Raw genomic sequence first — 57,671 nt, 5'->3', positions numbered from 1 at the left:
ATGGATCGACCAGCATGCTTGACCCTGGTGATGCGTTGATGAATCGCCCGGTTCCGGCGTTTGATCCATCGGACCTGAAGACCTACAGCGATATGTTTGCCAATGCGATTTTCGACAGTCAGGGCAATCAGCACGAGCTGAAGCAGTATTTCGTGAAGGACGGCACCAACAGCTGGCGCATTCATGCGCTGATTGATGGTCGCAACCCGCAGATGCCTGACTCCACCGACCCGCTGACGGCGAACATCGTGTTTGATTCTGGCGGCTGGGTACAGTCGTTGACCGGCGGCCCCGGTTTTGCGAGTACCCATAACAATGGTCTGCAATTGACCGGCTGGACACCGGCCATGCCTGCCGAGCGGGTCACAGGGCCAGAAAAATGGGTACCCAACGGTGCGGCTGGCAGTGCGAAGGGCATTACGATCGACTTCACCAACCTGCTGCAGCACAACGCCGCCAGTTCGCGTTCTTCCACGCATGTTGATGGCCATGCGGCGGGGCAGTTGAGCAGCCTGAGCGTGGGGCGCGATGGCATCCTGCGTGCCGGGTTTACCAATGGCATGAACAAGAATATCGGTCAGGTGATACTCGCCAGCTTCGCCAATCCGCAGGGGTTGCAGGCGCGCAGTGATACGCGCTGGACCGAATCCGCCGACTCTGGCGTTGCCGATTACGATGTGCCGGGCGTCGGCACGCTGGGCAGCCTCATTGGCGACGGGCTGGAGGGGTCCAATGTCGTCCTGGCTGATGAGCTGATTGCTCTCATCCAGGCGCAGACGGCTTATCAGGCCAACTCCAAAGCCATATCGACAGAGGCGACCGTGATGCAGACGCTGATTCAGTCGACCTGATCAGATTGAGCAGTCGGATTTGATGAAGTGACCTTTCAGCCGTGTCCAGCCAGGCCCGGGGCTGGTCTGGGCGCAGACAATCCGGCTGTCGCCCTGCCATTTGTAATAGTGAGCGGGGGCGGCCTGGGCGAGGAGGGCGAGGGTCATCAGGCTCGCGCTGGCGATGCCGGCAATGCATGCACGAAAAAGCATGAGGGTTCCCGTTCAGGGCTGCGGTGTCGGCAAGATTATCACTGTCGATCCGCTTGTCAGCCCATACCAATGAAGTTTTTTTGGCGGTGCTCGCTGCTTGATGATCGGCAGGCGGCAGTCCTCCGCCGCTATTGGGTGGCGCTTTGCCCGAAGGGCATCATCGAATGCCGGTTTTTGCTGGTTAATCAGGCATTTGTATCGAGCCTGACAAGTTGGTTCAAAAATTGCTTTAACCCTTTCAGAACAGCTACAGGCGGCAAGCGTCTGTCGGAGGAGGAAGACTGTGGACAAGTTGCTTTACGTCGCAATGAGCGGTGCATCCGAAAACGCGATCGCGCAGAAGGCTCACGCCAACAACCTGGCAAACGTATCAACCAACGGTTTCATGCGTGACCTTGAACAGGCCCGCTCGATGCCGGTGTTTGGCGAGGTCATGCCGTCGCGTGCCTATGCGATGAGCGAACGTCCGGGGACCGACTTTTCCTCCGGCGCCATGGTTGAGACCGGCCGTGAACTGGACATCGCCGTCAAGGGTGATGGCTGGATTGCAGTGCAGACTCCCGACGGTGGCGAAGCCTATACCCGCAGTTCCGGCATGAACATCGATGCCCTCGGTGTGTTGCGCGACGGCAGCGGTTTGCCGGTAATGGGCAATGGCGGTCCGATTGCCGTGCCGCCTCAGCAGCAGATCGAGATCGGTGCCGACGGCACGATCAGCATTCGCTCACTGGGCGAAAGCCCGCAGGTGATGGCGCAGGTCGACCGGATCAAGCTGGTCAAGCCTGACCTCAAGACCATGGAAAAAGGCCCCGATGGCCTGATCCACACCAAGAGCGGCCAGCCTGCTGCTGCCGATGCCACCGTTCAGGTCGAGTCCGGCTTTCTGCAGGCGAGCAACGTCAATGCGGTCGAGGAAATGACCTCGGTACTGGCCTTGTCCCGTCAATTCGAATTGCACGTCAAGATGATGAAGACCGCCGAAGAAGACGATCAGTCTATGGCTCGCGTCTTGCAACTTGGCTAATCAATGACAGCTTGCGCCGACAAACCGGCGCTTGAGGAGAACACACATGCTTCCTGCACTATACGTCGCTAAAACCGGCCTTGCCGCTCAGGACACCAACCTGACCACCATCTCCAACAACCTGGCGAACGTTTCGACCACAGGTTTCAAGAGTGATCGTGCCGAGTTCCAGGACCTGCTCTACCAGATCAAACGCCAGCCGGGTGCCCAGTCCACTCAGGACAGCGAGCTGCCATCCGGTCTGCAACTGGGTACCGGTGTGCGCATCGTCGGCACGCAGAAGAACTTCACGGCCGGTAGCCTGCAGACCACCAACAACCCGCTGGACCTGGCGGTAAACGGTCGTGGTTTCTTCCAGGTGACCCAGCCGGACGGCACTGTTGCCTACAGCCGCGACGGTACTTTTCACCTGAACGCCAACGGCCAGATCGTGACTGCCAACGGCTACGCCCTTGAGCCTGCGATTGTCGTTCCACAGAACGCCCAGACCTTCACTGTCGGACAGGACGGTACTGTTTCCGTCACGCTGGCCGGTGCAACCGCCACACCGCAGATCATCGGCAACATCCAGACCGCTGACTTCATCAACCCGGCCGGCCTGCAGGCCATCGGCGGCAACCTTTATCTGGAAACCGGTTCAAGCGGCGCGCCGCAGATCGGCACGCCTGGCCTCAACGGTCTGGGTCCGACCCTGCAGAACACTCTGGAAAACTCCAACGTCAGCACCGTTGAGGAACTGGTCAACATGATCACCACCCAGCGTGCTTACGAGATGAACTCCAAAGTGATCTCGACCGCCGACCAGATGCTGCAGAACCTGACTCAGAACCTGTAAGTGTTTGATGTTGCCGCTCGTAAAACTGCTCAATCCGATGGGGCGCCTGATAAGCGCCTGTTACACCGCGAGGTTTCAAGTGTCATGAACCGCCTTAGTGTTCCGCGTTTTTCAGTGTTGATCGCTTCATTGTGCGGGATCACCCTGCTGTCTGGCTGCGTTGCGCCGACGGCCAAGCCCAATGACCCTTATTACGCTCCGGTGTTGCCGCGTACACCCATGTCGGCCGCTGCCAACAATGGTGCCATCTATCAAGCCGGTTTCGAGCAGAACCTGTACGGCGACCGCAAGGCTTTCCGTATCGGCGACATCATCACCATCACGCTTTCCGAGCGTATGGCAGCCAGCAAGGCGGCCACTTCGGCGATGACCAAGGACAGTACCAACAGTATTGGTCTGACCTCGCTGTTCGGTTCGGGCCTGACTACCAACAACCCGATTGGTGGCAATGACCTGAGCCTTAACGCGGGCTACAACGGCGCCCGTACTACCAAGGGCGATGGCAAGGCCGCACAGAGCAACAGCCTGACCGGTTCGGTCACTGTGACCGTGGCGGATGTGTTGCCCAACGGCATTCTTGCGGTGCGTGGCGAGAAGTGGATGACCCTCAATACCGGTGATGAGCTGGTGCGTATTGCCGGTCTGGTTCGGGCTGATGACATCGCCACCGACAACACTGTGTCGTCGACCCGTATTGCCGATGCACGTATTACCTATTCGGGGACTGGAGCCTTTGCCGATACCAGCCAGCCAGGCTGGTTCGACCGGTTCTTCCTCAGCCCGTTGTTCCCTTTCTGATAGCGGGATAGACATGATCAAGCTCAAGCAACTGATAGCGGCGACCTTGTTGTTGTCCACAGCGTTCGGCGTTCACGCCGAGCGTTTGAAGGACATCGCAAGCATCTCCGGCGTGCGGGCCAACCAGTTGATCGGTTACGGTCTGGTCGTGGGTCTCAACGGTACGGGCGACCAGACCACCCAGACCCCGTTCACCCTGCAGACGTTCAACAACATGCTGTCGCAGTTCGGCATCAAGGTGCCGTCCGGTTCCGGCACTGTGCAGTTGAAAAACGTTGCAGCAGTTGCTGTGTACGCGGATCTGCCAGCGTTTGCCAAACCGGGTCAGACGGTCGATATCACCGTTTCCTCGATCGGTAACTCGAAGAGCCTGCGCGGCGGTGCGCTGTTGATGACGCCAATGAAGGGTGCCGACGGTAATGTCTACGCCATTGCACAGGGCAACCTGGTGGTCGGCGGTTTTGATGCGGAAGGCCGTGACGGCTCGAAAATCACTGTCAACGTTCCGTCGTCGGGCCGTATTCCCGGTGGTGCTTCGGTCGAGCGCTCGGTGCCGAGCGGCTTCAATCAGGGTAATACCCTGACCCTCAACCTGAACCGGTCCGACTTCACCACTGCCAAGCGGATTGTGGACAAGATCAATGAGCTGCTCGGCCCTGGTGTTGCTCAGGCGCTGGACGGCGGCTCGGTACGTGTGACCGCGCCGCTTGATCCGGGCCAGCGTGTCGACTATCTGTCGATTCTGGAGAACCTGGAAGTTGATCCAGGCCAGACCGCTGCCAAGGTCATCATCAATTCGCGGACCGGCACTATCGTGATCGGTCAGAACGTCAGGGTTTCGCCTGCTGCGGTAACGCACGGCAGCCTGACCGTGACCATCACCGAAGACCCGATTGTAAGCCAGCCGGGCGCATTGTCCGGTGGCCAGACAGCGGTCGTGCCGCGTTCGCGGGTCAATGCCCAGCAGGAGCTGCACCCGATGTTCAAATTCGGCCCAGGCACCACGCTGGACGAGATTGTTCGTGCGGTCAATCAGGTGGGCGCTGCGCCCGGTGACCTGATGGCCATCCTCGAAGCCCTTAAGCAGGCCGGTGCGTTGCAAGCCGACCTGATCGTTATCTGAGGACTCGATAATGGACATGCCCAAGAGCGGAATTTCGTCAGCGGTCGACTCCGGTGCCTACACCGACGTCAACCGTCTGGCAGCGTTGAAGCATGGCGACAAGGACAGCGTGGCCAACCAGAAGAAGGTTGCTCAGGAGTTCGAGTCGCTGTTCGTCAGTCAGATGCTCAAGGCCATGCGTTCGGCCAACGAAGTGCTGGCCAAGGACAACCCGATGAACACCCCGGCGACGCGGCAGTATCAGGACATGTATGACCAGCAATTGGCGGTCACCCTGTCCACCCGTGGCAACGGCATCGGTTTGCAGGACGTGCTGATGCGTCAGCTGTCCAAGGACAAGGGTATTCAGCACGCAGCGCCGACCGATACGACAGCCACGCCTGCAACGACTGGCGATACGACCCCGGCCAAAACCGGGCTGGCGACCAGTGTCTATCAGCGTCCGCTGTGGGCCACGCGCTCGGCGGCGGCAGATCAGACGGCTGCCGCAGTTTCTGCATCCGGTGATGGACGCAATGACATGGCGGCGCTCAACTCGCGTCGTCTGTCGTTGCCAACCAAACTCACCGACCGATTGCTGGCCGGCATCGTGCCTTCCGCCACCGCAGCCGTGAGCAACAGCCCTGTACCTGCTCGCGCAACCGCCAGCAGCGACGGCTCCAATGGTGACTGGACACTCGACCCCAACCTGGCACCCGCGCCTGAGTACGTGCGTTCCATGGCCCAGCCACCGCTGGCACCGGCCAAGCGCGCATTCAGCAGTGCTGACCAGTTTGTCGAAACGATGTTGCCGCTCGCCAAGGAAGCGGCCGCACGCATCGGCGTCGATCCGGTGATGCTGGTGGCGCAGGCTGCGCTGGAAACCGGCTGGGGCAAGTCGATCATGCGTCAGCAGGATGGCAGCAGCAGTCACAACCTGTTCGGCATCAAGGCGGCGGGTAGCTGGAAAGGCGCTGAAGCGCGCGCTATTACCAGTGAGTTCCGTGACGGCAAGATGGTCAAGGAAACCGCAGACTTCCGTTCCTACGATTCCTACGCCGACAGCTTCCACGATCTGGTCAGCCTGTTGCAGAACAACAATCGGTATAAAGAAGTGGTCAATTCGGCCGATAAACCGGAACAGTTTGTAAAAGAATTGCAGAAGGCCGGGTATGCAACTGACCCAGCCTACGCCAGCAAGATTTCGCAGATCGCGAAGCAGATGAAGAGTTACCAGACTTACGCTGCTGCATCGGGCTCTTCCACGACTTTATAAGGTTTTGAATCATGTCGCTGATTTCAATTGGGCTCTCAGGTATCAATGCCAGCAGTGCCGCGATCAACACCATCGGTAACAACACGGCCAACGTGGATACCGCCGGTTACTCGCGTCAGCAGGTAATGACCACGGCTTCGGCACAGATCAATATCGGCCTGGGTGTCGGCTACATCGGCACCGGTACGACGCTGTCCGACGTGCGTCGTATCTACAACAGCTACCTTGATGCCCAATTGCAAACCAGTACTGCCCTGAGCGCCGACGCGGTTGCGTACTCCGGCCAGGCCAGCAAGACCGATACGCTGCTGTCCGACAGCGCGACTGGCGTGTCCACGCAGCTGGCTGACTTTTTCACCAAGATGCAGGGCATTGCCACCAACGCTACGCAGTCCTCGGACCGTTCGGCATTCCTGACTCAGGCTTCTGCGTTGAGCTCGCGCTTCAATTCGGTCGCTTCGCAGTTGTCATCGCAGAATGACAACGTCAATGCCCAGCTCACCACCTTCACCAAACAGGTCAACGAGCTGACCACGACCCTGGCAAGCCTGAACAAACAGATCACTCAGGCAGGGGCTGGCAACACCACGCCCAACTCGCTGCTCGACTCGCGCAATGAGACTGTGCGCCAGCTCAACGGGCTGGTGGGTGTCAAGGTAATCGAGAACAACGGCAACTACGATATCTACACCGGTACGGGCCAATCGCTGGTCAGCGGTGGCACGTCGTACACTATGTCGGCGACCCCGAGCCCTGCCGATCCTCTGCAGTACAACGTACAAATCGCTTACGGCCAGACCAAGACTGACGTCACCTCGGTGATCAGCGGTGGCTCGATTGGCGGTCTGCTGCGCTATCGCTCCGATGTGCTGGTGCCTGCGACCAATGAGCTGGGCCGTGCCGCGATGGTGCTGGCCGATCAGGTCAACAGCCAGATGAGTCAGGGCATCGACAGCAAAGGCAACTTCGGTTCCAGCCTGTATTCCAACATCAACAGTGCCGACGCCATTTCGCAGCGCAGTACCGGCAAGACCACCAACAGCGCCGGTTCCGGCAACCTGGACGTGAGCATTGGCGATACCAGCAAACTGACCGCCGACGATTACGAAGTCACCTTCAGCGACGCCTCCAACTTCACGGTTCGTCGCCTGCCCAACGGCGAAAGCGTCGGCACCGGTGCGCTGACTGACAACCCGCCCAAACAGTTCGACGGCTTCAGTGTCAGCCTCAATGGCAATGCGCTGGCTGCTGGCGACGTTTTCAAGGTTACTCCGACACGCAACGGTGCCTCGGGCATCTCGGTGGTGTTGACCGATCCCAAGGACATTGCAGCCGCCGCACCATTGACCGCGACTGCCGGGTCCAGCAACTCGGGTACAGGCGGCTTCACGCAGCCAGTGCTCAATACCAAATCTGACATCTACGACAGCGTTCAGACCTCCGACCTGCGTAACGCGATCAAAGACTCCGCGCCGATGAAGCTGGTGATGGGTGCGGTCAGCAGTACCGGTGTGCAAAGCTACACGCTGATCAATGCCAGCGGTGCGCCCGTGCTTGACCAGAATGGCAGCGCGGTGAGTGGCACGATCATTCAGGGTCAGAGCAACGCTGTAAAGCTGAGCATCGGTTACACCGATAACACCACTACCCCGGCAGGCAAGACCGCGTTCGAAGTGCAGATGACCCTGTCCGGTTCGCCATTGGTCAATGACACGTTCAGCATCGGCCTGACCGGTGCCGGCTCTTCGGATAACCGCAATGCGCTGGCTGTGGTGGGGTTGCAGACGGCCAAGACCGTCGGCGTCACCAACGGCGGCGTGGGCACCAGCCTGTCCGGCGCTTACTCCGATCTGGTCTCGGTCGTCGGTACATTGGCAGGGCAGGGCAAGAGCGATGTCACCGCCAGCGCTGCCGTCGTTGCACAGGCCAAGTCCGCGCGTGATTCGGTCTCGGGCGTGTCGCTCGATGAAGAAGCGGCCAACCTGATCAAGTATCAGCAGTACTACACGGCCTCTTCGCAGATCATCAAGGCGGCCCAAACCATTTTCAGCACGCTGATCAACAGCCTTTAAGGAGTCGTGAACCATGCGGATCTCAACTACCCAGTTCTACGAATCCACCAACACCAATTATCAGCGTACGTATTCGAATGTGCTCAAGACCAGTGAAGAGGTCTCCAGCGGCATCAAACTCAATACCGCCAGCGATGATCCGGTAGGCGCTGCACGTGTCCTGCAACTGGCTCAGCAGAACTCAATGCTGACCCAGTACGCGTCGAACATCGGCACGATCAATACCAACATCGTCAATTCCGAGACCGCGCTGACCAGCATCGTCGATACGATGCAGACAGCCCGTGAAGTGATCGTGTCGGCAGGCAACGGTGCCTACACCGATTCCGACCGCCTGGCCAAGGCTGCTGAACTCAAGCAGTATCAGAGCCAGCTTCTCGGCTTGATGAACAGCCAGGACTCCAACGGCCAGTATATTTTTGCCGGGTCCAAGTCTTCGGCGCCGCCGTACGCGCAGAATGCCGATGGCACTTACAGCTACAGCGGGGACCAGACCAGCGTCAATCTGGCGATTGGTGATGGCCTGGTTTTGCCGAGCAACACCACAGGCTATGAAGCGTTCGAGCAAGCCGTCAACACTACCCGTACGTCGTCGACGCTGCTTTCGCCTGCGACCGACGACGGCAAGGTCGGCCTGACTGGCGGTCAGGTGACGTCCACCAGCGCCTACAACTCGGGCTATCAGGCTGGCGAACCGTACACCATGACGTTCCTCAGTGGCACGCAGTTCAAGATTACCGATGCCAGCGGCACCGATGTCACGACCGATGCGTCAACTGCCGGTAAATTCAGCTATGGCTCGTTCGCTGATCAGACCTTCACCTTCCGCGGTGTAGAGCTGACCATGAACATCAACCTGTCAGCCGCCGAATCTGCCACGCCTGCAACGGCCGCTACTGCACTGACCAATCGCAGCTATGAACTGGCCTCGACGCCAGACACGGTCTCGACCTCGCGCAGCCCGGGTAACACATCGGCCGCCACTATCAGCAGTTCGGCAGTGGGCAACACCACGGCTGACCGCACGGCGTTCAACAACACTTTTCCGCCCAATGGTGCGATTCTCAAGTTCACCAGCGCCACTGCCTACGACCTGTATGCGTCGCCTGTCACCAGCAGCAGCAAGCCGGTGTCGAGTGGCACGTTGACCGGTTCGACGGCCAATGCGTCGGGCGTCAATTTTACGGTCAGCGGCACGCCAGCAGCCGGTGATCAGTTTGTCGTGGAGTCCGGCACGCACCAGACCGAGAACATCCTCAATACGCTGACAGCGGCGATCAAGGCGTTGTCGACACCCACTGACGGCAATCTGGTTGCCTCGCAAAAGCTTGATGCCGCATTGGGCTCGGCGCTTGGCAACATTGCCAGCAGCATCGACCAGGCGTCCACGGCGCGCTCCGCCGGCGGCGCACGCCAATTGGCGGCGACGGCGCAAGGCACGACCAACGAGTTGCTGAAGGGTAACAACACGGTTGAGCAAGGCACCTACGTCAACGCCGATATCGTTGAGGCCACCACCCGGTTGACGCTGCAGAAGACCATGCTGGATGCCTCTCAGCAGGTATTTGTCCAGTTGTCCAAGCTGAACCTGTTCAGCCAGCTGTAACCCTGGCATTGAGCATCCGCCGTCTTTATTTCAGCGGTGAGGGAGGTTACTTGACCGGTAGCTTCCCGCCGCTCGCGAGTCTGCAATAGTGAATTCAGTCCCCCTCGTCAGTATCGTCATTCCCGCCCTCAATCCCCGGTTCTTCCGCGCCGCGCTACAAAGTGCCTTGAATCAGGTTTACGACAACCTGGAAATCATTGTCTGCGACGATTGCCGCACCGATGAAATCAAGGCCGTTTTCGACGAACTGGTGCCCGCATCCGGCAACCTCGCGCGTTACGTGCGCAACCCGCAGCGGCTGGGGTTTCAGGGCAACCTGCTGAAGTGCCTTGAAGAATCACGCGGCGAATACATCAAGTTTCTGTGTGACGACGACCGCCTCTTTCCGTACTTCATCGCTAACCAGGCAGGCGTTCTGGATGCCTATGAAGACGTGAGTCTGGTCGTTGGCCGACGACATCTGGTCGACATCGATGACTACGTATTGCCACCCCGTCTGGAAAACGTCGGGCTCGTGCCCTACGACGCCGTGTTCAAAGGCGAGGACATGCTGGCGATTTTCGAGCGTACGCCACGCAATTATCTGGGCGGGTTCAGTGCTGCTCTGATGCGCCGTGCCGATGTTATGGAGTACCTGCCTTCGATTGCCCAGTCGGGACAGGGGTTTATCGCACTGCTGGATTTTGCGCTGTTCATATGCCTGTTGCGCCGTGGCAACCTGGTGGCGCTGCACACTATTCAAAACGTCGAGCGCCGACACCCGGATCGTTTCAGCGGCCAGCCCGACGTGATTCAAAAGGCCGCCACTGAATGGGGCTGGCTGAACGAAATGCTCAAGGCACGTAGCGGTGAGCAGGCCCCGGCCCAGGGCTGGGTGCGCTTTTTGCCCTTGCGCAAGGCGCTGGAACAGCCCCGTGAGTGGGACGAGGTCGGCCTTTACGGGATAATGGCCAGCCGTCAGGGTGTCATGCACAGCCGGGTGGGCAGCAAGAGCGAAACCTACGCCGAGCTTTACACCGAGTGGCTGTCGTGTCGGCAATTTACCGCCCCGCAGAGAAAACTGATCGAGAAACGCATCGGACACTGGACGTGGCAGCCGCGCATCGTTCCGGTGGTCGTTGACCCGTTTGGCGATGCCGAAGGGCTGGACATCACCCTGCGCAGCATTGCCGAGCAGGATTACGCCGCTGATTCAGTGGTTGTGTTGACCAATGCCGATGTTGACGATCCGCAGGTGCTGCGCTTCTCGTTGCAGCCGGATTGGGCGCGCCAACTGAACGAAGTGCTGCCGCTGCTGGAGAACGCCGACTGGGTTTATCTGCTGCGTGCCGGGGACCGGCTGACTCAGCCGTCACTGCTGGTGCTGGCAGAACGAGTCGCGCAAAGCGAGGGCCTGTTGTGCGTTTACAGCGATGAAGGCGCTCTGGTCGATGGGAAATCCAGCGAGCCGATCTTCAAGCCTGATTTCAACCTGGACCTGATGCGGGCCTATCCTTATGTTGGCCGCACGCTGGCGTTCCAGCGCCGCAATCTGCTGGACACAGGCGGCTTCGACCCTGTGCACGGCGAACTGGCACCGCACGATTTCATCTGGCGTCTGGTGGAAGGCGTCGGGCCTCAGTCTGTCGAACACATCGCCGAGGTTCAGGTTGAATCGACCCTGACCTACGCTGAATGGCTTTCGCTGCCTCAGGTGATCGAGCATAACGAGTCGGTCGTATCGGCCCATCTTTCGCGCATTGGCCGAGAGCACGTCATCCACCATGATCAGCTGCCACTGCTGAACCGGATCGAATACCGGCATGCTACAACCCCGCTGGTATCGGTGATCATTACCACCCGGGATCAACTGGCAGCCTTGGAGCGGTGTGTAGAAAGCCTGCTCAGCAACACGACTTACCCTTATTTTGAAGTGCTGATCGTCGACAACGCCAGCGAGAGCGCCGATACCCGCGCCTGGTTTGCCGCGATGAGTGAGCTGGGCAGCGACAAGCTGCGCATTTATGCGCTGACCGAGCCCGGCAGCGAAGCCAGTGCTCAGAACCTCGCCGCGCGGCACGCCAACGGCGATTATCTGCTCATGCTCAGCCCGCATGCTGTGCTGCATCAGGCTGACTGGCTGCAAAGTCTGCTCAACCATGCCCAGCGTCCCGAGGTGGGCATCGTCGGGCCACGAATCCTCACCCCGCAGGGCAATATTCTGTACGCAGGGATGGTGATGGGCATGGACGGGCTGGCGGGGCGGCCCTTCATCAATTATCCGGCAGGCTCAAGCAGCTACATGCAGCGTCTGCAGTTGACGCAGAACTGGAGCGCGGTCAGTGGCAATTGCCTGATGGTCCGCAAGGAAGTTTTCGACCAGGCAGGCGGCATGGAGGCTGCAACCTTCACCCAAGGGCTGCAGGATCTGGACCTGTGCATGCGGGTCGGGCGTGACGGCTACCTGATTGTCGGCACACCCGATTCGTCACTGGTATTGGCCGAGCCTGCCGCCGCCGAGCGCTCTGAAACGTCTCGTCAGGCGCTGGATAACGAGCAGCAATCGTTCTTTGAAAAATGGCTGCCAAAAATGGCTCGCGACCCGGCCTATAACCCCAATCTTCACCTCAGTGAAGTGCAGGCTTTCGATCTTGACCCAGGTCTGCAAGTGGGCTGGGAGCCGTTCTGCACCCGCCATCTGCCGTCGATTCTGGGCATGCTGGTCAACTCGTCGGCAGTGGGTCATTACCGTGTCAGCCAACCGTTGCTTGAGCTGATAGCGGCCGGGCGAGTGGTTGGCCGAATGTCCTATGAGTCGACTACGCCTGTCGAGATCGAGCGCCAGCGTCCGGACGTCATCGTTTTTCAAGGGCGTTATTCCGAACCCAAGATCAAAGATATCGTTCTGGCCAAAAACTACTCCAGTGCCATGCGCATTTTTGAACTGGATGACTACATCATTGATGTGCCCGAGCGGAACGAGCACCGGCGCAGCATGCCCGACAACATTGCCGAGATGCTGCGCAAGGGCATAGGCCTGTGCGACCGCGTGGTGGTGTCTACCCAGCCGCTGGCTCAGGTGCTGTCGAGCATGCACAGCGACATTCGTGTCGTGCCGAACATGTTGGCGACGCACTTGTGGAGCAGCCTCAAAAGCCAGCGCCGCACCTCCGGCAAGCCGCGGATCGGCTGGGGCGGCGGGACCAGTCATCGCGGCGACCTGGAATTGATTGTCGATGTCGTGCGTGAACTGGCCGATGAAGTCGAATGGGTGTTCTTCGGCATGTGCCCGGACTTGCTCAAGCCTTACATTCATGAGTATCACACAGCTGTAAGCCTGCAAACCTACCCGGCCAAACTGGCCAGCCTGAACCTTGATCTGGCCCTGGCACCGCTGGAATTCCATATCTTCAATGACTGCAAGAGCAATCTGCGTCTGCTGGAGTACGGTGCGTGCGGCTACCCGGTCATCTGTTCGGACACCGAGGCGTACCGCGGCCATTTGCCGGCTACGCGGGTCTACACCAACAGCTCCGAAGAATGGTTGCAGGCGATTCGCATGCACCTGTCAGACCCCAATGCGAGCTATCGTATGGGCGACGAATTGCGCGAAACCGTCTTGCGCGATTTCATGTTGCGTGGAGAAAACCTGCAATATTGGGCTAACGGCTGGTTGCCCGACTGACCCGACCTGTTTGATGCGCTCCAGCCACTGATGGCTGGAGCTGTGTTGTTTGCTCTTGCGTTGACCGGGTCTTTTGGTTATCAGGGTTGCTTCTGGTCACCAGGATTAGAGACGCCATCGGCACGCTATCAAGGAAAGCTCATGCAAAGCCATTCTGGAAATGAAACCACACCGTTGAGCCAGCGTTTGACCCTGCTGTTGCTCGCCGAGAATCAGCCGGATTTCCTGCGTCGTGCGCTGAAGTACTACAGCAGTTATCCGTGCAATGTGATTGTGGTCGATGCCTCGCCTGCGCCCGACGCGCAGGTTGCGGAGCGTGCCGGGCTGCAGTACATCCACAACGCCGCCCTCAGTGAAACCGGGCTCAGCGCCAGAATTGCAGAAGGCCTCAAGCAGGTGTCCACGCCCTTTGTGGTGTACGCGCAGGTCGACAGTTTCCTGCTGCCTGACGCACTGACCGAGGCCGTGAGTTTCCTTGAAAGCAACGAGCGTTACGGCGCTTGCCAGGGCTACAGCCTGGGTTACCAGGCCTACGTCGATCATGTGGATTATTTCCGCCGCGACCGTAAGGTTCATGAGGACTACGCGTCTGATCAGGCCGGTGAGCGGCTTCTGGGCTTCATGGGGCAAAGCCTGTCGCTGCTCAATGCCGTGACCCGGACCGGGCTGGCGCGTCAGTGGTTCACTTCAGTGCCTGAGGGCACCGAGCTGCACTGGCAGGAAATCGGCCATATGACCTTTCTGGTTGCGGCCGCCGCATTGCGCATCCTGCCCATCCCCTACGCGTTGCACGTCAATGCCGGCAAGGAGGCAGAGCATCGCTACGGTGCCGCCATCGCAGGCGCAGTCAAGCACATCGATCCCAAGGCCAAAGCCGAGCGCGAAACGCTTGCGCGTCTGCTGGTCTCGTCTCTGGGCGCCGCCAGTGGCTTGGCAGGTGAGCAGGGCGAGCAGCACATACTGGCCGGCCTCGCAGCAATGGCTGAATGCCTGGAAACCCAGCCGTATCAGGGCGGCGAAAAAATCATCAGCTCTGTGTGGAACGTTGCTCTGGCAGAGGTGGACGCGCAGTTCGAGCCTCGCCAGTTCGTTGAACTGCCGTTCTATAACCAGCCGTTGTTCGACGAACTGGCGCGAATCGAGTTTCTGATCCATCTATTGCCGGCAGGGCATGTGCAGATGGAAGGGCTGGAAGCCGTGCTGGTCAAGCAGGCCGAGCTGTTGCGTGTACAGAGCAACCCGGACGCCGAGTCGCTTTTGAGCCGTCTGTGGCAAGCCTATGCACACTACGCCTTCAGTCACAGCGTCGTGCAACGACTGGCCGAAGAATTGGGCAAGTCCGAGGACGAGGAAGACATCGAATGCGCTGAGCGTATTGTTGCCTGGGGCCAGCGTCTGCAGGCTGATTCCGCTTTCGATAACAGCCAGCTGTTGCGTGGCATGCCTTCCGGCAAGTTGCTCGACTGGCTCGATTCGCGTGATCCGGCACCGGCACAACTGAAAAAGCTCACCACGCAGCTGGCGCGTCGGCCAGCCGGTTCGCAAATCGGTATTTTGCTGCTTGATCTGGAAGCCGACGTGTTCAAGCTGCAGGCAACCTTCGACAGCCTGATCAACAGCCATTATCGAGCGTTCAAGGTCGTGGTATTCACCACCGGTGATCTGCCGGCAACCACCAGCCTGAACGACACCCTGCACTTCGTCAAAGTCGCCGAAAACAATTATGTCGACAAGATCAATCAGGTCGTCAAACAGGCCTCCAGCGACTGGTTGATGCTGGTACAGGCGGGTGAAGAGTTCACCCGCAGCGGTCTGCTGCTGGCCAGTGCCGAGTTGATTGACGCCGGGCAATGCCGGGCCGTAGCTGTGGATGAGATTCACCGTCAAGCCAACGGCACCCTGGCGCCGTTGTTCCGTCCGGGCTTCAACCTTGATCTGCTGCAAAGTGTGCCGACACTGGCCGCTCGGCACTGGCTGATTCGCCGCCAATTGCTGGTCGAGGCGGGCGGCTATTCGCGAGAGTTTCCCAAGGCGCTGGAATTCGACCTGCTGCTGCGTCTGATCGAGCAAGGCGGCATGAGCGGTCTGGCTCATTTGAGCGAGCCGGTGCTGATCTGCGATGCCCCCGAACCCGAAGATAATCAGGACGAGCAAAAGGCGCTGACACGTCATCTGGGCCAGCGTGGTTATCAGGCTGAGGTCAGTTCGGCGTTGCCCGGCACCTACAAGATCGATTATCGCCATGCCCATCGGCCGGTGGTCTCGATTCTGCTCCACAGCCAGGACAATCTGCCGGAACTGCAACGTTGCCTGCACAGTATCCTGCAACGCACCCGCTATCAGCGCTATGAAGTGCTGATCGGTGATAACGCCAGCACCTCTGCCGAATTGTCGACCTGGCTCGACCAGCAGCAACAGCTGTCCAGCCGGGTACGCGTATTTCGCGCCGAGCAGCGTGTCAGCACGGCGGCCTTGCGCAATCTGGTCAGCCAGGAAGCCAAGGGCGAGTACCTGATTCTGCTGGATGCCGAAAGCCAGATCGTCAATGTCGGGTGGATCGAGTCGTTGCTCAACCAGGCGCAGCGTCCGGAAGTGGGCGTGGTCGGCGTGCGTCTGGTGGACCGTGAAGGAACCATTACCCAGGCAGGTCTTGTTCTTGGACTCAATGGCGGTGTCGGTTCCGGCTTCGTTGGCGAGCCGAAGACGTCACGTGGCTATATGCAGCGACTGGTGGTCGAGCAGAACTACTCCGCCGTGTCATCAGCCTGCCTGATGATTGCCAAGGCGTTGTACGACTCACTGGACGGGCTGGACGAAGAGGCTTTTGCCGAGTCGCTGGGCGATGTCGACCTGTGCCTGAAGGCTGCACAGGCGGGCTATCTGACCGTCTGGACCCCGCATGTTCAGGTGGTTCATTCAGGCGTGGTAAATGCTCCCGAACCAGCGCTTGGCGCGCTGAGCGGAAAGTGGGCGGCGCAGTTTGCCCAGGACGAAGCTTATAACGCCAATCTCGATCTCAACGGCAAGGGGTTCACGCTGGCGGTTTAAGCTGCATGCATCATGCGATCCGGCTGTTTTACGGCCGGATCGTCTCCCTTCTGCTGTGGCGTCATTTTGTTTTTTCCCTCCGCCAATAATCGCAAAGCGTACAAACCGGCGTGACCTGCGGGTCATAACGTGCATCTTCACTGTATTGTGTTACAGGGAGCGACACGCGCCTGGCTTGCTTTCACATGCCTTGCGCCCTGAAAATGTCTGCAATCACCCTTATTCGGTAGCGCCCTGATCTTATCGGGACGAAAAATGACCTGTTTACTCATCGGGAAGCCATGATGATTGGCATTAAAAGCATAGCGAGTTACGTGCCCACTGCTGGCGTGGATAACTACGCTCAAGGTGCCAGTTTCGGCAAGGATGAAGATTTCATCCTCGGGAAAATCGGTTCCACGTTTCTGCCGCGTAAAGACGCTGGCCAGGAAACCTCGGACCTGTGCGTTGAAGCGGCCAATACCCTGTTTGCCAACAACCCGCAGCTCAAGCGCGAAAGTATTGACGTTTTGATCGTCGTCACCCAGAACGGCGACGAAGAGGGGCTGCCGCATACCGCAGCCATCGTTCAGGACAAGCTGGGTCTGTCGACCAATGTCGCTGCGTTCGACATTTCGCTGGGCTGTTCCGGCTATGTCTATGGCATCTACGCGATCAAGGGGTTCATGGAAGCGGCAGGGCTGAAAAACGGTCTGCTGATAACCGCTGACCCGTATTCGAAAATCGTCGACCCGCAGGACCGCAACACCACCATGTTGTTTGGCGATGCAGCCACAGCGACCTGGATGGGCGAGGACGCTGCCTGGCAACTGGGCAAGGCTAAATTCGGCACCGACGGTTCGGGTGCGCCGCACTTGAAGGTCAGCAACGGCGTGTTTTTCATGAACGGTCGCCAGGTGTTCAATTTTGCGCTGCTGAAAGTACCGGCGCACCTGCATGAACTGTTGGGAGAGTCAGACCTGACGCCTGACGATATCGATGCTTTCTGCATTCACCAGGGCAGCGCTGCCATTGTCGATGCCGTGGCGCGCCGCTTTGAAGACAAGCCCGAGAAGTTTCTCAAGGACATGGTTGAGACGGGTAACACCGTGTCGTCGAGTATTCCATTGCTGATTGAAAAGCACGTACTCAACTCTTCGTGGCATCGAGTAGCGCTGAGCGGTTTTGGCGTGGGGCTTTCCTGGGGTTCTGCGATTATCTATAAAGCCTGAATCGCCGCAGGCTAAAACAGCGCCCGTGACTAGTTCACCGGGCGCTTTTTTTTGAATAATCGATTCTGGTCACATTTTTGAACTTCTACAGTGGCCTGCTCTTTCTGGAACGTGAAGTTCAGACAACGGGTTTCCTCGCGTCATGTTGGTTTGGTTTCGCCTCAAACCCTTGTTTTATAAGGGTTGCAGGCATGATGGCAAAATATTCAAAAAAAACACTCAAGCAACCTGCCATCGCGACGATAACTATTACGAAGGTTCTCTAGGCACACCCGGCGCTTGCAGGGGCCGGAAGCCACGTAGTACCAAACCAACGAGGAATTCATCATGGCTTTAACAGTAAACACCAACGTAGCATCGTTGAACGTCCAGAAGAACCTGGGTCGCGCTTCCGACGCACTTTCGACCTCGATGACTCGTCTGTCTTCCGGTCTGAAAATCAACAGCGCCAAAGATGACGCTGCCGGCCTGCAAATCGCTACCAAGATCACTTCGCAGATCCGCGGCCAGACTATGGCGATCAAAAACGCCAACGACGGTATGTCCCTGGCGCAGACCGCTGAAGGCGCTCTGCAAGAGTCGACCAACATTCTGCAGCGTATGCGTGAACTGGCTGTTCAGTCCCGTAACGACAGCAACAGCTCCACTGACCGTGACGCGCTGAACAAAGAATTCACCGCGATGAGTTCCGAGCTGACCCGTATCGCTCAAAGTACCAACCTGAACGGCAAGAACCTGCTTGACGGTTCCGCCAGCACCATGACTTTCCAGGTTGGTTCCAACTCGGGCGCTTCGAACCAGATCACTCTGACTCTGAGCGCAAGCTTCGACGCCAACACCCTGGGTGTCGGTTCGGCTGTCACCATCGCCGGCTCCGATAGCGCCGCTTCGGAATCAGCTTTCTCTGCAGCCATCGCCGCCATCGACTCGGCTCTGCAGACCATCAACTCCACCCGTGCTGACCTGGGTGCTGCACAAAACCGTATGACCAGCACCATCTCCAACTTGCAGAACATCAACGAAAACGCCAGTGCTGCACTGGGTCGCGTACAAGATACCGACTTCGCTGCTGAAACTGCACAGCTGACCAAGCAACAGACCCTGCAACAGGCTTCCACCTCTGTTCTGGCTCAGGCTAACCAGCTGCCATCCGCTGTACTGAAACTGCTTCAGTAATAGCGACATGAGTTTTAGCGGGGGAGTGCGTAATAGCGCTCTCTCGCTTTTTTACTTTCGGAGGTGATGGTTATGGATATGAGTGTAAAGCTGAACGTTTCTTATCCGGCCGCCCAACCGGCGAGTCAGGCTCCAGTGCCAGACAAGTCTGTTGACAAGCCTGCCGATACGCCGTCAGTCGAGCGTGTTGCCGCTACAGCGGAAAGTAAAGGCTCGGATCTGCACAAGGATGACTCCCACGACGAGGCGAAAGTCAAAGCCGCGGCAGAAGACATCCAGAAATTTTTTCATTCGGTGAAGCGCAATCTCGAGTTTTCGATCGATGAAGCTTCTGGCAAAGTGATCGTCAAGGTCATTGCCAGTGACTCGGGTGAAGTGGTAAGACAAATTCCCAATGCAGAAATCCTGAAGCTGGCCGATAGTCTGAGTGATGCGAACAGTTTGTTGTTCCGCGCCAAGGCCTGATTGTCAGTACGGTATTTGTTGCCGTTTTGCGTGACCTGTGAAAAGGCAGTAAAACCGGCGACATTCTTGAAGGGAGAAGCAAAATGGCAAGTCCAATTACATCTTCAACAGGCCTGGGTTCGGGTCTGGCAATCACGGCCATCGTTGAAGGTCTGGTGGGTGCGGAGAAAGCGCCCAAGCAAAATCAGATCGACAAGCAGACCGCCGCTACAACCGCATCGCTGTCGGGTGTGAGTCAGCTGACGTCGGCATTGGCTGCGTTCCAGAAAACCCTGGATACCCTGGGCAGCTCCACGACGCCTGCGTTTCAGGGCTTTGCTGCGACATCTGCCAACGAAGCGGTGGTCAAGGCAACCGCCGGTAACACGGCCGTCAACGGTACTTACGCGATCGGTATCACCCAGCTGGCAACGCCTTCCAAGGTGGCCACAGCCGCACTGAATTCCACGCAGGCAAGTGCTATTCCGAGTGGTACCCTGAAAATCACTCAGAATGGCACTGATTACAGTGTCGCGATCGACAAGACCTCGACGCTGCAGGAAGTGCGCGACAAGATCAACTCGTCGCTGCAGGGTAAAGGCATTACTGCCAACATCATCAACGACGACAATGGTGCTCGTCTGGTTTTCAGTTCTACCACCACCGGCAAGGGTAGTGATATTTCGGTCGTGGGGGCTTCCGGTCAGGAAGCGCTGAATATCGATGGCACCAAGCTGATGAGCGACACCAGCACGGGCACCGATGCCAACGGCAAGGCGATTCCCGGCGCTGGCGCGATTACCGCGACCGCCAAGGACGCTGCTTTCACTGTTGACGGTCTGAGCCTGACCAGCAAGACAAATACAGTCAGTACCGCGATTTCCGGGTTGACCTTCGATCTGGTCGCGCCAAGCGCGGCTGGAGCAACCACTACCGTTACGGTGGCGACCAATACCGATGGGTTGAAGGCGTCGCTGCAGTCCTTTGTGGACTCCTACAACACGCTGGCCACCCTGGTGACTTCCCTGACCAAGGGCTCGATCAGCGACAAGGGTGTTTTCACGGCGGCCGCGCTTACCGGCGATGCCACGCCGCGCGCACTGTTGGCGACTATCCGTGATCAGTTGGCGAATGCCTCTTCAAGTGCTGGTCTCAGTGCTCTTTCGCAGTTGGGCATCAAGACCCAGCAGTCCAATGGTACGTTGTCACTGGACACCGTTACATTCACTGCAGCACTGAACGACAAAAAACTGGGCAGTCAGATCCAGACGATGTTCACCGGTACGGGCGCAACAAATGCCGACGGTACGGTTGATGGCGGTCTGGTTTCGCGTATGACCAAAGCGCTTCTGCCGTATACAAAGTCTGACGGTGTTCTGGCCAGTAAAACCAGCAGTCTGACTAAAATCCAGACCCGAATTGCCAGTGATCAGGACGCACTTGATCGTCGTATTGCCAGCTTGACGACCAGTCTGACCAAGAAATACAACGCCATGGACCTGGTGGTCGGGCAGCTCAAGGCGACCGCTACCAGTATCACTTCGATCTTCGAAGCGATGAACGCGCAGAAAAACGCTTCTTAAATTCTTTTTACAGAAGTATCCAGAACCCGACTCCGTGTCGGGTTTCTGCTTTTAGGCTAAAGTTTCTGCGCCATGCGTCGATAGCTTGAGTATCAGTATTATGGATTTGCGACGAGGTCCCCTTTATGAATCCGATGTTAGCGTTGCGGCAGTATCAGAAGATCGGCTCCCAGGCTCAGACCTCGGAAGCCAGTCCTCACCGTCTGGTTCAAATGTTGATGGAGGGTGGCCTTGACCGTATCGCTCAAGCCAAGGGTGCCATGGCACGCAAGGACATCGCCAACAAAGGCGTGTTCATCAGCAAGGCGATCGGCATCGTAGGCGGTTTGCGTGAAGGGTTGGACCTGGAGAACGCGCCCAGCGAAGCGCTGGTCAGGCAGGACAGCCTCTATCACTACATGATGACGCGCCTGGCCGAAGCCAACGCGCGCAACGATCAGAAGATGCTCGACGAGGTTGCCGGGCTGCTGATTACCGTCAAGGAAGGCTGGGACGCTATCGGTACCGCACAAGCACAACAATAAGTTGCTGCCCTGAGGAGAACAACAAGATGAGTGCTGCGCTCAAGCGTATCGAAGAAACCCGGGAAGCCCTGGTGGGGGCGCTTGCCGAACGCGACTGGGAGGCTATCGTCAAACTTGACCTGGCGTGTCGCGAATGTGTCGATGCGGTGGTCAGCGAAGCACCTGCTGACGAACCGGCTCTGCGCAGCAATCTCGAGGAGTTGTTGGGGGTCTACAGGCAACTGATTGATGTTGCAACCGGGGAGCGTCAAGCAGTCGTCGATGAAATGACTCAAATCCAGAATGCGAAGAACGCGACGAAGGTATACCATCTGTTCGGTTAATGTTTAATTGTCATTTTTATTGTTCGACAAGAATTTCGCCATAAATTTGACTGTGTTCGTTTTTTTGACTTAACTAGTGATGTTTACTATTTTCTGGCGTCTCAAGGTTTATACGGCTGAGATGCCAAGCTGCCCCCCAATCATGGGCATTGAGTTGACTAGGGAAGTTGCTATTGCATGTGGCGTGAAATCAAGATTCTGCTAATCGATGACGATAGCCAGCGCCGCCGGGATCTGGCGGTTATCCTGAATTTTCTTGGCGAAGAAAACCTCTCCTGTTCAAGCCAGGACTGGCAGCAGGTGGTCGGCTCTCTGGCATCTCCGCGAGAAGTCCTTTGTGTGCTGGTCGGTAGCGTAAGCGCTCCGGGCAGCCTTCAAGGGCTTCTTAAGACCATCGCAGCATGGGATGAGTTCCTTCCTGTGCTGCTTATGAGCGAAAATTCTTCTGTCGAGCTGCCGGAGGACCTGCGCAGGCGGGTTCTTTCCGCGCTCGAAATGCCGCCCAGCTACAGCAAGCTGCTCGATTCCCTGCACCGTGCCCAGGTCTATCGCGAGATGTACGACCAGGCCCGCGAGCGTGGGCGTCATCGTGAGCCGAACCTGTTCCGCAGTCTGGTGGGGACCAGTCGCGCGATTCAGCATGTGCGGCAGATGATGCAGCAGGTCGCTGACACTGACGCCAGCGTTTTGATTCTCGGTGAGTCGGGGACTGGCAAGGAAGTGGTAGCGCGCAACCTGCACTATCACTCCAAGCGCCGCGATGCACCGTTTGTGCCGGTCAACTGCGGTGCCATTCCGGCCGAGCTGCTCGAAAGCGAGTTGTTCGGGCATGAGAAGGGCGCGTTTACCGGGGCAATCACCAGTCGTGCCGGCCGTTTCGAGCTTGCCAACGGCGGTACGCTGTTCCTTGATGAAATCGGTGACATGCCGCTGCCTATGCAGGTCAAGTTGCTGCGCGTGTTGCAGGAACGCACTTTCGAGCGCGTGGGCAGCAACAAGACGCAGAGCATCGACGTGCGCATCATTGCCGCGACGCACAAGAATCTCGAAAACATGATCGAGCTTGGCAGCTTCCGCGAAGACCTTTATTACCGTCTCAATGTGTTCCCTATCGAGATGGCACCGTTGCGCGAGCGTGTCGAAGACATTCCGCTGTTGATGAACGAACTGATTTCGCGCATGGAGCACGAAAAGCGTGGCTCGATTCGTTTCAACTCCGCCGCCATCATGTCGCTGTGTCGTCATGCCTGGCCGGGCAACGTTCGCGAGCTGGCCAACCTGGTCGAGCGCATGGCGATCATGCACCCGTACGGCGTGATCGGCGTGGCCGAGCTGCCGAAGAAATTCCGCTATGTCGATGACGAAGACGAGCAGATGGTCGACAGCATGCGCAGCGATATCGAAGAGCGCGTTGCCATCAACAGCAACACGCCGAACTTCGCGTCGGGCGCAATGCTGCCGCCTGAAGGTCTGGATCTGAAGGACTATCTGGGCGGCCTGGAGCAGGGCCTGATTCAGCAGGCGCTCGACGATGCCAACGGCATTGTTGCCCGCGCTGCAGAGCGTTTGCGGATTCGTCGCACCACGCTGGTCGAGAAGATGCGCAAGTACGGTATGAGTCGCCGTGAAGGTGATGAACAGGCAGATGATTGACGCCTGTCTGTAGCGCCAAAAATCAAACCCCTGAATTTTCAGGGGTTTTTTTTCGGCACGAGGATTGCAAAGTCCCTCTCAACACACCGTTTACTGACGGTTCGCCACGAGAGAGATGAACTATGTCCCAGGCCGCCCAACTGACTTCTGCCCTATCTGCTCAGGCTCAATACTCCCCGGAGCTGGAAAGTCGTCAGGGGCTTGAGCAGGCGTTCTCGCTGTTCAATCAAATGTCGGCGCAATTGACTGACTCCTATGGTCTGCTCGAAGCGCGTGTCACTGAACTCAAGGGCGAACTGGCCCATGCCGGTGCCCAGCGCCTGCAAGAGCTGGCGGAAAAGGAGCGGCTGGCCAACCGCCTGCAAAACCTGCTTGATCTGCTCCCCGGTGGCGTAATCGTGATTGATGGCATGGGCGTAGTGCGTGAAGCCAATCCTGCGGCAATCGATCTGCTGGGCCAGCCCTTGCTGGGCATGCTCTGGCGTCACGTCATCAGTCGGTGTTTTGCCCCGCGTGAAGACGATGGCCACGAAGTCTCGCTCAAGGACGGCCGCAGACTTTCCATTGCAACCCGCTCGCTGGACGCTGAACCCGGGCAGTTGGTGCTGCTTAATGACTTGACCGAAACCCGCCGTCTCCAGGAACAATTGGCGCGTCACGAGCGGCTGTCATCGCTGGGTCGGATGGTTGCTTCTCTGGCGCATCAGATTCGTACGCCGTTGTCGGCCGCCATGATCTACGCCAGTCATCTGACCGAGCAGGAATTGCCGGTGGAAACCCAGCAGCGCTTTGCCGCACGGCTCAAGGATCGTTTGCATGAACTCGAGCATCAGGTTCGCGACATGCTGGTGTTTGCTCGTGGCGAGTTGCCACTGACGGATCGCCTGACGCCCGTTGCCCTGTTTCAGGCGTTGCAAAACGCTGCGGCCACCCATGTGCAAGGCGTGCCGGTGCGTTGGCAGTGCGACAGTATTGAAGGCGAGTTGCTGTGCAATCGCGACACCTTGGTCGGTTCGTTGCTCAACCTGATTGAAAACGCCGTCCAGGCCAGTGCTGGCCGGACACTGCTGAAAGTTCATGTGTACAGCCGCGGCAATGTGTTGCGCATATGCTTCAGCGATAATGGCAGTGGCATGGACAAGGCTGCGCTGGCGCGTATCGGCGAGCCGTTTTTCACCACCAAGACCACCGGCACCGGGCTCGGTCTGGCGGTGGTAACCGCCGTTTCGCGTGCACATCAGGGCGGCGTGCATTATCTGTCGCGGGTCGGTCGTGGCACCTGTGCAATCGTCAGCCTGCCATTGATTCCGTCTTCCGGCTCGTTGGGTAGCAACTGATGTCGATCAACGTGCTGTTGGTCGAGGACGACCGTTCACTGCGCGAGGCGCTTGGCGAAACCCTGGAATTGGCCGGCTATGGATACCAGGCGGTCGGCTCTGCCGAAGAAGCGCTGGTCGCTGCCGAGGCGCAACCATTCAGCCTGGTGGTCAGCGACGTCAACATGCCGGGTATGGACGGTCATCAGTTGCTGAGCCTGTTGCGCAGTCGGCATCCGCAACTGCCGGTATTGCTGATGACCGCTCACGGTGCCGTTGATCGCGCGGTCGATGCCATGCGTCAGGGCGCGGCCGATTATCTGGTCAAGCCTTTCGAGCCCAAGGCCCTGATTGCATTGGTTGCACGACATGCACTGGGTCGTCTGGAGCCTGCCGAGCGCGACGGGCCGATTGCTGTTGAACCCGCCAGTATCCAGTTATTGAACCTGGCCAGCCGTGTGGCGAAGAGCGACTCCACTGTGCTCATCTCCGGTGAGTCCGGCACAGGCAAGGAAGTGCTGGCGCGTTTCATTCATCAAAATTCTCCGCGTGCCGATAAGCCTTTTATTGCGATCAACTGCGCTGCGATTCCGGACAATATGCTGGAAGCGACGCTGTTCGGTCATGAAAAGGGCTCGTTTACCGGCGCCATTGCCGCGCAGGCCGGCAAGTTCGAACAGGCTGACGGCGGGACAATCCTGCTTGACGAGATTTCCGAAATGCCACTGGGACTGCAGGCCAAACTGTTGCGTGTGTTGCAGGAGCGGGAAGTCGAGCGCGTGGGTGCGCGCAAGCCGATCATTCTGGATATTCGTGTCGTGGCCACCACCAACCGCGATCTTGCGGGTGAAGTGGCGGCGGGGCGCTTTCGTGAAGATCTGTTTTATCGCCTGTCGGTGTTTCCACTAGCCTGGCAGGCGCTGCGTCAAAGGACTGCCGATATTCTGCCATTGGCCGAGCGGCTTCTGGCCAAGCACGTCAATAAAATGAAGCACGCGCCGGTTCGTCTTTCTGCCGAGGCGCAGCAGTGTCTGGTCAGCTACCCCTGGCCTGGCAATGTGCGTGAGCTGGATAACGCCGTGCAGCGAGCCTTGATTCTGCAGCAGGGCGGGGTGATACAGGCGCAGGATTTCTGTCTGTCCGGGCCGGTGACAAGTCTTCCATCCGCTGCGGTGGTGGAGGCGTTGCCGTCTTTGCCTGTCACATCCTCGCCTGATAATGCAGGTGCAGGTGGCAATGCGGAATCTGTCGGTGCACTGGGTGATGACCTCAGGCGTCGCGAGTTTCAGATGATTATTGACACGCTGCGTGCGGAGCGCGGTCGTCGTAAAGAGGCTGCCGAGCGCCTGGGCATCAGCCCGCGTACCTTGCGTTACAAGCTGGCGCAGATGCGCGATGCCGGGATGGATGTGGAAGCCTATCTGTTCGCTACCTGAGCCGGTGCCGCTGATCGGTGGTTGTGATCGCCGGTCACTGAATATTCGTATAAACGGCGCAAGCCGGAAATATCCGGATACCCCCATGAATACGGGAGGTCTGGAGTGATTTGATGTCGGGCAACATGGCATTCCCATTTGGTGTGGCAAATAGCCGCCATCTAGCTGGCACCGTTGTTGCTATGTCTTCTGTACCCGCTGAATCAGTGTCAAAAATTTGCGGGCCTTACGAGAGAAACGTCCATGAGCCAAGGTGTTGAATTTAATCGCTTGATGTTGGATATGCGGGCCATGCAGATGGATGCGATGTCTGCACCCAAGCCCGTGTCCGGCGCGCAGGAAGCCGGCGCCAGCAGCTTTGCCGACATGCTTGGCCAGGCCGTCAACAAGGTCGCGCAGACCCAGCAGGCCTCCAGTCAGCTGGCCAATGCATTTGAAATCGGCAAGAGCGGCGTGGATCTGACCGACGTCATGATTTCGTCGCAGAAAGCCAGCGTGTCTTTTCAGGCGTTGACCCAGGTGCGTAACAAGCTGGTTCAAGCTTATCAAGACATCATGCAGATGCCGGTTTAAGGGACGTACTGAGTCATGGCCGAAGCAACTGCCGATCCCGTTCCAGCAAGAGCGGGCGCTTCCGATAAGAAACCGTTGTTCGGTTTGTCTTTTCTGGAAAACCTTTCTGAAATGACCATGCTGCGTCAGATCGGCCTCATGGTCGGTCTTGCCGCGAGCGTGGCCATCGGCTTTGCCGTGGTGCTCTGGTCCCAGCAGCCTGACTATCGTCCGCTTTATGGCAGCCTGGCGGGCATGGACAGCAAGCAGATCATGGACACCCTGACTGCGGCGAATATCAACTACACCGTCGAACCCAATTCCGGCGCGCTGCTGGTCAAGTCCGATGATGTGCAGCGTGCGCGTATCCAGCTGGCGCAGGCAGGCGTGGTGCAGAACGACGCCAACATCGGTTTCGAAATCCTCGACAAGGATCAGGGTCTGGGGACCAGTCAGTTCATGGAAGCCACGCGTTATCGTCGTGGTCTGGAAGGCGAACTGGCACGTACCATCTCCGCCCTGAACAACGTCAAGGGTGCCCGTGTGCACCTGGCGATTCCGAAGAGTTCGGTGTTTGTCCGTGACGACCGCAAGCCAAGCGCTTCGGTACTGGTCGAGCTGTATGCTGGCCGCTCGCTGGAGCCCAGCCAGGTTATGGCCATTATCAACCTGGTGGCCACCAGTGTTCCCGAGCTGAGCAAGTCGCAGATCACCGTTGTCGACCAGAAGGGCGCTTTGCTGTCAGATCAGGCGGAAAATTCCGAACTGACCATGGCCGGCAAGCAGTTCGACTACAGCCGTCGCATGGAAGGCATGCTGACCCAGCGCGTGCAGAACATTCTGCAGCCGATTCTGGGCAATGATCGCTACAAGGCTGAGGTCTCGGCAGTGGTCGATTTCAGCGCCGTCGAATCGACCGCCGAAAGCTTCAACCCTGACCAGCCTGCCTTGCGCAGCGAGCAGTCGGTCAACGAACAGCGCTCCAGCAGTTCAAGCACGGGCGGCGTTCCGGGGGCGTTGAGCAACCAGCCGCCAGGTCCTGCAACTGCTCCACAGAATGCAACTGCCGGTGCGGCCGGTGCTGCCGGCCCTATCGCGCCAGGCCAGCCGCTGCTGGATGCCAATGGTCAACAGATCATGGACCCGGCGACCGGTCAGCCAGCGTTGGCTCCGTACCCGGCCGACAAGCGCGTGCAGTCGACCAAGAATTTCGAGCTGGACCGTTCGATCAGCCATACCAAGCAACAGCAGGGCCGTCTGACTCGTCTGTCGGTTGCGGTGGTAGTCGATGACATGGTCAAGACCAACGCCGCCAACGGCGAAGTCACTCGTGCTCCGTGGAGCGCTGCTGACCTGGCTCGCTTTACCCGTCTGGTGCAGGATGCCGTCGGTTTCGACGCCAGCCGAGGTGACAGCGTCAGCGTGATCAACGTGCCATTCTCCAGCGAGCGCGCTGAAGTGTTGCCAGAGGCGTCGTTCTACTCGCAACCGTGGTTCTGGGACATCGTCAAACAGGCGGTGGGTGTGATCTTCATCCTCATCCTGGTGTTTGGCGTGTTGCGTCCGGTGTTGACCAACATTACCACCGGCAAGAGCAAGGAACTGGCCGGTTTCGGTGGCGACGCCGAGCTGGGTGGCATGGGCGGCCTGGATGGCGAGTTGTCCAACGACCGCGTCAGCCTGGGTGGCCCGCAAAGTATTCTGCTGCCTAGCCCGACCGAGGGTTATGACGCACAGCTGAACGCAATCAAGAGCTTGGTGGCCGAAGACCCGGGTCGTGTGGCCCAGGTCGTGAAAGAGTGGATTAACACTGATGAATGATCGAGCCATGGTAGCCAAACTCTCCAAAGTCGAGAAAGCCGCAGTGCTGTTGCTTTCCCTTGGCGAAACCGACGCAGCTCAGGTGCTCCGGCACATGGGGCCCAAGGAAGTCCAGAAAGTGGGCGTAGCGATGGCTCAGATGCGCAACGTGCATCGCGAGCAGGTCGAAGAGGTCATGAGCGAGTTCGTCGATATCGTCGGCGATCAGACCAGCCTTGGTGTCGGTTCCGATGGCTATATCCGCAAGATGCTGACCCAGGCACTCGGCGAAGACAAGGCCAACGGCCTTATCGACCGGATCCTGCTGGGTGGCAACACCAGCGGTCTGGACAGCCTCAAGTGGATGGAGCCGCGTGCCGTCGCCGACGTGATCCGTTTCGAGCACCCGCAGATTCAGGCCATCGTGGTGGCTTATCTTGACGCCGACCAGGCGGGCGAGGTGCTTGGGCATTTCGATCACAAGGTCCGTCTGGATATCATTCTGCGCGTTTCTTCGCTCAATACGGTGCAGCCAGCAGCGCTCAAAGAGCTTAACCAGATTCTCGAGAAGCAGTTCTCCGGTAACGCCAACACGTCGCGTACTACCCTGGGTGGTATCAAGCGTGCAGCCGACATCATGAACTTCCTCGACAGCTCCATCGAAGGCGCGCTCATGGATTCGATCCGCGAGGTCGACGAAGACCTTTCGGTACAGATCGAAGACCTCATGTTTGTCTTCAACAACCTCTCCGACGTGGACGACCGCGGTATTCAGGCGCTGTTGCGCGAAGTATCCTCGGACGTGCTGGTACTGGCGCTCAAGGGCTCGGACGAGGCGATCAAGGAAAAAATCTTCAAGAACATGTCCAAGCGTGCCGCCGAACTGTTGCGCGACGACCTGGAAGCAAAAGGTCCGGTGCGTGTCAGCGACGTGGAAACCGCCCAGAAAGAAATCCTCACCATTGCGCGTCGTATGGCCGAGGCCGGCGAGATCGTACTCGGTGGCAAGGGTGGCGAGGAAATGATCTAAGGATTCAGCCGACTCATGTCCAGTTCCAATAAAGAATCGGCCAGCGACCTCATTCGCGCCAAGGACGCCGGGTTACTCGATATCTGGTCGTTGCCCAGCTTCGATCCACATGTGGAACCCGAGCCTGAGCCCGAACCGGAACCGGTCGATGAACCGGCCGAGATGGAAGAAGTACCGCTGGATGAAGTTCAGCCGTTGACCCTGGAGGAGCTGGAAAGCATCCGCCAGGAGGCGTGGAACGAAGGCTTCGCCACCGGTGAAAAGGAAGGCTTTCACAGCACCCAGCTAAAAGTGCGCCAGGAGGCGGAAGTCGTTCTTGCGGCCAAGGTCGCCAGCCTGGAACAACTGATGGGCCACCTGTTGGCACCTATCGCCGAGCAGGACACACAGATCGAAAAGGCTGTCATTCATCTGGTCGAGCACATCGCGCGGCAGGTCATTCAGCGCGAACTGGTCACTGATTCCGGGCAGATCGCCAGCGTGTTGCGCGATGCCCTCAAGCTATTGCCGATGGGTGCGCAGAACCTGCGAATTTTCATCAATCCTCAGGACTTCCTGCTGGTCAAGGCCATGCGCGAGCGTCATGAAGAGTCGTGGAAAATAGTCGAAGACGAAGACTTGCTGCCGGGTGGTTGCCGTATCGAAACCGAGCATAGCCGTATTGATGCCAGTGTCGAAACGCGAATCGCGCTGGCTATTTCCAAAATGCATGATCAGTTGCATGAGCAAGTGACGCATCCGGCTGCGGCGGACCTCAGCGTCGACCTGCAAGCCTCGCCCGGCAAGGCTTCCAATGCAGCCGAAGCTGACGCGGACACCCTCGATGCGCCTTGATCGCACCAGTTTCGGCAAACGCCTCGGTTCCTATGCCGAGTCGATCAGTCTGCCTGCCCAGCCGGTAGTAGAGGGTCGCCTGCTGCGTATGGTTGGCCTGACGCTTGAGGCCGAGGGCCTGCGTGCGGCGATGGGTAGCCGTTGCGTGGTCATCAACGATGACAGTCATCACCCGGTCGAAGTCGAGGCCGAAGTGATGGGGTTTTCTGGCGGCAAGGTGTTTCTGATGCCGGTCGGCAGCGTGGCGGGCATTGCGCCCGGCGCGCGCGTGGTGCCGCTGGCCGATACCGGTCGCCTGCCGATGGGCATGAGCATGCTGGGCCGTGTGCTTGACGGCGCGGGCCGGCCGCTGGACGGCCGCTCGCCGATCAAGGCTGAAGACTGGGTGCCAATGGATGGCCCGACCATTAACCCGCTCAAGCGTGACCCCATCAGCCAGCCGCTGGATGTCGGCATTCGCTGCATCAACGGTTTATTGACGGTTGGCCGCGGCCAGCGTCTCGGGTTGTTTGCCGGTACTGGTGTGGGCAAGAGTGTGCTGCTGGGCATGATGACGCGCTTCACAGAGGCGGACATCATTGTCGTCGGCCTGATCGGTGAGCGGGGTCGTGAGGTCAAGGAGTTCATCGAGCACATTCTTGGCGAAGAGGGCCTGAAGCGCTCGGTGGTGGTTGCATCGCCAGCCGATGATGCGCCGCTGATGCGGCTGCGCGCTGCCATGTATTGCACGCGGATCGCCGAATACTTTCGTGACAAGGGCAAGAATGTCCTGCTGCTGATGGACTCGCTGACCCGTTTTGCTCAGGCTCAGCGGGAAATCGCCCTGGCTATTGGCGAGCCGCCAGCCACCAAAGGCTACCCGCCCTCTGTGTTCGCCCGGTTGCCCAAGCTGGTGGAGCGCGCAGGCAATGCCGAGGCGGGTGGTGGTTCCATCACGGCCTTCTACACGGTGCTGTCGGAAGGCGATGACCAGCAGGACCCGATTGCCGACTCCGCGCGCGGTGTGCTCGACGGTCACATCGTGCTGTCCCGGCGTCTGGCTGAAGAAGGTCATTACCCGGCCATCGATATCGAAGCTTCCATCAGTCGGGTCATGCCTGCGGTGGTCAGCCCCGAGCACATGGCGCGTGCGCAGCATTTCAAACAGTTGTGGTCGCGTTACCAGCAGACCCGCGACCTTATCAGCGTGGGCGCCTATGTCGCGGGTGGCGATCGCGAGACCGACATGGCGATTGCGTTGCACCCGGTGTTGGTGCGCTATCAGCGCCAGGGCCTGCGAGACAACGAAAGCATGCAAGGCAGTGGCGAGGCGCTGGCGTCGATATTCGCACCGGCCCCCGGCGGCTGATAGCCTATGGCTCAGAGTCGAGCGGCGCGTCTGGCGCCAGTGGTCGAGATGGCGGAAGCCGCCGAGCGAACGGCGGCTCAGCGGCTTGGGCATTTTCAGGGGCAGGTCAATCTGGCCAACAACAAGCTGCAGGAACTTGACCAGTTTCGTCAGGATTATCAGCAGCAATGGTTGCAACGCGGCAGTGCCGGGGTTTCCGGGCAGTGGTTGCTGGGTTATCAGCGCTTTCTCAGTCAGCTCGATGTCGCCGTTGCCCAGCAATACAAAAGTCTTGAGTGGCACAAGGCCAATCTCGATAGGGCGCGTAGCGCCTGGCAGGATTGTTATGCGCGGGTTGAAGGCTTGCGCAAGCTGGTGCAGCGTTATATGGATGAAGCACGCAGACTGGAGGACAAGCGGGAGCAGAAATTGCTCGACGAGTTGTCGCAGCGTCTGCCTCGTCACGAACAATTCTGACGTTTGACTCAATCAGACCCGCGGTGATTTCTCTGGCTGGTCTACGCTATCAATGTCTCGGTGATGAAACACCTCGAGGTTCCTCATGACAGTCACTTCCGAACGCTCTGCCGATGGCCAGACGCTGACCCTTTACATCGAGGGGCGCTTTGATTTTCAATCCCATCAGGCGTTTCGCGCAGCCTACGAGGATTACCCGCAGACGCTGAATTATGTGGTCGACCTGCGGGGCACGCACTACCTGGACAGTTCTGCGCTGGGGATGCTGTTGCTGTTACGCGACCATGCCGGTGGCGATAAAGCGGTGGTGCACCTTGTCAATTGCACGCCTGATGTACTGAAGATTCTGGCTATTTCCAATTTCTCGAAGTTGTTCGAACTGAGCATACCCAGTGCAGTCATCCCCGAAAAAACTGTGCATTCTGATCGCCGATGACAGTGCCAGTGACCGGTTGCTGCTTTCAACCATCGTTGCGCGGCAGGGGCACAGGGTTCTCAGTGCTGGCAATGGTGTCGAGGCTGTGGCCATCTTCAAGGCCGAAAGCCCGCATTTGATCCTGATGGACGCCATGATGCCGGTCATGGATGGCTTCGAAGCGGCGCGACGGATCAAGGCGATGAGTGGTGAGTCGCTGGTGCCGATCATCTTCCTCACCTCGCTGACTGAAGGCGAAGCGCTTGCACGCTGTCTGGACGCCGGTGGCGACGACTTCATGTCCAAGCCTTACAACCCGCTGGTGCTGGCCGCCAAACTCAACGCCATGAACCGCTTGCGGGTGTTGCACGAAACTGTCCGTCAACAACGTGACCAGATCAGCAAGCACCACGAGTACCTGCTCAACGAGCAGCGTGTCGCCAAGGCGGTGTTCGATCAGATTGCCCACGCCGGTTGCCTTGGGGCCGGCAATATTCGCTACTTGCAGTCTCCTTATGCCTTGTTCAACGGCGACCTGATGCTGGCTGCCTACACGCCGGCCGGGCACATGCAGGTCTTGCTTGGGGATTTCACCGGGCACGGCTTGCCGGCTGCCGTCGGGGCGATGCCGCTTGCCGAGGTGTTCTACGGCATGACCGCCAAGGGCTACGGCCTGGTTGAAATCCTTCGTGAAATGAACGCCAAGCTCAAGCGCATCCTCCCCGTCGACATGTTCTGTTGTGCAACGCTGCTTTGTATCAACCTGGCACAACGGCAGGTCGAGGTCTGGAGCGGGGGCTTGCCGGACGGCTACTTGTTGCGCGGCGCGCAGGGTGAGCATGTGCCGCTGGCTTCCAGTCACCTGCCATTGGGCGTGCTGAGTGTCGATGCTTTCGATGCACGCACCGAGGTCTATCCGTTGGCGCCGGGCGATCGCATATTCCTGCTGTCCGACGGGGTGCTCGACACCAGTAACAACAATGACGAACTGTTCGGTGCGCAGCGTTTGCGCCAGGTGCTTTCTGCCAACCGCGAGCCGCACTTGCTGATTGAGGAAATTCTCGTAGCGCTCAACGATTTTGGTGGCAAGGCACGTGACGATGTCAGTCTGCTGGAAATCAGCGCCGTCGATGAGCCATTGCAGAGTCTGCCTGCCCTGACCTATTCGGACAGCGGCGCCTCCAGCCCGCTGGACTGGTCGGCCAGCTTCGAGTTTCGCGCTTCGACCCTGAGGCGCTTCAACCCGCTGCCGTACGTCTTGCAGTTGCTGCTTGAAGTTCATGGCCTGCGCGATCAGGGCGCTGCACTGCATATGGTGCTCGGCGAGCTTTATAGCAATGCGCTGGAACATGGTGTGCTAGGGCTGGATTCGTCGCTCAAGCATGATGCGGCAGGTTTCGCCCTGTATTATCAGCAGCGCGCCGAGCGTCTTGGCATGCTTCAGACCGGGTTCGTCCGCGTGACTGTGCGGGTCGAGCCAGTTGCAGAGGGTGGTCGGCTGACCCTCAGCGTGGAGGACAGTGGTCAGGGATTTGATGTTGAAAAAGTCCGGATGCAGATACCTGCGAGCAATGAACTGTATGGTCGCGGGCTACGCCTGGTGTGTGAATTGAGTCGTGAGGCTCGGTGGTCTGCGGATGGCAGGACGGCGTGCGTGGAATTTTCCTGGGAGGGAGTGGCATAATCCCCCCTGGAGTCTTGATCAAGGAGTGAACAAGTGTCGATTCATCTGGATTACAGCGTGCTGAATGCCTTGCAGGAAGTCATGGAGGACGAATATCCGACCTTGCTGGATGTGTTCCTCAAGGATTCCGAGCAGCGTATCGCGCAACTGCGTCTTGCTGTTCAAACAGGCCATCCTGACTTTCAGGAATTGAGCCTCACCGCGCACAGTTTCAAGGGCAGCAGCGGCAATATGGGTGCCTTGCAACTTTCCGAGCTGTGTCGTCAGTTGGAAGAGCAATCCCGTCAGCAGTTGTTCACCGGTCTGCCAGAGCTGATCGGCAAAATCGACAGCGAATACATGACTATTCGCGGCTTGTTTAACGCAGAGCGGCAGTTGTTTGTCAGCTGATCGCTGATTTCCAGATCCCCGATCTTCCTTTATCCGGCAACCTTTCAAGCGGTCGTGAAAGGTTGGCCCGCATATTGCTAAATATTCTGGTAAGGCGATAACCAGCAGCTTATGCGGAGACCGAAATGCCCCTCGCTACCAATGCGCTTCTTCAGGCCACAAGCACTGCGACCTCAAGGTCCGGTACGGCCAATAATGCGGTCAAGTCTGCTGACAGCAGCAAGGACGGGGCCTCCAGCTTTTCCAATGTGTATGCCAAACAGGCCAAGGATGCTGTTCCTTCGCGTGATGATGCGCCAGTCAAATCGGCTCGCGACAAGGCAGCGCCTGACAAGGACAAGGTTGCCGCCGGCAAGGACAAGTCTTCCGGTGATCAGACCAATGCCGCTGACACGTCGAGTGTTGCCGATAGCGGCAATGATTTGCCAACCCGTTCGACTGCCGCTGAGGATGATGCTGCCAGTGCCGGTTCAAAGCAGGATGATGCACAGGCATCTGCAGACCCTGCATTGACTGAAGGGCTGGCGATTGTCGACCCGGTGCTTGACCCGGCGTTGCAGGCGATGGCTGCGCAAGCGCCTGCCTTGCCGGTCGCCAGGCCACAAAGCCCTGACGTCACGGCTGCGCCCGCAGCGACCGCGCTCACGGTCACTCAGGCTGCTCCGCCCGCAGCGACTGAAGAAGCATTCAATCCGGACGCCGATCCGCTTGATGGTCTGGATGCGGTGCAATTGGCGCTGGAGAATGCCAACGCCAAAACGCAGCTGGCTGCGCAGAATACCCATGCTGCCAACAAAGCGACGCCGACCAACGCAGAAGCTGATCCAAACCAGAATCTTGTCAATAACCTGTCGGCCCTGAGCGAGCAGCTTCCCTCGGAAGAGAGCAGCACGGAAAGCAGTGACAAGTCGTTCAGCGGCTTGATCGGCGAAGGACTGAAGGATGTCAAAAGCGCCGCGGGCGATACGCGCGTCGACAACTTTGCCGATCGCCTCGCTGCGCTGAGTCAGGCCGCGCAACCAGCCCGTGTTGCGGCAACACCTGCCGCCGCGCCGTTGATGAGTCAGCCGTTGGCCATGCATCAAAGCGGCTGGACCGAAGGCATTGTCGACCGCGTCATGTACCTGTCGAGCCAGAACCTCAAAACCGCCGACATCAAGCTGGAGCCCGCCGAACTCGGACGTCTGGACATCCGCATCAACATGGCACCGGAGCAGCAGACCCAGGTAACGTTCATGAGCGCCCACATGGGTGTGCGTGACGCACTGGAAAGTCAGATGTCGAGGTTGCGTGAGTCGTTCGTTCAGCAGGGGCTTGGCAACGTCGACGTCAACGTTTCCGACCAGTCGCAACAGCAGGCTCAGCAACAGGCTCAAGAGCAGGCCAGCCGCGCCCAGCGCAACGGTCGTGGCAATGGCGTGAGCTCAGGCGACACTTCGGATGAGATTGCAGGCGTCGATGCTGCTGTTCCGGTCAGCCAGCCGGCTGCACGCGTGATCGGCAGCAGCGAGATCGATTATTACGCATGATGCTCCTGCGTCACATGGCAGCCGCGACGCGAAGTCATGCCTTGCCTGCTAGTTGTTAACGCAGAAATGTTTTTCGAGCTCGATGGTACAGACGACACAAATTGCGACCTTAGTGACGGCTGAGTCCTGGCGCTGATCCGGGGGTAGCCTGGCAGGACGCCAGGCTAGCCGCACCGGACCATGGATGGTCCGTTGCGGCGCCCCCCGGATCAGTGCCAGGGCGAAGGAACCCGACGAAGTCGGGCCGGAAACAGGAGCGAGGGGCTTTGCTTACTTTGGCCCCATCAAAGTAAGTCGCCGAGGGGCGAAAAGGTAACCTGAGCCGGACACAAACATAACTGACATAGCAGAACCGCTGTGTGACGCAGAGCGTCACGAAAGGCATTACCACGCGGAGCGTGGGAACGAGAATCTGGGCCGAACGCCAATCCACCTGATCTCGCAGGACCGCTGTGTGACGCAGAGCGTCACGAAAGGCATTACCACGCGGAGCGTGGGAACGAGGATCTGGGCCGAACGCCAATCTACCTGACACCACAGAACCGCTGTGTGACGCAGAGCGTCACGAACGGCATTACCACGCGGAGCGTGGGAACGATAGTCAAAAGGGGGATTTGAGTCGTGCGCTCATATCACTGACGCAGCAGAACCGCTCCATGACCTAAACTCTCATAAGCCGCACGCCCAGCCACGTAACCGGTTGTGTCCAATACATCGTCATCTCGTACAACTCTGGCATAACACTTGCTCTGCCTCTGTCACGTATTGAAGAACCTCTTGAATAGTGACGGATTATTGGCATGGCGAAGAGCGAAGAAGTTAAAGACCCGGCAACCAAAGGCAAACTCAAGCTCATCATCCTCGCCGTTGTGGCGTTGCTGCTGGCGGTAGGTTTGTCGGTGGGCGCGACCTGGTTCCTCATGCACAAGAGCGAAAGCACACCAGACCCGGCTGCTGCCGCTGCCGCAGCCAACGTCAAGCCAGTGGCGGTGTTCGAACCCATGACCCCGGCCTTCGTGGTCAACTTCAACTCCAATGGTCGCCAGCGCTACATGCAGGTCAGTATCACCATGCTGTCGCGCAATGCCGCCGACATGGAAGCGCTGAAGGCGCACATGCCGCTGATCCGCAACAATCTGGTCATGCTGTTTGCAGCTATACCCTTTGAGTCACTGGCCTCGCCGATCGGCCAGGAAATGCTGCGTCAGAAAGCGACCGCGAGCATTCAGGAAGTGGCACAGAAAGAACTCGGCAAGACTGTGATCGAACAGCTGCTCTTCACTAACTTCGTATTGCAGTAGGACTCTCACATGGCCGTGCAAGACCTGCTCTCCCAGGATGAGATCGACGCGCTGCTGCATGGCGTCGACGACGGGATGGTCCAGACCGACACCGTCAGCGAGCCTGGCAGTGTCAAAAGCTACGACCTGACCAGTCAGGACCGGATTGTCCGCGGGCGCATGCCGACGCTGGAAATGATCAACGAGCGATTCGCCCGCTACACGCGTATCAGCATGTTCAACCTGCTGCGCCGCTCGGCGGACGTGGCGGTGGGTGGTGTTCAGGTCATGAAGTTCGGCGAGTACGTGCATTCGCTGTACGTGCCGACCAGCCTCAACCTGGCCAAGATCAAGCCGCTGCGGGGCACTGCGCTGTTCATCCTCGACGCCAAGCTGGTGTTCAAGCTGGTGGACAACTTTTTCGGTGGCGATGGCCGCCACGCCAAGATCGAAGGCCGTGAGTTCACGCCGACCGAACTTCGCGTCGTGCGCATGGTGCTGGATCAGGCTTTTATCGACCTCAAGGAAGCCTGGCAGGCGATCATGGAAGTGAACTTCGAGTACATCAACTCGGAAGTGAACCCGGCCATGGCCAACATCGTCGGGCCGAGCGAGGCCGTGGTCATTTCCACTTTCCATATCGAACTGGATGGCGGTGGCGGCGATCTGCACGTGACCATGCCGTACTCGATGATCGAACCGATCCGCGAAATGCTCGATGCCGGTTTTCAGTCGGATCTGGACGATCAGGACGAGCGCTGGGTCAACGCGCTCAAGGAAGACGTTCTGGACGTCAACGTGCCGCTCACCACGACCATCGCTCAGCGCCAGTTGCCATTGCGGGACATCCTGCACATGCGCCCTGGTGACGTTATTCCGGTGGAGCTGAGCGACTCGTTGGTCCTGCGTGCCAATGGCGTACCGTCATTCAAGGTCAAGCTTGGCTCGCATAAGGGCAAGATGGCCCTGCAAGTAATCGAACCCATAGCGCGACGCTGACCTGTCTGGTCAACGTCGGAAATTGTTGCGTAACTGAAATACTGCGTGCAGAGGACAACTGATGGCTGATGAAAACGATATGACGTCTGCTGAAGATCAGGCGTTGGCCGATGAGTGGGCTGCTGCATTGGGCGAAGCTGGCGACAGTCAGGCTGATATTGATGCGTTGCTGGCGGCGGATGCGGGGAATTCGGGTAGCCGGATGACCATGGAAGAGTTCGGCAGCGTGCCGAAAAGCACGGGTCCGGTTTCTCTGGACGGTCCTAACCTGGATGTGATTCTCGACATCCCGGTGTCGATCTCCATGGAAGTGGGCAGCACCGATATCAACATTCGTAACTTGTTGCAGCTTAACCAGGGCTCGGTGATCGAGCTGGATCGCCTGGCTGGCGAACCGCTGGATGTGCTGGTCAACGGCACGCTCATCGCGCATGGCGAGGTGGTGGTGGTCAACGAGAAGTTCGGCATCCGTCTGACCGACGTGATCAGCCCGAGCGAACGCATCAAGAAGCTGCGCTAAGTGAGGCGCTGGCTGAGTGTTCTGCTGACCCTGCCGTCGCTGGCCTGGGCTGCCGAGCCCGCTGCTCAGGCCGCACCTGCGCAAGTGGCCAACACGGTATCCGGCGGTATGGGCGGGCAGTTAGTACAACTGCTTTTCGGTCTGATACTGGTGGTCGGTCTGATTTTCGTGCTCGCATGGCTGATGCGCCGCGTGCAGCGCGTGGGGCCAAACAATGGTCAGGTCATCGAATTGGTGAGTTCGCGCGCGCTCGGTCCGCGTGATCGGCTGGTGCTGGTGCAGATCGGCGGCGAACAGGTGTTGCTGGGTATCACGCCAGGGCGGATCACGCCCCTGCATGTGCTCAAGGAACCGGTACAGGTGCCTGTGCGTGAGCAGGCGACCCCTGAATTCGCTCAGCGCCTTATGGAGCTGATGGGCAAGGATAAGGACAAGAAGTAATGGGCGCGTTGCGTTTCCTGATACTGCTGTTGCTGGTCATGGTGACGCCTGCTGTGCTGGCGGCCGATCCGCTGTCGATACCGGCGATCACGCTGTCCAATGGTGCCGACGGTCAGCAGGAGTATTCGGTCAGTCTGCAGATCCTGCTGATCATGACCGCGCTGAGCTTCATTCCGGCGTTTGTCATGCTGATGACCAGTTTCACCCGGATCATCATCGTCTTCTCGATTCTGCGTCAGGCCCTTGGTTTGCAGCAGACACCTTCGAACCAGATCCTGACGGGCATGGCTTTGTTTCTGACCATGTTCATTATGGCGCCGGTTTTCGACCGTGTGAATCAGGATGCGCTGCAGCCTTATTTGGCTGAAAAACTCACGGCGCAGGATGCGGTCGCCAAGGCGCAAGTGCCAATCAAGGATTTCATGCTGGCACAGACCCGTACCAGTGACCTTGAGTTGTTCATGCGCCTGTCCAAGCGTACCGATATCCCGACACCTGATGCCGCGCCGCTGACCATTCTGGTTCCGGCGTTCGTGATTTCGGAGCTCAAGACAGCGTTTCAGATCGGCTTCATGATCTTCATTCCGTTTCTGATCATCGATCTGGTAGTGGCCAGTGTGCTGATGGCGATGGGTATGATGATGCTGTCGCCGCTGATCATTTCGCTGCCGTTCAAGATCATGCTGTTCGTGCTGGTAGATGGCTGGGCGCTGATCGTCGGCACCCTGGCTGGCAGTTTTGGTGGCGTATGAGCCGTTTCGCTGAGGAGTCTGCCCGATGACGCCGGAAGTAGCTGTCGATCTGTTTCGTGAGGCGCTGTGGCTGACCACCGTGCTGGTCGCGATTCTTGTGGTGCCGAGCCTGTTGTGCGGTCTGCTGGTGGCGATGTTTCAGGCGGCCACGCAGATCAACGAACAGACCCTGAGCTTCCTGCCGCGCCTGTTGGTCATGCTCGTGACCCTGATTGTCATCGGCCCCTGGCTGCTGAAAATATTCATGGAATACATGCTGTCGTTGTACACCAGTATTCCGACGCTGATCGGCTAGCGCCGCATGCAGCCGATGCTTGCGCTGACCGATATCCAGATCAGTACCTGGGTAGCGAGCTTCATGTTGCCGATGTTTCGTATCGTCGCGCTGCTGATGACCATGCCGGTGATCGGTACCACACTGGTACCCCGGCGCGTGCGCCTTTACCTCGCATTTGCCATCACTGTGGTGGTCGCGCCAGCGCTGCCAGCCATGCCGCCGGTTCAGGCGCTTGACCTCAGTGGGCTGTTGCTGATCGGCGAGCAGATCATCATCGGTGCCGGCATGGGGCTGTCCCTGCAGATGTTTTTCCATATCTTCGTGATCGCCGGGCAGATCATCTCGACGCAGATGGGGATGGGCTTTGCCTCGATGGTCGACCCTACCAACGGCGTATCTTCGGCTGTTATCGGCCAGTTTTTTACCATGCTGGTCACGCTGCTGTTCCTGTCCATGAACGGCCATCTTGTGGTGTTGGAGGTGCTTGTCGAAAGCTTCACCACGATGCCGGTGGGTGGTGGTCTGCTGGTCAATAATTTCTGGGAGCTGGCGAACGGGCTAGGCTGGGCGTTGAGTTCAGGGCTCAGGCTGGTGTTACCTGCTATCACTGCATTGCTGATCATCAACATTGCTTTTGGCGTCATGACCCGTGCAGCGCCGCAACTCAACATCTTCTCTATCGGTTTCCCGCTGACCCTTGTGCTGGGCATGGTCATTCTGTGGATGAGCATGGGCGATATTCTCAATCAGTATCAGCCGATTGCCAGTCAGGCACTGCAATCGTTGCGCGACATGGTGAGGGCTCGTTGAGATGGCAGAAAACGAGAATGGCCAGGACAAGACAGAAGACCCCACGGAAAAAAAGGTCAAGGACTCCAGAGCGGATGGGCAGATTGCGCGCTCCAAGGAGCTGACCACGCTGGTGGTCATGCTGATGGGGGCGGGCGGGTTGCTGATGTTCGGCTCAGGCATCGCGCAGATGATGTCCGAACTGATGCGTGACAATTTTACGATCAGCCGCGAAACCCTCATGGATCAGTCATACATGGGCAAGGCGTTGCTCAGCTCCGGCCTGCACGCACTGGTCGTGATGCTGCCGTTTCTGATCGCCATGCTGGTGGCGGCGCTTGTGGGGCCGATCATGCTTGGCGGCTGGTTGTTCGCAACCAAATCGCTGATGCCCAAATTCAGCCGGATGAACCCGGCGGCGGGGCTCAAACGCATGTTTTCACCACACGCGCTGGTCGAGCTGCTCAAATCCTTCGGCAAGTTTCTGATCATTCTGGCGGTTGCGCTGGTGGTCTTGAGCAAGGAGCGCAATGATCTGGTGGCTATCGCTCATGAGCCATTGGAGCAGGCGATGATCCACAGCCTGCTGGTGGTCGGCTGGAGCAGCTTCTGGATGGCTTGCGGCCTGATATTCATTGCTGCTGCCGACGTGCCCTTTGTGCTGTATGAAGCGCACAAGAAGCTGTTGATGACCAAGCAGGAAGTGCGCGACGAGCACAAGAACAGCGAGGGCAGCCCCGAGGTTAAACAGCGTATTCGCCAGTTGCAGCGCGAAATGTCCCAGCGGCGGATGATGGCGTCGATTCCGGAAGCGGATGTCATCATTACCAACCCGACGCACTTTGCCGTAGCCTTGAAATACGATCCCGAGCAGGGCGGGGCGCCGATGTTGCTGGCCAAGGGCACTGATCTGGTAGCGCTGAAGATTCGCGAAATCGGCGCGCATAACCAGATACTGATTCTGGAATCTGCGGCGTTGGCCCGTTCCATCTACTACAGCACCGAGCTGGACCAGGAAATTCCTGCCGGGCTCTACCTGGCTGTGGCCCAGGTGCTGGCCTACGTCTACCAGATCCGCCAGTTCCGTGCCGGTCAAGGCAAGCGCCCGGATCCACTGGGCGACATCAAGATCCCGCCCGACCTGCAGCGCGATGCGTAGCCCTTTGCTTCGTCGCCAGCAGACCACCCTCGCGCCCGCGCTCCGCATGGGTATGCGGTTCCTGAAGCTCTGCGTCCGCTCTTGGGCGTCTGGTGTGGCGCAGATTTGTGACGCAGAGCGTCACCCACGGCATTCCCACGCTGGAGCGTGAGGAACGATCATCTCAACTATCGTGCGACGCTCCGCATTGCATGCCGTTCCGGGCGCTCTGAGCGTGAGGAACGACCATCTCACTATCGTGCGACGCTCCGCGTCGCATGCCGTTCTGGACGCTCTGCGTCCACTCTTGAAGATTTTCTGACTGCGCAAGGTATGCCGGTTTCACGTTAATTCTGCCTCTAAAGCCTTACCAGCACTGGCTTTGTAAAAGTTGGACAGCTTTTTGCAACAGGGTCGATACAGGTCGCCATCGGCGTCAATGTTTTGATCTAGTGCGCAGGTAAACAATCAGTGGATCGTTCTCAGATATTCAGTAGCGCACGCAGCAATATCACGGGCCTGGGCCTGGGCCGTGGTCAGCTGGGCGTTCCGCTGTTGTTGCTGGTCATGATGGCAATGATGATGTTGCCTATGCCGCCGTTCCTGCTGGACGTGTTCTTCACGTTCAACATTGCACTGTCCATCGTCGTGTTGCTGGTGTGTGTTTATGCTCTGCGGCCGCTGGACTTCTCAGTGTTTCCAACCATTCTGCTGGTCGCCACGCTGTTGCGCCTAGCACTGAACGTCGCCTCCACGCGAGTGGTCATGCTTCACGGTCAGGACGGTCACGCCGCTGCGGGCAAGGTGATTCAGGCCTTCGGTGAGGTGGTGATCGGTGGTAACTATGTCGTCGGTATCGTGGTGTTCGCGATTCTGATGATCATCAACTTCGTGGTAATCACCAAAGGTGCCGGCCGTATTTCCGAGGTCAGCGCGCGTTTCACCCTCGACGCGATGCCAGGCAAACAGATGGCAATCGACGCCGACCTCAACGCCGGTCTCATCGATCAGCCGGAAGCCAAGCGCCGCCGTGCCGAAGTCGCTCAGGAAGCCGAGTTCTACGGTTCCATGGACGGTGCCAGCAAATTCGTGCGCGGCGATGCGATTGCCGGTTTGCTGATTCTGTTCATCAACCTGATCGGCGGCATGCTGGTCGGTATTCTGCAACACAATATGACGTTCGCCGATGCAGGCCGCGTTTACACCCTGTTGACCATCGGTGACGGTTTGGTGGCGCAATTGCCATCACTGCTGCTGTCCACTGCCGCAGCGATCATGGTGACCCGCGCTTCCGGTTCGGAAGAGATGGGCAAGCTGATCAATCGCCAGATGTTCGCCTCGCCCAAGGCACTGGCAGTGTCCGCTGCGATCATGATCGTGATGGGGCTGGTGCCGGGCATGCCGCACTTCTCCTTCATCAGCCTTGGCCTGGTGGCTGCGGGTGGCGCGTATCTGCTCTGGAAGAAAGAGAACCAGGTGAAAGTCGAGGCGCTGGCCGAAGTGCAGCGCCAACAGGACCTGCTGCCTTCGCCGACCCGTGTTCAGGACGCCAAGGAGCTGGGTTGGGATGACGTTACCCCTATCGACATCATTGGCCTGGAAGTGGGTTATCGCCTGATTCCGCTGGTGGACCGCAATCAGGGTGGTCAACTGCTGGCGCGTATCAAGGGCGTGCGCAAGAAGCTTTCGCAGGAGCTGGGCTTCCTGATGCCGACCGTGCACATCCGTGACAACCTTGATCTGGCACCCAGCGCCTACCGTCTGACGCTGATGGGCGTGATCCTGGCCGAGGCCGAGATTTATCCGGATCGCGAGCTGGCGATCAACCCCGGTCAAGTGTTCGGCACCCTGAACGGCATCACCGCCAGAGACCCGGCGTTTGGTCTGGAGGCCGTGTGGATCGAAATCAGCCAGCGCAGCCAGGCGCAGTCGCTGGGTTATACCGTGGTGGACGCCAGTACTGTGGTGGCAACCCACTTGAACCAGATTCTCTACAAGCACTCTCATGAGCTGATTGGTCACGAAGAAGTCCAGCAGTTGATGCAATTGCTGGCCAAAAGCTCGCCCAAACTGGCTGAAGAGCTGGTCCCTGGTGTGCTGTCCCTGTCCTCGCTGCTCAACGTGCTGCAAGCGCTTCTGGCTGAGCATGTACCTGTGCGTGATATTCGTAGCATTGCAGAAGCTATCGCCAACAACGCCGGCAAGAGTCAAGATACCGCCGCTTTGGTGGCTGCGGTGCGAGTGGGTCTGAGCCGCGCAATCGTCCAAAGCATTGTAGGTGTTGAGCCGGAGCTGCCTGTTATCACTCTGGAACCAAGGTTGGAACAGATATTGCTCAATAGTTTGCAGAAGGCTGGTCAGGGTCAGGAAGAAGGCGTTCTTCTTGAGCCAAGCATGGCTGAGAAGCTCCAGCGTTCGTTGATTGAGGCCGCCCAGCGTCAGGAGATGCAAGGGTTGCCGGTAATTCTTCTGGTAGCAGGGCCTGTCCGGGCGATGCTGTCACGATTTGGACGATTGGCTGTACCGAACATGCATGTTCTGGCGTATCAGGAAATTCCGGACAACAAGCAAGTAACCATCGTAGCGACTGTCGGGCCGAACGGCTGAGGTAGTGAGTCATGCAAGTTAAGCGATTTTTCGCCGCCGATATGCGTCAAGCCATGAAACTGGTTCGCGATGAGCTGGGCGCCGAGGCGGCCATCATCGGTAACCGGCGCATTGCCGGTGGCGTAGAGCTGACTGCCGCTCTGGATTACAAGCTGTCCGCCCTGGCACCGCGTGTGCCGAACATGGAGCTCGAAGACGAGCTGCGCAAGACCCAATCGCGCATCGTCTCCGCTCAGGCCGAATTGAACAACCGCAGCGACAGCGACGCGTCGATCAATCTTCAGCTGTTTTCCGGCAAACCGGTCAGCGCTGCCGATACGCACATCGAGCCGACGCTCGAAGAGCCGCCACGCCCATTCGCTTATACGCCGCCTGCGCCCGCAGAGCCTGCTGTTGGTCAGCGCGCCTATGATTCGATGCGCTCCGAATTGAACGGCCTGCGCGAGCTGCTGGAAGTCCAGCTTGGCTCCCTGGCCTGGAACCAGCTGCAGGGCAGTCGTCCGCAGCAGGCCAATCTGTGGCGCCGTCTGCAACGTGTCGGTTTGTCCGGCCCGCTGTCGCGCGATCTGCTGTCGATGATCCCGGAGATTGACGAGCCTCGTCAGGCCTGGCGCATGCTGCTGGCCCATTTGGCGCGCATGATTGCCGTGCCGGACATCGAGCCGCTCGAAGAGGGTGGTGTCATCGCCATGGTCGGGCCTGCCGGTATGGGCAAGACCACCACGCTGGCCAAACTGGCGGCACGTTACGTGTTGAAGTACGGTCCGCAGAATATCGCACTGGTGAGCATGGACAGTTTCCGCATCGGCGCACAGGAGCAGCTCAAGACCCTTGGGCGCATCCTCAACGTGCCGGTCACCCATGTCGATCCTGGCCAGTCGCTGGTTCAGGCGCTGGAGCCGCTGCTGCGCAAGCGCGTGGTGCTGATCGACACCGCCGGGCTGCAAGCCAGCGATCCTGCGCTGCGCATGCAGCTGGAAAGCCTGGCAGGGCGTGGCATCAAGTCGCGTAACTATCTGGTACTGGCGACCACCAGCCAGAAGCAGGTGCTGACCGCTGCCTATCACAGTTACAAACGTTGTGGCCTGGCCGGATGCATTCTGACCAAGCTTGATGAAACAGCCAGCCTCGGCGAAGTCCTGAGCCTGGCGATCAGTCATGAATTACCTGTGGCCTACCTCACGGACGGACCCCGTATTCCTGACGACCTGCACACCCCGCGTCGTCATCAACTGGTGAGCCGTGCGGTGAGTGTGCAGATGCAGGATGAGCCGAGCGAGGAAGCAATGGCTGATATGTTTGCTGACCTCTATCACACCCCTGGCAAGAGAGTGGGTTAAGTGATGGATATTATTGGAATGTCCCTGCGTCAACGGTCTGCCATGCGGTGTTCATTTGCGAACGTGCAGCCCTCGATGTGGTTTCGGTCTACGCAAGACAAGGTAAAGAAATAACATGGGCAGCATGCATCCCGTACAGGTTATCGCGGTGACCGGTGGCAAAGGTGGCGTCGGTAAGACTAACGTGTCAGTGAATCTTTCACTGGCCCTTGCCGAGCTTGGCCGTCGCGTCATGCTGCTGGACGCCGATCTGGGTCTGGCCAATGTCGACGTTCTGCTTGGGCTGACGCCTAAACGTACGCTTGCCGATGTGATAGAGGGCCGTTGCGAGTTGCGCGACGTTCTGTTGCAGGGGCCGGGCGGGGTGCGTATCGTGCCTGCCGCCTCTGGCACCCAGAGCATGGTGCATCTGTCCCCGGCCCAGCATGCGGGTCTGATCCAGGCGTTCAGCGAGATTGGCGACAACCTTGATGTGCTGGTGATCGACACGGCTGCCGGTATCGGCGAATCGGTGGTCAGCTTCGTGCGCGCCGCTCAGGAAGTGTTGCTGGTGGTGTGCGACGAGCCCACGTCGATTACCGATGCTTACGCCCTGATCAAACTGCTCAACCGCGACTACGGCATGAACCGCTTCCGGGTGCTGGCCAACATGGCGCAGAGCCCGCAGGAAGGGCGCAATCTGTTCGCCAAACTCACCAAAGTGACTGACCGTTTTCTTGATGTTGCGCTGCAGTATGTAGGTGCCGTGCCGTACGACGAGTGCGTGCGCAAGGCCGTACAGAAACAGCGCGCCGTTTACGAAGCATTCCCGCGATCCAAATGTGCGCTGGCGTTCAAGGCCATTGCCCAGAAGGTTGATACCTGGCCGTTGCCAGCCAATCCGCGGGGTCATCTCGAGTTCTTCGTTGAGCGACTCGTTCACCAGACCAGTGCAGGGCCTGTGCAATGACTGCGAGCGGCTACCAGATGTACAGCAAGGCTTCCCGTAATTCGCAATACGAGTTGATCGAGCGTTATGCGCCATTGGTCAAGCGTATCGCTTATCATCTGTTGGCGCGCTTGCCGGCCAGCGTGCAGGTCGAGGATCTGATCCAGGCCGGCATGATCGGTCTGCTTGAAGTCTCCACCAAATATGATTCAACCAAAGGTGCGAGTTTCGAGACCTACGCCGGCATTCGCATTCGTGGTGCGATGCTGGATGAAGTGCGCAAGGGCGACTGGGCACCACGCTCGGTGCACCGCAATACCCGCATGGTCAGTGACGCAATTCGTGCAATTGAAGCTAAAACCGGCCGTGACGCTAAAGATCACGAGGTTGCGGCCGAACTCCAGTTGAGTCTTGATGATTATTACGGGATTTTGAATGACACCTTGGGCAGCCGCCTCTTCAGTTTCGACGACCTGCTTCAGGACGGCGATCACGAAGGGCTGCATGAGGATGGCGCAAGCGGTTCGCTTGAGCCGTCGCGCGACCTGGAAGACGAGCGCTTCCAGGCAGCGTTGGCCGATGCAATTGCCAATTTGCCAGAGCGTGAGCGTCTGGTGTTGGCGCTGTACTACGACGAAGAGCTGAACCTCAAGGAAATCGGAGAGGTTCTTGGGGTCAGCGAATCGCGGGTCAGTCAGTTACACAGCCAGTGCGCAGCTCGTTTGCGGGGGCGTTTGGGGGAGTGGCGAGCGCGTTGACGGCAGTGCGCGACGTTTGTCGTGCGTTGTCTGCATGCCGGCTGTGCAAAGCGTTACGTGGTAGCAGGATGGACGAGGCAAGGGCCTGTCGGGCAATGTCTCGATGGGCTTTAGTCGCAGTCTTGACTGTCGTTGTGCCAAGCCCGTCGTCGTTTCGTATAGCTGGGGGTGTGCTGTGCCAGTATTGAGTGAACAGCGTGTTCAGGTGCTGAACGCGTTAAAGACTGCTTGGAGGTCGAATTGGACAAGAACATGAAAATCCTCATCGTTGATGACTTCTCAACGATGCGGCGGATCATCAAGAACCTTTTGCGTGATCTGGGGTTTACCAACACATCTGAAGCGGATGACGGTCTGACCGCATTGCCGATGCTGCAGAGCGGTGCCTTTGACTTTCTGGTGACGGACTGGAACATGCCTGGCATGACCGGTATCGACTTGTTGCGTCAGGTCCGTGCGGACGAGCGTCTCAAGAGCCTTCCTGTACTGATGGTTACTGCCGAAGCGAAGCGTGAGCAGATCATTGAAGCTGCCCAGGCCGGGGTGAACGGTTATGTAGTCAAGCCATTCACGGCTCAAGCGCTTAAAGAGAAGATCGAAAAGATCTTTGAACGCGTCAATAGCTGATGCATGCCGCGAGGGCGCTATGGATAACAATGATTCGATGGCCGACTTTGAGTCGACCTTAAAGAGACACGCGCAGGAACTCGTCACCAGCCTTGAAAAGGGCCGCTTCGGTGACGCTGTGCAGCTGATCCATGAACTCAACCAGACACGCGACCGCGGCCTTTATCAGGAAGTGGGCAAGCTGACTCGTGAGCTGCACAGTGCAATCGTCAACTTTCATATTGATCCGCACATGCCTCAAGCCGAGGAAGTGTCGCAGATCACCGACGCAACCGAACGCCTGTCGTATGTGGTGAGGCTGACCGAGAATGCGGCCAACCGTACTATGGACCTGGTCGAGGAAAGCACACCGCTCATGAGCGGTCTGAGCTCCGATGCCAAGGCATTGAGTGGCGACTGGGGTCGTTTCATGCGCCGCGAAATCGGTGCTGAAGAATTTCGTGAGCTGGCCAAGCGGGTAGATGGTTTTCTGACGCGTACCGAGCAGGAGGCCGATAGGGTTTCCGGGCATCTCAACGATATTCTGCTTGCCCAGGATTACCAGGACCTTACGGGGCAGGTTATCAAGCGCGTGACGCAATTGGTTACGGAAGTCGAGAGCAATCTGCTCAAACTGGTGCTCATGGCCAGCCATGTCGATCGCTTCGCAGGCATCGAACATGACGAAGAATCCATCCTTGCTGAAAAAGATCCTAAAAAACATCTCGCCAAGGGTGAAGGTCCGCAGATTCATGCCGATAAACGTGAAGACGTCGTATCCGGACAGGATGATGTAGACGATCTGCTATCGAGCCTCGGCTTCTAAGATCTGTTGACGGTTAATTTTAGGGAGCACCCCATGAGCTTCGGCGCCGATGAAGAAATCCTTCAGGATTTTCTGGTAGAGGCCGGCGAAATTCTGGAGCAGTTGTCAGAGCAATTGGTCGAGCTGGAAAGCCGACCGGATGATGCTGATCTGCTCAATGCAATTTTTCGCGGTTTTCACACTGTAAAAGGGGGCGCCGGCTTCCTCCAGCTCCATGAGCTGGTGGAGTGCTGCCACATCGCCGAAAACGTGTTCGACATCCTTCGCAAGGGTGAACGTCGCGTTGATTCCGAACTGATGGATGTGGTCCTGGAAGCTCTGGACACCGTCAACAGCATGTTCGGTCAGGTACGTGAACGGACTGACGTAACTGCGGCGACGCCAGAACTGCTGGCTGCGCTGTCGCGATTGGCCGAGCCACAATCTGCCGACGAAGTCGCAGCGCCCGAGCCTGAGCCCGAGCCGGTGGTTGAAGCCGCCGCTCCGGCTGCGGTTGCCGAGCAAGCGGCCGGCGATGACATCACCGATGATGAATTCGAGCAGCTGCTCGATTCGCTGCACGGCGCCAGTCCGGTGTCTGCGGCACCATCAGCGGCACCGGCTTCGGCACCTGCGGTCGCGCCAGCTGGCGATGAAATTACCGATCAGGAATTTGAATCCCTGCTTGATCAGTTGCATGGCAAGGGCAAGTTTGCGGCCGATGCTGTAGCCGCTCCAGCCCCTGCGCCTGCGGCACAGAGCAGTGGTGCAGCGCCTGCCGGCGATGAAATCACCGACGACGAATTCGAAGCCTTGCTTGATCAACTGCATGGCAAAGGCTCGTTTGACGGCGCCATAGCCGCTCAGGCGGCTGCTGCACCTGCGGCCGTTGCTGCCAAGGCACCTTCTGCTGCAGCGGCATCGGACGAAATTACCGATCACGAATTCGAAAATCTGCTCGACGAACTGCATGGCAAAGGCAAGTTCGAGCCTGATGCGGTCGTTGCCAAGGCACCTGCTCCGGCAGCCCCCGTAGCTGCTGCTCCGCCACCGGCTGCCAAGCCCGCTGCGGCGCCTGCACCTGCTGCGAAGGCTGAGCCCGCCAAGCCTGCTCCAGCGCCTGCACGTGCTCCAGCGCCCACCGGTGAAAAGCCGGTTGCGACTGAAGCCGAAACCACGGTTCGTGTGGATACCGCCCGACTGGACGAGATCATGAACATGGTCGGCGAACTGGTGCTGGTACGTAACCGCCTGGTGCGTCTGGGTCTCAATAGCGGCGATGAAGCCATGTCCAAGGCGGTTTCCAACCTGGATGTGGTCACCGCCGACCTGCAGACTGCGGTGATGAAAACCCGCATGCAGCCAATCAAGAAAGTCTTTGGCCGCTTCCCGCGTCTGGTTCGTGACCTGGCTCGCCAGCTCAAGAAAGAGATCAACCTGGAGCTGGTCGGTGAAGAGACCGACCTCGACAAGAACCTTGTAGAGGCGCTTGCCGACCCGCTGGTCCACTTGGTGCGCAACGCGGTCGACCACGGTATCGAAACGCCGGAAGAGCGCGAAGCCACGGGCAAGTCTCGTGGTGGTCGGGTGATCCTTTCGGCAGAGCAGGAGGGCGACCATATCCTGCTGTCGATTTCCGATGACGGCAAGGGCATGGACCCTAACGTGCTGCGCTCCATTGCGGTCAAGCGCGGTGTCATGGACAAGGACGCAGCCGATCGGTTGAGTGACACCGATTGCTACAACCTTATCTTCGCACCGGGCTTCTCGACCAAGACCGAGATTTCCGATGTATCGGGTCGCGGTGTGGGCATGGACGTGGTTAAAACCAAGATCTCCCAGCTCAACGGCTCGATCAACATCTACTCGACCAAGGGCCAGGGTTCGAAGATCGTCATCAAGGTCCCGCTGACCCTGGCGATCATGCCGACCCTGATGGTGATGCTGGGCAACCAGGCTTTTGCCTTCCCGTTGGTCAACGTCAACGAAATCTTCCACCTGAACCTGTCCACTACCAACGTGGTTGACGGTCAGGAAGTGGTGATCGTACGTGACAAGGCCTTGCCGCTGTTCTACCTCAAGCGCTGGCTGGTCAGTTCGGCGGCTCATGAAGAGCAGCGAGAAGGGCACGTCGTGATCCTGACGGTCGGCACCCAGCGCATCGGCTTCGTTGTCGATCAACTGGTTGGCCAGGAAGAGGTGGTTATCAAACCGCTGGGCAAGATGCTGCAAGGTACGCCAGGCATGTCGGGCGCCACCATCACCGGTGACGGTCGCATCGCCTTGATTCTCGATGTACCCAGCATGCTCAAGCGTTACGCCGCACGGCGTATCTGAACCCGGGGGTGCGGGCAGCCTGGCTGCCTGCAACACCTATTGGAGTGTTTATGGCAGTCAAGGTCCTGGTGGTGGATGATTCCGGTTTTTTCCGCCGCCGTGTTACGGAAATTCTTTCTTCGGACCCCAACATTGTAGTGGTCGGCACCGCCACCAACGGCAAGGAAGCGATTGAGCAGGCGCTGGCGCTCAAACCAGATGTCATCACCATGGACTACGAAATGCCGATGATGGATGGCATTACGGCAGTTCGCCATATCATGCAGCGTATCCCCACCCCGGTATTGATGTTCTCGTCGCTGACGCACGAAGGTGCGCGCGTGACGCTGGATGCTCTGGACGCCGGTGCGGTGGATTTCCTGCCCAAGAATTTCGAAGATATCTCGCGCAACCCGCAGAAGGTCAAACAACTGCTGTGCGAGAAAATCAACAGTATTTCACGCAGCAACCGCCGCTCAAGCGGTTTTGGTGCGGCGAGCGCTGCATCGGCTGCTCCGGCAGCGCCGACGCTGTCCAGCCGCGCACCTGCGCCCGCCGCCGCGCCAGCCCGTGCTGCGCCGACGCGCACAGCAGCGCCTGCCACGGCACCTGCGGCTCATGCTCACCATGCACCGGCGCACCCGACCACCTCAGGCACGCCCAAGCGCAAGGCTTACAAACTGGTGGCCATCGGCACCTCCACCGGCGGCCCGGTTGCGCTGCAACGGGTACTTACCCAGTTGCCAGCCAGCTTTCCGGCACCGCTGGTGCTGATTCAACACATGCCTGCGGCCTTCACCAAGGCCTTTGCCGAGCGTCTCGACAAGCTGTGCAAGATCAGCGTCAAGGAAGCGGAGGACGGCGACGTTCTGCGGCCTGGTCTGGCGTTGCTGGCACCGGGCGGCAAGCAGATGATGGTGGATGCGCGCGGTACGGTGAAGATTCTGCCGGGTGACGAGCGTCTGAATTACAAGCCCTGTGTGGACATCACCTTTGGCTCTGCCGCCAAGTCCTACGGCGACAAGGTGCTTTCGGTGGTATTGACCGGCATGGGTGCCGATGGCCGTGAAGGCGCGCGCCTGCTCAAGCAGGCGGGCAGTACCGTATGGGCGCAGGACGAAGCGAGCTGCGTCATTTACGGCATGCCGATGGCAATCGTCAAGGCTGAGCTTGCAGATGCGATCTACAGTCTGGATGACATGGGTCGGCACCTGGTAGAGGCCTGTCTCTGATGGATGTACTGAGTCTTATCGGTCTGATCCTGGCGTTTGTCGCGATCATTGGCGGCAACTTTCTTGAAGGCGGACACCTCGGTGCATTGCTCAATGGCCCGGCAGCCCTGATCGTACTGGGCGGCACACTGGGTGCTTCGCTGTTGCAGTCACCGATGAGCGCGTTCATGCGCGCCATGAAAATCATCCGCTGGATCATTTTCCCGCCTCGCATCGATTTGCCCGGCGGTGTCGACCGGGTGATCGGCTGGAGCATGACCGCCCGCAAGGAAGGCTTGCTCGGTCTGGAAACGGTCGCCGATTCCGAACCCGACAGTTATGCCCGCAAAGGCTTGCAGCTGTTGGTCGATGGTGCCGAACCTGCAGCGATCCGGAGCATTCTTGAAGTGGATTTCATCACCCAGGAAACCCGCGATATTCAGGCTGCCAAGGTATTCGAAAGCATGGGCGGCTATGCGCCGACCGTGGGCATCATCGGCGCGGTAATGGGCCTGATTCACGTCATGGGCAACCTGGCTGACCCCAGTCAACTGGGCAGCGGCATTGCGGTGGCTTTTGTCGCCACCATCTACGGTGTGGCGACGGCCAACCTGATCCTGTTGCCAGTGGCCAACAAGCTCAAGGCCATTGCCCACCGGCAGTCGCGTTATCGCGAAATGTTGCTCGAAGGTCTGTTGTCCATCGCCGAGGGTGAAAACCCGCGCTCCATCGAACTCAAGCTGCAAGGCTTCATGGAGTAACAGTGCATGGCTCGCCGACGTCAGGCCGAAGAACACGAAAATCATGAACGCTGGCTGGTGTCGTATGCCGACTTCATTACCCTGTTGTTCGCCTTTTTCGTGGTGATGTACTCGATTTCCTCGGTCAACGAAGGCAAATACAAGATTCTGTCCCAGGCATTGGTTGGCGTGTTCAACGATACCGAGCGGACCATGAAGCCGATCCCTATCGGTGAGCAGCGCCCGGTTTCGGTCAAGCCTGCCGAGCCGTTGGTAAAGGACAGCGAACAGACCGATGCCGGCATTGGCCAGGCTTCTGATGATCCGCTGCAGACCATCGCTCAGGATGTGCGCGATGCGTTTGGCGACCTGATCAAGTCCGACCAGATGACGGTGCGCGGCAACGAGTTATGGATCGAGATCGAACTCAATTCCAGTCTGTTGTTCGTCAGCGGCGACGCCATTCCCAGTGACAAGGCCTTCACGATCATTGAAAAGGTCTCTGGAATCGTCAAACGCTTTGATAACCCTATACACGTTGAAGGCTTCACTGACGACCAGCCGATCAGCACTGCACAGTTTCCGACCAACTGGGAACTGTCTTCGGCACGATCTGCCAGCATTGTGCGCATGCTGGCGATGGACGGAGTCAATCCGGCGCGACTGGCCTCTGTGGGCTATGGTGAGTTTCAACCGATTGCGCCCAACACCACCGCCGCCGGACGCGCCAAGAACCGCCGCGTAGTGCTGGTCATCTCGCGAAATCTGGATGTACGCCGCAGCCTGACCAGTTCAGGGTCGGCCAATGTGCAGCCGGATGCTGCACTGAGGCGTGCTGGCACACAAACTGCACCGGTGCCAGCAAAGCCGCCGGTACGCGCGAACGCCGTCAATTCTCCGTCACCTGCCCCCTAACATCGTATCGGTATGGTCGTTGCTGTACGCAAGGAAAAACATCAATGAGAGTCTGGGCAGTAGCCAACCAGAAAGGTGGAGTCGGAAAGACCACCACGACCATCGCCCTGGCCGGCTTGCTGGCCGATGCGGGCAAGCGTGTGGTCGTGGTCGATCTGGACCCCCACGGCTCCATGACCAGCTATTTCGGGCATAACCCGGACGAACTGGAACACAGTGCCTTCGATCTGTTTCTCCACAAGGGGGCGGTGCCGGAGGGTCTTCCGGGCCAATTGCTGTTGCCGACCAGTGACCAGCGTATCTCGCTGATACCCTCCAGCACGGCGCTGGCCACACTGGAGCGTCAATCCCCTGGCCAGAGCGGTCTGGGCCTGGTGATTGCTAAAAGTCTGGCGCAGTTGTGGCAGGATTTTGACTATGCGCTGATCGACAGTCCGCCGTTGCTGGGCGTTCTTATGGTCAATGCACTGGCGGCCAGTCAGCAGTTGGCGATACCGGTACAGACAGAATTTCTGGCCGTGAAAGGCCTGGAGCGTATGGTCAATACCCTGACCATGATCAACCGTTCGCGCAAGGTGCCATTGCCTTACACCATCGTGCCGACTTTGTTCGACCGTCGTACCCAAGCGTCTATGGGCACCTTGAAATTGTTGCGCGACAGTTTTCCCGAGCACGTCTGGCAAGCCTACGTGCCGGTTGACACGCGGCTGCGCGATGCCAGCCGTCTGGGGCTTACGCCGTCGCAGAATGACAGCAAGAGTCGCGGTGTGATTGCTTATCGGGCATTGCTCAAGCATATGCTCGCCGAGCAGCTCAATGCTCAGGTGGCCTGACGTGAACGTCCATTCTTTCTACACAGTTTGCTCAAGTGATGCCTCAATGCGGCCGATAACTCTATCAGGTTGCACATGCTCCATTTTTTGTTGGGCCCCGGTATGAACCGCCCTGTAGAAGTAGCAACACGACCCAAACTGGCGTTGCAGTCCTATCTGGACGCATTGCTGTACGACGCGACTGAAGTGCTTGAAGAGCCTGTCAGCAGCATCGATGAATTTCAGGCGGCTGTGCTCGAAGAGCAGGCCTTTGATGCGCGGATGCAAGCGCAGATCAAACCGTTGGCGGTTGCGGTGGCCGCGCCGGCTCCGGTGGCTGTAGCAGTAAAGGTCGCAGCGCCTGCGCCCGTGATTGAAGTCGCTCCGGTGATTGTTGCCGAAGTGGTGAAGGTTGAAGAAGCAGTGTCGACCGTTGAGCTGGTCGAACCGGTCGCCGAGTTGAGCACACTGGTGACCCAGCGCACGCCGACGCCGCCGCCGACCAGCGATGGTCGCCCGGCATGGGCCGCCGAGCCATTCGAATGCCTGTTGTTCGACGTGGCCGGGTTGACGCTGGCAGTGCCGCTGGTATGCCTGGGGTCGATTTACCCGCTGGCAGGGCAGGAGCTGACGCCACTGTTTGGTCAGCCTGACTGGTTTCTCGGGATCCTGCCTTGCCAGGCGGGCAACCTGAAAGTGTTGGATACCGCGCGCTGGATCATGCCTGATCGCTACCGCGACGATTTTCGCCAAGGATTGCAGTACGTGATTTCGGTGCAGGGATACGAGTGGGGACTGGCGGTGCATCAAGTCAGCCGTTCGTTGCGTCTTGATCCGAACGAGATCAAATGGCGCACGCAGCGAGGTCAGCGTCCATGGCTGGCGGGCACGGTTATCGAGCACATGTGCGCGTTGCTGGATGTTGCAGAGTTGGCCGAGCTGATAGCCAGTGGCGCGGTCAAGCAGTTGAACAAGTCGAAATAATCATGGGTCGATGCCAGTGGTATCACCTGCAAAGAACACACGTGAGGGGTTGGGGTTATGAATAAGTCGTCTGCACAAGGTTCCGAAGATCCTATCCTGCAATGGGTTACGTTCCGCCTGGACAACGAGTCCTACGGCATCAACGTGATGCAGGTGCAGGAAGTGCTGCGCTACACTGAAATCGCCCCGGTCCCGGGTGCGCCAAGCTACGTACTGGGCATCATCAACCTGCGCGGTAACGTTGTCACTGTGATCGATACCCGTCAGCGCTTTGGCCTGGCTCCGGTTGAAGTCAGCGACAATACGCGTATCGTGATCATCGAAGCCGACAAGCAAGTGGTCGGGATTCTGGTCGACAGCGTGGCTGAAGTGGTTTACTTGCGTCAGTCTGAAGTCGAAACCGCGCCAAACGTGGGTAACGATGAGTCGGCCAAATTCATTCAGGGCGTTTGCAACAAGAACGGCGAACTGTTGATTCTGGTTGAACTGGACAAAATGATGTCCGAAGAAGAGTGGTCCGAACTGGAGAACATCTGATTGATCTTTGAGGTAGCTGTCGTCTTCCTGGGCATTCTCTGGGTAGTCACCCTGTTTATGTTCCTGGCCCATACCAGGCGTCAGCGCAAGCTCGACGCCGAGCGTGATGAGGCGGCTGCCTTGCGTGATCAGCGGATCAAGGAGTTGGCCAGGCGCCTGGACAACTACCAGAACGGCACGGTGCGCATGGGCGAAGCGTTACACGAGCTGCGTGCCATTGTTGCGCCGTTGCCGGACAAGCTCACTGCACTGGAACAGCGCGATCCCTCCACGCTGTCCTTTGCCCAGGCTGCACGCCTGGTCGGCATGGGTGCCAGCATCGATGAGCTGACCCAGTCCTGCGGCCTGACCCAGGCTGAAGCGCAACTGATGACCAAACTGCACAGCAATACTGCGAGCTAGTTTCTCTTCGGTACACGCCTGCGCTGCCCATTCAAGGTCGGACGCAGAGCGTCCAGAACTGCAACGATAATCTCAACTATCGTGCGACGCTCTGCGTCGCATTCCGTTCTGGACGCTCTGCGTCCGATTTTGAGTATGATTCTCGTGCCAATCACTCTGCATTGGCATGCTCTTCTTAACGCTTGGCGTTGCAAATTTCCGGTGCGGCAGAACATCATGCCTTACTTGTTGATGCTGCCATACAATGCTTTTTTATCGCGATGGTACTGACGACGCAGAGTGCGACGTTAGTGACGGCTGAGTCCTGGCGCTGATCCGGGGGTAGCCTGGCAGGACGCCAGG

The 57,671-nt window shown here is 58.5% G+C and carries 52 protein-coding genes (1 of these 52 running past the window's edge); 51 read left to right on the top strand and 1 reads right to left on the bottom strand.

Annotated elements, in window-relative coordinates:
- Window positions 1-851, top strand: partial view of a flagellar hook protein FlgE gene (locus RYB09_RS22350; RefSeq protein ID WP_316890264.1) — the 3' end only. The gene continues 910 nt to the left of window position 1, outside the view; 851 of the gene's 1,761 nt are visible here — the last part of the coding sequence; its start codon lies beyond the left edge, outside the window; the stop codon is at window positions 849-851.
- Here the strand turns inward: RYB09_RS22350 and RYB09_RS22345 are convergent, their stop codons facing one another.
- Window positions 852-1,043: a hypothetical protein gene (locus RYB09_RS22345; protein ID WP_005754776.1), complete on the bottom strand. Its 192-nt coding sequence runs from the start codon at window positions 1,041-1,043 to the stop codon at window positions 852-854.
- Between the two features lie 283 nt (window positions 1,044-1,326).
- Here RYB09_RS22345 and RYB09_RS22340 point away from each other — a divergent pair, with 283 nt between their 5' ends.
- From RYB09_RS22340 to RYB09_RS22095, 50 genes are all read left to right on the top strand, one after another.
- Window positions 1,327-2,067, top strand: a complete 741-nt coding sequence (locus tag RYB09_RS22340; RefSeq protein WP_058401318.1) for a flagellar basal body rod protein FlgF — start codon at window positions 1,327-1,329, stop codon at window positions 2,065-2,067.
- 46 nt (window positions 2,068-2,113) lie between these two features.
- Window positions 2,114-2,902: a flagellar basal-body rod protein FlgG gene (gene flgG / locus RYB09_RS22335; RefSeq protein WP_058401319.1), complete on the top strand. Its 789-nt coding sequence runs from the start codon at window positions 2,114-2,116 to the stop codon at window positions 2,900-2,902.
- Window positions 2,903-2,986: 84 nt separating this feature from the next.
- Entirely contained in the window at window positions 2,987-3,700 is a 714-nt protein-coding gene (gene flgH, locus RYB09_RS22330; RefSeq protein WP_003370084.1) for a flagellar basal body L-ring protein FlgH, read from the top strand.
- Between the two features lie 13 nt (window positions 3,701-3,713).
- The gene (locus RYB09_RS22325) at window positions 3,714-4,823 is read left to right on the top strand and encodes a flagellar basal body P-ring protein FlgI (RefSeq protein ID WP_316890262.1); all 1,110 of its coding nucleotides are present in this window, start codon (window positions 3,714-3,716) and stop codon (window positions 4,821-4,823) included.
- Window positions 4,824-4,833: 10 nt separating this feature from the next.
- Window positions 4,834-6,078 carry a flagellar assembly peptidoglycan hydrolase FlgJ gene (gene flgJ / locus RYB09_RS22320; RefSeq protein WP_316890260.1) on the top strand — a complete coding sequence of 415 codons (1,245 nt, stop codon included), beginning with the start codon at window positions 4,834-4,836 and terminating at the stop codon, window positions 6,076-6,078.
- A gap of 11 nt (window positions 6,079-6,089) precedes the next feature.
- Entirely contained in the window at window positions 6,090-8,150 is a 2,061-nt protein-coding gene (flgK, locus tag RYB09_RS22315; RefSeq protein WP_122258545.1) for a flagellar hook-associated protein FlgK, read from the top strand.
- Between the two features lie 13 nt (window positions 8,151-8,163).
- Window positions 8,164-9,756 (top strand): flagellar hook-associated protein 3, encoded by a 1,593-nt coding sequence (locus RYB09_RS22310; RefSeq protein ID WP_058408774.1) that lies wholly within the window; start codon window positions 8,164-8,166, stop codon window positions 9,754-9,756.
- An 88-nt stretch (window positions 9,757-9,844) separates the two neighbouring features.
- Window positions 9,845-13,420, top strand: coding sequence for a glycosyltransferase (locus tag RYB09_RS22305; RefSeq protein WP_058401324.1), 3,576 nt, complete (start codon window positions 9,845-9,847; stop codon window positions 13,418-13,420).
- Between the two features lie 141 nt (window positions 13,421-13,561).
- The gene (locus RYB09_RS22300) at window positions 13,562-16,468 is read left to right on the top strand and encodes a glycosyltransferase (protein ID WP_122258544.1); all 2,907 of its coding nucleotides are present in this window, start codon (window positions 13,562-13,564) and stop codon (window positions 16,466-16,468) included.
- A 284-nt stretch (window positions 16,469-16,752) separates the two neighbouring features.
- Window positions 16,753-17,679 (top strand): ketoacyl-ACP synthase III, encoded by a 927-nt coding sequence (locus RYB09_RS22295; RefSeq protein ID WP_002554302.1) that lies wholly within the window; start codon window positions 16,753-16,755, stop codon window positions 17,677-17,679.
- 327 nt (window positions 17,680-18,006) lie between these two features.
- Entirely contained in the window at window positions 18,007-18,855 is an 849-nt protein-coding gene (locus tag RYB09_RS22290; protein WP_058401327.1) for a flagellin domain-containing protein, read from the top strand.
- Window positions 18,856-18,927: 72 nt separating this feature from the next.
- The gene (locus RYB09_RS22285) at window positions 18,928-19,320 is read left to right on the top strand and encodes a flagellar protein FlaG (protein WP_002554300.1); all 393 of its coding nucleotides are present in this window, start codon (window positions 18,928-18,930) and stop codon (window positions 19,318-19,320) included.
- Window positions 19,321-19,403: 83 nt separating this feature from the next.
- On the top strand, window positions 19,404-20,882 hold the full coding sequence (gene fliD / locus RYB09_RS22280) for a flagellar filament capping protein FliD (RefSeq protein ID WP_058401328.1): 1,479 nt from the start codon (window positions 19,404-19,406) through the stop codon (window positions 20,880-20,882).
- A gap of 125 nt (window positions 20,883-21,007) precedes the next feature.
- Window positions 21,008-21,406, top strand: coding sequence for a flagellar export chaperone FliS (gene fliS, locus RYB09_RS22275; protein WP_058401329.1), 399 nt, complete (start codon window positions 21,008-21,010; stop codon window positions 21,404-21,406).
- 26 nt (window positions 21,407-21,432) lie between these two features.
- A complete protein-coding gene (fliT, locus tag RYB09_RS22270) occupies window positions 21,433-21,729 on the top strand; it encodes a flagellar protein FliT (RefSeq protein WP_002554297.1) in 297 nt (98 codons plus the stop codon).
- A gap of 177 nt (window positions 21,730-21,906) precedes the next feature.
- Complete coding sequence (gene fleQ / locus RYB09_RS22265; protein ID WP_002554296.1) at window positions 21,907-23,382, top strand: transcriptional regulator FleQ; 1,476 nt, start codon at window positions 21,907-21,909, stop codon at window positions 23,380-23,382.
- A gap of 122 nt (window positions 23,383-23,504) precedes the next feature.
- Complete coding sequence (locus tag RYB09_RS22260; RefSeq protein ID WP_058401330.1) at window positions 23,505-24,719, top strand: sensor histidine kinase; 1,215 nt, start codon at window positions 23,505-23,507, stop codon at window positions 24,717-24,719.
- Window positions 24,719-26,134, top strand: coding sequence for a sigma-54-dependent transcriptional regulator (locus tag RYB09_RS22255; protein ID WP_122258542.1), 1,416 nt, complete (start codon window positions 24,719-24,721; stop codon window positions 26,132-26,134). Before RYB09_RS22260 ends, RYB09_RS22255 begins: the two co-directional genes overlap by 1 nt.
- Before the next feature lie 243 nt (window positions 26,135-26,377).
- Window positions 26,378-26,707 (top strand): flagellar hook-basal body complex protein FliE, encoded by a 330-nt coding sequence (gene fliE / locus RYB09_RS22250; RefSeq protein ID WP_002554293.1) that lies wholly within the window; start codon window positions 26,378-26,380, stop codon window positions 26,705-26,707.
- 15 nt (window positions 26,708-26,722) lie between these two features.
- Complete coding sequence (gene fliF, locus RYB09_RS22245) at window positions 26,723-28,507, top strand: flagellar basal-body MS-ring/collar protein FliF (RefSeq protein WP_002554292.1); 1,785 nt, start codon at window positions 26,723-26,725, stop codon at window positions 28,505-28,507.
- Window positions 28,500-29,516, top strand: a complete 1,017-nt coding sequence (gene fliG, locus RYB09_RS22240; RefSeq protein WP_002554291.1) for a flagellar motor switch protein FliG — start codon at window positions 28,500-28,502, stop codon at window positions 29,514-29,516. Before fliF ends, fliG begins: the two co-directional genes overlap by 8 nt.
- A 15-nt stretch (window positions 29,517-29,531) precedes the next feature.
- Entirely contained in the window at window positions 29,532-30,350 is an 819-nt protein-coding gene (fliH, locus tag RYB09_RS22235) for a flagellar assembly protein FliH (RefSeq protein ID WP_122258541.1), read from the top strand.
- A complete protein-coding gene (gene fliI, locus RYB09_RS22230; RefSeq protein ID WP_004664459.1) occupies window positions 30,340-31,698 on the top strand; it encodes a flagellar protein export ATPase FliI in 1,359 nt (452 codons plus the stop codon). The genes fliH and fliI overlap by 11 nt, the downstream gene beginning before the upstream one ends.
- Before the next feature lie 6 nt (window positions 31,699-31,704).
- Window positions 31,705-32,154 carry a flagellar export protein FliJ gene (fliJ, locus tag RYB09_RS22225; protein ID WP_002554288.1) on the top strand — a complete coding sequence of 150 codons (450 nt, stop codon included), beginning with the start codon at window positions 31,705-31,707 and terminating at the stop codon, window positions 32,152-32,154.
- An 85-nt stretch (window positions 32,155-32,239) separates the two neighbouring features.
- Window positions 32,240-32,590, top strand: coding sequence for an STAS domain-containing protein (locus RYB09_RS22220; RefSeq protein ID WP_002554287.1), 351 nt, complete (start codon window positions 32,240-32,242; stop codon window positions 32,588-32,590).
- Window positions 32,547-34,253, top strand: coding sequence for a fused response regulator/phosphatase (locus RYB09_RS22215; protein ID WP_058408764.1), 1,707 nt, complete (start codon window positions 32,547-32,549; stop codon window positions 34,251-34,253). The genes RYB09_RS22220 and RYB09_RS22215 overlap by 44 nt, the downstream gene beginning before the upstream one ends.
- A gap of 33 nt (window positions 34,254-34,286) precedes the next feature.
- Entirely contained in the window at window positions 34,287-34,643 is a 357-nt protein-coding gene (locus RYB09_RS22210) for an Hpt domain-containing protein (protein WP_058401335.1), read from the top strand.
- A 125-nt stretch (window positions 34,644-34,768) separates the two neighbouring features.
- Window positions 34,769-36,172, top strand: coding sequence for a flagellar hook-length control protein FliK (locus tag RYB09_RS22205; protein ID WP_122258540.1), 1,404 nt, complete (start codon window positions 34,769-34,771; stop codon window positions 36,170-36,172).
- An 800-nt stretch (window positions 36,173-36,972) separates the two neighbouring features.
- Window positions 36,973-37,473 (top strand): flagellar basal body-associated protein FliL, encoded by a 501-nt coding sequence (fliL, locus tag RYB09_RS22200; protein ID WP_058402554.1) that lies wholly within the window; start codon window positions 36,973-36,975, stop codon window positions 37,471-37,473.
- Between the two features lie 9 nt (window positions 37,474-37,482).
- The gene (fliM, locus tag RYB09_RS22195) at window positions 37,483-38,451 is read left to right on the top strand and encodes a flagellar motor switch protein FliM (RefSeq protein WP_058402555.1); all 969 of its coding nucleotides are present in this window, start codon (window positions 37,483-37,485) and stop codon (window positions 38,449-38,451) included.
- Window positions 38,452-38,512: 61 nt separating this feature from the next.
- On the top strand, window positions 38,513-38,971 hold the full coding sequence (fliN, locus tag RYB09_RS22190; RefSeq protein WP_002554280.1) for a flagellar motor switch protein FliN: 459 nt from the start codon (window positions 38,513-38,515) through the stop codon (window positions 38,969-38,971).
- Window positions 38,972-39,412, top strand: coding sequence for a flagellar biosynthetic protein FliO (gene fliO, locus RYB09_RS22185; protein ID WP_058402556.1), 441 nt, complete (start codon window positions 38,972-38,974; stop codon window positions 39,410-39,412).
- Window positions 39,412-40,164, top strand: coding sequence for a flagellar type III secretion system pore protein FliP (gene fliP / locus RYB09_RS22180; protein WP_058402557.1), 753 nt, complete (start codon window positions 39,412-39,414; stop codon window positions 40,162-40,164). Before fliO ends, fliP begins: the two co-directional genes overlap by 1 nt.
- Before the next feature lie 25 nt (window positions 40,165-40,189).
- Entirely contained in the window at window positions 40,190-40,459 is a 270-nt protein-coding gene (locus tag RYB09_RS22175; RefSeq protein ID WP_002554277.1) for a flagellar biosynthetic protein FliQ, read from the top strand.
- A gap of 6 nt (window positions 40,460-40,465) precedes the next feature.
- Window positions 40,466-41,251: a flagellar biosynthetic protein FliR gene (gene fliR / locus RYB09_RS22170; protein ID WP_002554276.1), complete on the top strand. Its 786-nt coding sequence runs from the start codon at window positions 40,466-40,468 to the stop codon at window positions 41,249-41,251.
- A gap of 1 nt (window position 41,252) precedes the next feature.
- Window positions 41,253-42,389 (top strand): flagellar biosynthesis protein FlhB, encoded by a 1,137-nt coding sequence (flhB, locus tag RYB09_RS22165; RefSeq protein WP_057403000.1) that lies wholly within the window; start codon window positions 41,253-41,255, stop codon window positions 42,387-42,389.
- Between the two features lie 450 nt (window positions 42,390-42,839).
- The gene (gene flhA, locus RYB09_RS22160; protein WP_316890238.1) at window positions 42,840-44,975 is read left to right on the top strand and encodes a flagellar biosynthesis protein FlhA; all 2,136 of its coding nucleotides are present in this window, start codon (window positions 42,840-42,842) and stop codon (window positions 44,973-44,975) included.
- Between the two features lie 11 nt (window positions 44,976-44,986).
- On the top strand, window positions 44,987-46,315 hold the full coding sequence (gene flhF, locus RYB09_RS22155; RefSeq protein ID WP_058409194.1) for a flagellar biosynthesis protein FlhF: 1,329 nt from the start codon (window positions 44,987-44,989) through the stop codon (window positions 46,313-46,315).
- Window positions 46,316-46,430: 115 nt separating this feature from the next.
- Window positions 46,431-47,264, top strand: coding sequence for a flagellar synthesis regulator FleN (gene fleN / locus RYB09_RS22150; protein WP_003412391.1), 834 nt, complete (start codon window positions 46,431-46,433; stop codon window positions 47,262-47,264).
- Window positions 47,261-48,001 carry an RNA polymerase sigma factor FliA gene (fliA, locus tag RYB09_RS22145; protein ID WP_002554271.1) on the top strand — a complete coding sequence of 247 codons (741 nt, stop codon included), beginning with the start codon at window positions 47,261-47,263 and terminating at the stop codon, window positions 47,999-48,001. The genes fleN and fliA overlap by 4 nt, the downstream gene beginning before the upstream one ends.
- Window positions 48,002-48,253: 252 nt before the next feature.
- Window positions 48,254-48,628, top strand: a complete 375-nt coding sequence (locus tag RYB09_RS22140) for a chemotaxis response regulator CheY (protein WP_011169086.1) — start codon at window positions 48,254-48,256, stop codon at window positions 48,626-48,628.
- Window positions 48,629-48,647: 19 nt separating this feature from the next.
- Entirely contained in the window at window positions 48,648-49,433 is a 786-nt protein-coding gene (locus RYB09_RS22135; protein ID WP_122258539.1) for a protein phosphatase CheZ, read from the top strand.
- 33 nt (window positions 49,434-49,466) lie between these two features.
- Window positions 49,467-51,749 carry a chemotaxis protein CheA gene (locus RYB09_RS22130; RefSeq protein WP_122258538.1) on the top strand — a complete coding sequence of 761 codons (2,283 nt, stop codon included), beginning with the start codon at window positions 49,467-49,469 and terminating at the stop codon, window positions 51,747-51,749.
- 50 nt (window positions 51,750-51,799) lie between these two features.
- A complete protein-coding gene (locus RYB09_RS22125) occupies window positions 51,800-52,960 on the top strand; it encodes a chemotaxis response regulator protein-glutamate methylesterase (protein WP_058402389.1) in 1,161 nt (386 codons plus the stop codon).
- The gene (locus RYB09_RS22120) at window positions 52,960-53,700 is read left to right on the top strand and encodes a flagellar motor protein (protein ID WP_054987607.1); all 741 of its coding nucleotides are present in this window, start codon (window positions 52,960-52,962) and stop codon (window positions 53,698-53,700) included. Before RYB09_RS22125 ends, RYB09_RS22120 begins: the two co-directional genes overlap by 1 nt.
- A 6-nt stretch (window positions 53,701-53,706) precedes the next feature.
- A complete protein-coding gene (gene motD / locus RYB09_RS22115) occupies window positions 53,707-54,594 on the top strand; it encodes a flagellar motor protein MotD (protein WP_004664478.1) in 888 nt (295 codons plus the stop codon).
- A 44-nt stretch (window positions 54,595-54,638) separates the two neighbouring features.
- Entirely contained in the window at window positions 54,639-55,427 is a 789-nt protein-coding gene (locus RYB09_RS22110; protein WP_057403002.1) for a ParA family protein, read from the top strand.
- Window positions 55,428-55,502: 75 nt separating this feature from the next.
- Window positions 55,503-56,390 (top strand): CheW domain-containing protein, encoded by an 888-nt coding sequence (locus tag RYB09_RS22105; protein ID WP_058402390.1) that lies wholly within the window; start codon window positions 55,503-55,505, stop codon window positions 56,388-56,390.
- A 57-nt stretch (window positions 56,391-56,447) separates the two neighbouring features.
- Window positions 56,448-56,927 carry a chemotaxis protein CheW gene (locus RYB09_RS22100; RefSeq protein ID WP_003370201.1) on the top strand — a complete coding sequence of 160 codons (480 nt, stop codon included), beginning with the start codon at window positions 56,448-56,450 and terminating at the stop codon, window positions 56,925-56,927.
- A complete protein-coding gene (locus RYB09_RS22095) occupies window positions 56,928-57,329 on the top strand; it encodes a DUF2802 domain-containing protein (protein ID WP_004644274.1) in 402 nt (133 codons plus the stop codon).
- Window positions 57,330-57,671 lie beyond the last annotated feature (342 nt).

The sequence above is a fragment of the Pseudomonas syringae group sp. J254-4 genome (assembly GCF_032586855.1).
Classification (GTDB): Bacteria; Pseudomonadota; Gammaproteobacteria; order Pseudomonadales; family Pseudomonadaceae; genus Aquipseudomonas; species Aquipseudomonas amygdali.
This window is presented reverse-complemented; position numbering and strand designations above follow the sequence as displayed.

Bases quoted from the DNA above. Each gene is read 5' to 3' on its own strand.
- fliD (WP_058401328.1), top strand. From the start codon at position 19,404: ATGGCAAGTCCAATTACATCTTCAACAGGCCTGGGTTCGGGTCTGGCA.
- fliT (WP_002554297.1), top strand. From the start codon at position 21,433: ATGAGTGCTGCGCTCAAGCGTATCGAAGAAACCCGGGAAGCCCTGGTG.
- flhF (WP_058409194.1), top strand. From the start codon at position 44,987: ATGCAAGTTAAGCGATTTTTCGCCGCCGATATGCGTCAAGCCATGAAA.
- flgG (WP_058401319.1), top strand. From the start codon at position 2,114: ATGCTTCCTGCACTATACGTCGCTAAAACCGGCCTTGCCGCTCAGGAC.
- fliL (WP_058402554.1), top strand. From the start codon at position 36,973: ATGGCGAAGAGCGAAGAAGTTAAAGACCCGGCAACCAAAGGCAAACTC.
- RYB09_RS22345 (WP_005754776.1), bottom strand. From the start codon at position 1,043: ATGCTTTTTCGTGCATGCATTGCCGGCATCGCCAGCGCGAGCCTGATG.
- fliM (WP_058402555.1), top strand. From the start codon at position 37,483: ATGGCCGTGCAAGACCTGCTCTCCCAGGATGAGATCGACGCGCTGCTG.
- fliN (WP_002554280.1), top strand. From the start codon at position 38,513: ATGGCTGATGAAAACGATATGACGTCTGCTGAAGATCAGGCGTTGGCC.
- RYB09_RS22260 (WP_058401330.1), top strand. From the start codon at position 23,505: ATGTCCCAGGCCGCCCAACTGACTTCTGCCCTATCTGCTCAGGCTCAA.
- RYB09_RS22325 (WP_316890262.1), top strand. From the start codon at position 3,714: ATGATCAAGCTCAAGCAACTGATAGCGGCGACCTTGTTGTTGTCCACA.
- motD (WP_004664478.1), top strand. From the start codon at position 53,707: ATGGCTCGCCGACGTCAGGCCGAAGAACACGAAAATCATGAACGCTGG.
- RYB09_RS22285 (WP_002554300.1), top strand. From the start codon at position 18,928: ATGGATATGAGTGTAAAGCTGAACGTTTCTTATCCGGCCGCCCAACCG.
- flhB (WP_057403000.1), top strand. From the start codon at position 41,253: ATGGCAGAAAACGAGAATGGCCAGGACAAGACAGAAGACCCCACGGAA.
- RYB09_RS22295 (WP_002554302.1), top strand. From the start codon at position 16,753: ATGATTGGCATTAAAAGCATAGCGAGTTACGTGCCCACTGCTGGCGTG.
- fliR (WP_002554276.1), top strand. From the start codon at position 40,466: ATGCAGCCGATGCTTGCGCTGACCGATATCCAGATCAGTACCTGGGTA.
- flgH (WP_003370084.1), top strand. From the start codon at position 2,987: ATGAACCGCCTTAGTGTTCCGCGTTTTTCAGTGTTGATCGCTTCATTG.
- fleN (WP_003412391.1), top strand. From the start codon at position 46,431: ATGGGCAGCATGCATCCCGTACAGGTTATCGCGGTGACCGGTGGCAAA.
- flgJ (WP_316890260.1), top strand. From the start codon at position 4,834: ATGGACATGCCCAAGAGCGGAATTTCGTCAGCGGTCGACTCCGGTGCC.
- fliH (WP_122258541.1), top strand. From the start codon at position 29,532: ATGTCCAGTTCCAATAAAGAATCGGCCAGCGACCTCATTCGCGCCAAG.
- RYB09_RS22140 (WP_011169086.1), top strand. From the start codon at position 48,254: ATGAAAATCCTCATCGTTGATGACTTCTCAACGATGCGGCGGATCATC.
- RYB09_RS22175 (WP_002554277.1), top strand. From the start codon at position 40,190: ATGACGCCGGAAGTAGCTGTCGATCTGTTTCGTGAGGCGCTGTGGCTG.
- RYB09_RS22290 (WP_058401327.1), top strand. From the start codon at position 18,007: ATGGCTTTAACAGTAAACACCAACGTAGCATCGTTGAACGTCCAGAAG.
- RYB09_RS22310 (WP_058408774.1), top strand. From the start codon at position 8,164: ATGCGGATCTCAACTACCCAGTTCTACGAATCCACCAACACCAATTAT.
- fliJ (WP_002554288.1), top strand. From the start codon at position 31,705: ATGGCTCAGAGTCGAGCGGCGCGTCTGGCGCCAGTGGTCGAGATGGCG.
- RYB09_RS22300 (WP_122258544.1), top strand. From the start codon at position 13,562: ATGCAAAGCCATTCTGGAAATGAAACCACACCGTTGAGCCAGCGTTTG.
- fliS (WP_058401329.1), top strand. From the start codon at position 21,008: ATGAATCCGATGTTAGCGTTGCGGCAGTATCAGAAGATCGGCTCCCAG.
- RYB09_RS22105 (WP_058402390.1), top strand. From the start codon at position 55,503: ATGCTCCATTTTTTGTTGGGCCCCGGTATGAACCGCCCTGTAGAAGTA.
- fleQ (WP_002554296.1), top strand. From the start codon at position 21,907: ATGTGGCGTGAAATCAAGATTCTGCTAATCGATGACGATAGCCAGCGC.
- RYB09_RS22135 (WP_122258539.1), top strand. From the start codon at position 48,648: ATGGATAACAATGATTCGATGGCCGACTTTGAGTCGACCTTAAAGAGA.
- fliE (WP_002554293.1), top strand. From the start codon at position 26,378: ATGAGCCAAGGTGTTGAATTTAATCGCTTGATGTTGGATATGCGGGCC.
- fliF (WP_002554292.1), top strand. From the start codon at position 26,723: ATGGCCGAAGCAACTGCCGATCCCGTTCCAGCAAGAGCGGGCGCTTCC.
- fliG (WP_002554291.1), top strand. From the start codon at position 28,500: ATGAATGATCGAGCCATGGTAGCCAAACTCTCCAAAGTCGAGAAAGCC.
- RYB09_RS22205 (WP_122258540.1), top strand. From the start codon at position 34,769: ATGCCCCTCGCTACCAATGCGCTTCTTCAGGCCACAAGCACTGCGACC.
- RYB09_RS22220 (WP_002554287.1), top strand. From the start codon at position 32,240: ATGACAGTCACTTCCGAACGCTCTGCCGATGGCCAGACGCTGACCCTT.
- fliP (WP_058402557.1), top strand. From the start codon at position 39,412: ATGGGCGCGTTGCGTTTCCTGATACTGCTGTTGCTGGTCATGGTGACG.
- RYB09_RS22130 (WP_122258538.1), top strand. From the start codon at position 49,467: ATGAGCTTCGGCGCCGATGAAGAAATCCTTCAGGATTTTCTGGTAGAG.
- flgK (WP_122258545.1), top strand. From the start codon at position 6,090: ATGTCGCTGATTTCAATTGGGCTCTCAGGTATCAATGCCAGCAGTGCC.
- RYB09_RS22100 (WP_003370201.1), top strand. From the start codon at position 56,448: ATGAATAAGTCGTCTGCACAAGGTTCCGAAGATCCTATCCTGCAATGG.
- fliI (WP_004664459.1), top strand. From the start codon at position 30,340: ATGCGCCTTGATCGCACCAGTTTCGGCAAACGCCTCGGTTCCTATGCC.
- RYB09_RS22110 (WP_057403002.1), top strand. From the start codon at position 54,639: ATGAGAGTCTGGGCAGTAGCCAACCAGAAAGGTGGAGTCGGAAAGACC.
- fliA (WP_002554271.1), top strand. From the start codon at position 47,261: ATGACTGCGAGCGGCTACCAGATGTACAGCAAGGCTTCCCGTAATTCG.
- RYB09_RS22255 (WP_122258542.1), top strand. From the start codon at position 24,719: ATGTCGATCAACGTGCTGTTGGTCGAGGACGACCGTTCACTGCGCGAG.
- RYB09_RS22120 (WP_054987607.1), top strand. From the start codon at position 52,960: ATGGATGTACTGAGTCTTATCGGTCTGATCCTGGCGTTTGTCGCGATC.
- RYB09_RS22125 (WP_058402389.1), top strand. From the start codon at position 51,800: ATGGCAGTCAAGGTCCTGGTGGTGGATGATTCCGGTTTTTTCCGCCGC.